This is a genomic window from Microbispora sp. CL1-1, from assembly GCF_012034195.1.
Taxonomy (GTDB): domain Bacteria; phylum Actinomycetota; class Actinomycetes; order Streptosporangiales; family Streptosporangiaceae; genus Microbispora.
The window spans coordinates 1-56,064 of the sequence record NZ_JAATEK010000034.1 but is presented as its reverse complement, the minus strand read 5'-3'; the positions used below and the strand labels follow the sequence as shown (position 1 = coordinate 56,064).

Annotated in this window: 55 protein-coding genes, 1 tRNA gene and 1 pseudogene (1 of these 57 only partly in view); 33 read left to right on the top strand and 24 right to left on the bottom strand. The window is 72.0% G+C overall.

The annotated features are described in order from the left end of the window. The 4 genes in view from HCK04_RS41480 to cysN are tightly spaced (at most 12 nt apart) and all read left to right on the top strand, a layout consistent with a single transcriptional unit that may run on beyond the window. Nucleotides 1–742 carry the 3' portion of a sugar transferase gene (locus HCK04_RS41480; RefSeq protein ID WP_205830909.1) on the top strand. It extends 656 nt beyond the left edge of the window, so the window shows 742 of its 1,398 coding nt (coding positions 657–1,398); its start codon lies off the left edge, out of view; it ends in the stop codon at nt 740–742. A 3-nt stretch (nt 743–745) separates the two neighbouring features. Then, nucleotides 746–1,519 carry a 3'(2'),5'-bisphosphate nucleotidase CysQ gene (locus tag HCK04_RS41475; RefSeq protein WP_185949062.1) on the top strand — a complete coding sequence of 258 codons (774 nt, stop codon included), beginning with the start codon at nt 746–748 and terminating at the stop codon, nt 1,517–1,519. 12 nt (nt 1,520–1,531) lie between these two features. Beyond that, nucleotides 1,532–2,446, top strand: a complete 915-nt coding sequence (gene cysD / locus HCK04_RS30285; protein WP_142650775.1) for a sulfate adenylyltransferase subunit CysD — start codon at nt 1,532–1,534, stop codon at nt 2,444–2,446. Further along, nucleotides 2,446–3,708 carry a sulfate adenylyltransferase subunit CysN gene (cysN, locus tag HCK04_RS30280; RefSeq protein ID WP_142650774.1) on the top strand — a complete coding sequence of 421 codons (1,263 nt, stop codon included), beginning with the start codon at nt 2,446–2,448 and terminating at the stop codon, nt 3,706–3,708. The genes cysD and cysN overlap by 1 nt, the downstream gene beginning before the upstream one ends. A 357-nt stretch (nt 3,709–4,065) precedes the next feature. Here cysN and HCK04_RS30275 read toward each other — a convergent pair whose 3' ends face one another. The 4 genes from HCK04_RS30275 to HCK04_RS30260 are packed head-to-tail and all read right to left on the bottom strand — an operon-like array spanning nt 4,066 to nt 6,944. Further along, nucleotides 4,066–5,283: an FAD-dependent oxidoreductase gene (locus tag HCK04_RS30275; RefSeq protein ID WP_260617461.1), complete on the bottom strand. Its 1,218-nt coding sequence runs from the start codon at nt 5,281–5,283 to the stop codon at nt 4,066–4,068. A 17-nt stretch (nt 5,284–5,300) separates the two neighbouring features. Beyond that, nucleotides 5,301–5,900 (bottom strand): GTP cyclohydrolase I FolE, encoded by a 600-nt coding sequence (gene folE, locus HCK04_RS30270; RefSeq protein WP_142650773.1) that lies wholly within the window; start codon nt 5,898–5,900, stop codon nt 5,301–5,303. A 1-nt stretch (nt 5,901) separates the two neighbouring features. Then, nucleotides 5,902–6,321, bottom strand: a complete 420-nt coding sequence (locus tag HCK04_RS30265) for a hypothetical protein (protein WP_142650772.1) — start codon at nt 6,319–6,321, stop codon at nt 5,902–5,904. Nucleotides 6,322–6,356: 35 nt separating this feature from the next. Next, nucleotides 6,357–6,944 (bottom strand): DUF2231 domain-containing protein, encoded by a 588-nt coding sequence (locus tag HCK04_RS30260; protein WP_205830892.1) that lies wholly within the window; start codon nt 6,942–6,944, stop codon nt 6,357–6,359. 64 nt (nt 6,945–7,008) lie between these two features. Between HCK04_RS30260 and HCK04_RS30255 the strand changes: the two genes are divergently transcribed. The 4 genes from HCK04_RS30255 (at nt 7,009) to HCK04_RS30240 (ending at nt 10,776) form a co-directional block, all read left to right on the top strand. Further along, nucleotides 7,009–7,698 carry a helix-turn-helix domain-containing protein gene (locus HCK04_RS30255; RefSeq protein ID WP_142650771.1) on the top strand — a complete coding sequence of 230 codons (690 nt, stop codon included), beginning with the start codon at nt 7,009–7,011 and terminating at the stop codon, nt 7,696–7,698. Between the two features lie 164 nt (nt 7,699–7,862). Continuing rightward, nucleotides 7,863–8,786, top strand: a complete 924-nt coding sequence (locus HCK04_RS30250) for a sulfotransferase (protein ID WP_260617460.1) — start codon at nt 7,863–7,865, stop codon at nt 8,784–8,786. Continuing rightward, nucleotides 8,783–9,802, top strand: a complete 1,020-nt coding sequence (locus HCK04_RS30245) for a glycosyltransferase family 2 protein (protein WP_142650770.1) — start codon at nt 8,783–8,785, stop codon at nt 9,800–9,802. Before HCK04_RS30250 ends, HCK04_RS30245 begins: the two co-directional genes overlap by 4 nt. A 140-nt stretch (nt 9,803–9,942) precedes the next feature. Then, complete coding sequence (locus tag HCK04_RS30240; protein WP_260617459.1) at nt 9,943–10,776, top strand: WecB/TagA/CpsF family glycosyltransferase; 834 nt, start codon at nt 9,943–9,945, stop codon at nt 10,774–10,776. Here the strand turns inward: HCK04_RS30240 and HCK04_RS30235 are convergent. From HCK04_RS30235 to HCK04_RS42845, 5 genes are all read right to left on the bottom strand, one after another. After that, nucleotides 10,773–11,147: a DoxX family protein gene (locus HCK04_RS30235; protein ID WP_142650768.1), complete on the bottom strand. Its 375-nt coding sequence runs from the start codon at nt 11,145–11,147 to the stop codon at nt 10,773–10,775. The genes HCK04_RS30240 and HCK04_RS30235 overlap by 4 nt on opposite strands. Before the next feature lie 123 nt (nt 11,148–11,270). Next, on the bottom strand, nt 11,271–11,543 hold the full coding sequence (locus HCK04_RS30230; RefSeq protein WP_205830891.1) for a hypothetical protein: 273 nt from the start codon (nt 11,541–11,543) through the stop codon (nt 11,271–11,273). Beyond that, nucleotides 11,540–11,986 carry a prevent-host-death family protein gene (locus tag HCK04_RS30225; RefSeq protein ID WP_185949060.1) on the bottom strand — a complete coding sequence of 149 codons (447 nt, stop codon included), beginning with the start codon at nt 11,984–11,986 and terminating at the stop codon, nt 11,540–11,542. Before HCK04_RS30225 ends, HCK04_RS30230 begins: the two co-directional genes overlap by 4 nt. A gap of 14 nt (nt 11,987–12,000) precedes the next feature. Next, on the bottom strand, nt 12,001–13,257 hold the full coding sequence (locus HCK04_RS30220; protein WP_142650767.1) for an RNA polymerase sigma factor: 1,257 nt from the start codon (nt 13,255–13,257) through the stop codon (nt 12,001–12,003). Continuing rightward, nucleotides 13,254–13,568 (bottom strand): YciI family protein, encoded by a 315-nt coding sequence (locus HCK04_RS42845; RefSeq protein WP_142624671.1) that lies wholly within the window; start codon nt 13,566–13,568, stop codon nt 13,254–13,256. Before HCK04_RS42845 ends, HCK04_RS30220 begins: the two co-directional genes overlap by 4 nt. Nucleotides 13,569–13,800: 232 nt before the next feature. Between HCK04_RS42845 and HCK04_RS30210 the strand changes: the two genes are divergently transcribed. Continuing rightward, nucleotides 13,801–15,021 carry an MFS transporter gene (locus HCK04_RS30210; protein ID WP_168066386.1) on the top strand — a complete coding sequence of 407 codons (1,221 nt, stop codon included), beginning with the start codon at nt 13,801–13,803 and terminating at the stop codon, nt 15,019–15,021. A gap of 26 nt (nt 15,022–15,047) precedes the next feature. On the opposite strand, the gene HCK04_RS30205 is transcribed toward HCK04_RS30210, so the two are convergent. The 3 genes from HCK04_RS30205 to HCK04_RS30195 all read right to left on the bottom strand — a co-directional run bounded on the left by HCK04_RS30205 (nt 15,048) and on the right by HCK04_RS30195 (nt 17,663). Next, on the bottom strand, nt 15,048–15,905 hold the full coding sequence (locus HCK04_RS30205) for a bifunctional 5,10-methylenetetrahydrofolate dehydrogenase/5,10-methenyltetrahydrofolate cyclohydrolase (RefSeq protein WP_142650764.1): 858 nt from the start codon (nt 15,903–15,905) through the stop codon (nt 15,048–15,050). After that, on the bottom strand, nt 15,902–16,522 hold the full coding sequence (locus HCK04_RS30200; protein WP_142650763.1) for a cyclodeaminase/cyclohydrolase family protein: 621 nt from the start codon (nt 16,520–16,522) through the stop codon (nt 15,902–15,904). Before HCK04_RS30200 ends, HCK04_RS30205 begins: the two co-directional genes overlap by 4 nt. Before the next feature lie 193 nt (nt 16,523–16,715). Continuing rightward, nucleotides 16,716–17,663, bottom strand: coding sequence for an EamA family transporter (locus tag HCK04_RS30195; protein ID WP_142650762.1), 948 nt, complete (start codon nt 17,661–17,663; stop codon nt 16,716–16,718). Nucleotides 17,664–17,773: 110 nt separating this feature from the next. On the opposite strand from HCK04_RS30195, the gene HCK04_RS30190 reads away from it, so the two are divergent. Together HCK04_RS30190 and HCK04_RS30185 are read left to right on the top strand one after the other, a co-directional pair. After that, nucleotides 17,774–18,274 carry a MarR family transcriptional regulator gene (locus tag HCK04_RS30190; protein ID WP_142650761.1) on the top strand — a complete coding sequence of 167 codons (501 nt, stop codon included), beginning with the start codon at nt 17,774–17,776 and terminating at the stop codon, nt 18,272–18,274. Nucleotides 18,275–18,479: 205 nt separating this feature from the next. After that, complete coding sequence (locus tag HCK04_RS30185) at nt 18,480–18,887, top strand: ASCH domain-containing protein (protein ID WP_142650760.1); 408 nt, start codon at nt 18,480–18,482, stop codon at nt 18,885–18,887. 291 nt (nt 18,888–19,178) lie between these two features. Here HCK04_RS30185 and HCK04_RS30180 read toward each other — a convergent pair whose 3' ends face one another. From HCK04_RS30180 to HCK04_RS30155, 6 genes are read right to left on the bottom strand one after another with little or no spacing between them, the layout of a single operon-like run. Continuing rightward, entirely contained in the window at nt 19,179–20,102 is a 924-nt protein-coding gene (locus HCK04_RS30180) for a sulfotransferase (RefSeq protein ID WP_142650759.1), read from the bottom strand. Beyond that, nucleotides 20,099–21,478 (bottom strand): polysaccharide biosynthesis C-terminal domain-containing protein, encoded by a 1,380-nt coding sequence (locus HCK04_RS30175; RefSeq protein WP_185949059.1) that lies wholly within the window; start codon nt 21,476–21,478, stop codon nt 20,099–20,101. Before HCK04_RS30175 ends, HCK04_RS30180 begins: the two co-directional genes overlap by 4 nt. After that, nucleotides 21,466–22,320: a sulfotransferase domain-containing protein gene (locus HCK04_RS30170; RefSeq protein ID WP_142650758.1), complete on the bottom strand. Its 855-nt coding sequence runs from the start codon at nt 22,318–22,320 to the stop codon at nt 21,466–21,468. The genes HCK04_RS30175 and HCK04_RS30170 overlap by 13 nt, the downstream gene beginning before the upstream one ends. Next, entirely contained in the window at nt 22,317–23,318 is a 1,002-nt protein-coding gene (locus HCK04_RS30165) for a hypothetical protein (RefSeq protein ID WP_142650757.1), read from the bottom strand. Before HCK04_RS30165 ends, HCK04_RS30170 begins: the two co-directional genes overlap by 4 nt. Continuing rightward, nucleotides 23,315–24,712, bottom strand: a complete 1,398-nt coding sequence (locus HCK04_RS30160; protein ID WP_260617458.1) for a hypothetical protein — start codon at nt 24,710–24,712, stop codon at nt 23,315–23,317. Before HCK04_RS30160 ends, HCK04_RS30165 begins: the two co-directional genes overlap by 4 nt. Continuing rightward, entirely contained in the window at nt 24,709–26,040 is a 1,332-nt protein-coding gene (locus tag HCK04_RS30155; protein ID WP_142650756.1) for a Wzz/FepE/Etk N-terminal domain-containing protein, read from the bottom strand. The genes HCK04_RS30160 and HCK04_RS30155 overlap by 4 nt, the downstream gene beginning before the upstream one ends. Before the next feature lie 323 nt (nt 26,041–26,363). Between HCK04_RS30155 and HCK04_RS30150 the strand changes: the two genes are divergently transcribed. Next, the gene (locus HCK04_RS30150) at nt 26,364–27,395 is read left to right on the top strand and encodes a hypothetical protein (RefSeq protein ID WP_142650755.1); all 1,032 of its coding nucleotides are present in this window, start codon (nt 26,364–26,366) and stop codon (nt 27,393–27,395) included. 84 nt (nt 27,396–27,479) lie between these two features. Here the strand turns inward: HCK04_RS30150 and cysC are convergent. Continuing rightward, nucleotides 27,480–28,730 (bottom strand): annotated as a pseudogene (gene cysC / locus HCK04_RS30145) (adenylyl-sulfate kinase); the annotation flags it as partial. Nucleotides 28,731–28,840: 110 nt separating this feature from the next. Here cysC and HCK04_RS30140 point away from each other — a divergent pair. Both HCK04_RS30140 and HCK04_RS30135 read left to right on the top strand, forming a co-directional pair. Further along, on the top strand, nt 28,841–29,359 hold the full coding sequence (locus tag HCK04_RS30140) for a SigE family RNA polymerase sigma factor (protein ID WP_142650753.1): 519 nt from the start codon (nt 28,841–28,843) through the stop codon (nt 29,357–29,359). Next, entirely contained in the window at nt 29,356–30,621 is a 1,266-nt protein-coding gene (locus HCK04_RS30135; protein ID WP_142650752.1) for a WD40 repeat domain-containing protein, read from the top strand. The genes HCK04_RS30140 and HCK04_RS30135 overlap by 4 nt, the downstream gene beginning before the upstream one ends. Before the next feature lie 16 nt (nt 30,622–30,637). On the opposite strand, the gene HCK04_RS30130 is transcribed toward HCK04_RS30135, so the two are convergent. Next, nucleotides 30,638–31,369 carry a methyltransferase domain-containing protein gene (locus tag HCK04_RS30130; protein ID WP_168066382.1) on the bottom strand — a complete coding sequence of 244 codons (732 nt, stop codon included), beginning with the start codon at nt 31,367–31,369 and terminating at the stop codon, nt 30,638–30,640. 375 nt (nt 31,370–31,744) lie between these two features. On the opposite strand from HCK04_RS30130, the gene mfd reads away from it, so the two are divergent. From mfd to HCK04_RS30095, 7 genes are all read left to right on the top strand, one after another. Then, on the top strand, nt 31,745–35,242 hold the full coding sequence (gene mfd, locus HCK04_RS30125) for a transcription-repair coupling factor (protein ID WP_142650751.1): 3,498 nt from the start codon (nt 31,745–31,747) through the stop codon (nt 35,240–35,242). A gap of 52 nt (nt 35,243–35,294) precedes the next feature. Next, a complete protein-coding gene (locus tag HCK04_RS30120; RefSeq protein WP_168066380.1) occupies nt 35,295–35,939 on the top strand; it encodes a SurA N-terminal domain-containing protein in 645 nt (214 codons plus the stop codon). Between the two features lie 244 nt (nt 35,940–36,183). Then, a complete protein-coding gene (locus tag HCK04_RS30115; RefSeq protein ID WP_142650749.1) occupies nt 36,184–37,161 on the top strand; it encodes a MazG family protein in 978 nt (325 codons plus the stop codon). A gap of 82 nt (nt 37,162–37,243) precedes the next feature. Beyond that, on the top strand, nt 37,244–38,524 hold the full coding sequence (gene eno, locus HCK04_RS30110) for a phosphopyruvate hydratase (protein ID WP_142650748.1): 1,281 nt from the start codon (nt 37,244–37,246) through the stop codon (nt 38,522–38,524). 185 nt (nt 38,525–38,709) lie between these two features. Then, nucleotides 38,710–39,177: a septum formation initiator family protein gene (locus tag HCK04_RS30105; protein WP_260617457.1), complete on the top strand. Its 468-nt coding sequence runs from the start codon at nt 38,710–38,712 to the stop codon at nt 39,175–39,177. A gap of 246 nt (nt 39,178–39,423) precedes the next feature. Beyond that, a complete protein-coding gene (locus tag HCK04_RS30100; protein ID WP_142650795.1) occupies nt 39,424–39,966 on the top strand; it encodes a DUF501 domain-containing protein in 543 nt (180 codons plus the stop codon). A gap of 10 nt (nt 39,967–39,976) precedes the next feature. Further along, nucleotides 39,977–40,909, top strand: coding sequence for a Ppx/GppA phosphatase family protein (locus HCK04_RS30095; protein WP_142650747.1), 933 nt, complete (start codon nt 39,977–39,979; stop codon nt 40,907–40,909). A gap of 40 nt (nt 40,910–40,949) precedes the next feature. Here the strand turns inward: HCK04_RS30095 and HCK04_RS30090 are convergent, their stop codons facing one another. Continuing rightward, nucleotides 40,950–41,291: a helix-turn-helix domain-containing protein gene (locus HCK04_RS30090; protein ID WP_142650746.1), complete on the bottom strand. Its 342-nt coding sequence runs from the start codon at nt 41,289–41,291 to the stop codon at nt 40,950–40,952. An 84-nt stretch (nt 41,292–41,375) separates the two neighbouring features. Between HCK04_RS30090 and HCK04_RS30085 the strand changes: the two genes are divergently transcribed. From HCK04_RS30085 to HCK04_RS30075, 3 genes are read left to right on the top strand one after another with little or no spacing between them, the layout of a single operon-like run. Further along, entirely contained in the window at nt 41,376–42,359 is a 984-nt protein-coding gene (locus HCK04_RS30085; RefSeq protein ID WP_142650745.1) for a zinc-binding dehydrogenase, read from the top strand. 54 nt (nt 42,360–42,413) lie between these two features. Continuing rightward, nucleotides 42,414–42,743 (top strand): PadR family transcriptional regulator, encoded by a 330-nt coding sequence (locus HCK04_RS30080; protein ID WP_142571211.1) that lies wholly within the window; start codon nt 42,414–42,416, stop codon nt 42,741–42,743. Then, nucleotides 42,740–43,750, top strand: a complete 1,011-nt coding sequence (locus HCK04_RS30075; protein ID WP_142650744.1) for a hypothetical protein — start codon at nt 42,740–42,742, stop codon at nt 43,748–43,750. The genes HCK04_RS30080 and HCK04_RS30075 overlap by 4 nt, the downstream gene beginning before the upstream one ends. Nucleotides 43,751–43,846: 96 nt before the next feature. On the opposite strand, the gene HCK04_RS30070 is transcribed toward HCK04_RS30075, so the two are convergent. Then, nucleotides 43,847–45,052 (bottom strand): cytochrome P450, encoded by a 1,206-nt coding sequence (locus HCK04_RS30070; protein ID WP_260617456.1) that lies wholly within the window; start codon nt 45,050–45,052, stop codon nt 43,847–43,849. A gap of 137 nt (nt 45,053–45,189) precedes the next feature. Here HCK04_RS30070 and HCK04_RS30065 point away from each other — a divergent pair, with 137 nt between their 5' ends. The 6 genes from HCK04_RS30065 to HCK04_RS30040 all read left to right on the top strand — a co-directional run bounded on the left by HCK04_RS30065 (nt 45,190) and on the right by HCK04_RS30040 (nt 50,856). Continuing rightward, nucleotides 45,190–45,993, top strand: a complete 804-nt coding sequence (locus HCK04_RS30065) for a uracil-DNA glycosylase (RefSeq protein ID WP_142650743.1) — start codon at nt 45,190–45,192, stop codon at nt 45,991–45,993. 170 nt (nt 45,994–46,163) lie between these two features. Beyond that, a complete protein-coding gene (locus HCK04_RS30060; protein WP_142650742.1) occupies nt 46,164–47,498 on the top strand; it encodes an NAD(P)/FAD-dependent oxidoreductase in 1,335 nt (444 codons plus the stop codon). Between the two features lie 252 nt (nt 47,499–47,750). Beyond that, a tRNA-Leu gene (locus HCK04_RS30055) sits at nt 47,751–47,823 on the top strand. A gap of 536 nt (nt 47,824–48,359) precedes the next feature. Further along, on the top strand, nt 48,360–49,025 hold the full coding sequence (locus HCK04_RS30050; protein WP_168066378.1) for a trypsin-like serine protease: 666 nt from the start codon (nt 48,360–48,362) through the stop codon (nt 49,023–49,025). Nucleotides 49,026–49,081: 56 nt separating this feature from the next. Further along, nucleotides 49,082–49,888 carry a Clp protease N-terminal domain-containing protein gene (locus tag HCK04_RS30045; protein WP_142650740.1) on the top strand — a complete coding sequence of 269 codons (807 nt, stop codon included), beginning with the start codon at nt 49,082–49,084 and terminating at the stop codon, nt 49,886–49,888. After that, on the top strand, nt 49,885–50,856 hold the full coding sequence (locus tag HCK04_RS30040; RefSeq protein WP_142650739.1) for an asparaginase: 972 nt from the start codon (nt 49,885–49,887) through the stop codon (nt 50,854–50,856). Before HCK04_RS30045 ends, HCK04_RS30040 begins: the two co-directional genes overlap by 4 nt. A 111-nt stretch (nt 50,857–50,967) precedes the next feature. On the opposite strand, the gene HCK04_RS30035 is transcribed toward HCK04_RS30040, so the two are convergent. Then, nucleotides 50,968–52,473 (bottom strand): ATP-binding protein, encoded by a 1,506-nt coding sequence (locus HCK04_RS30035; RefSeq protein ID WP_142650738.1) that lies wholly within the window; start codon nt 52,471–52,473, stop codon nt 50,968–50,970. Nucleotides 52,474–52,871: 398 nt separating this feature from the next. On the opposite strand from HCK04_RS30035, the gene HCK04_RS30030 reads away from it, so the two are divergent. The 3 genes from HCK04_RS30030 (at nt 52,872) to HCK04_RS30020 (ending at nt 54,661) form a co-directional block, all read left to right on the top strand. Next, nucleotides 52,872–53,657, top strand: a complete 786-nt coding sequence (locus HCK04_RS30030; RefSeq protein WP_142650737.1) for a Bax inhibitor-1/YccA family protein — start codon at nt 52,872–52,874, stop codon at nt 53,655–53,657. 187 nt (nt 53,658–53,844) lie between these two features. Beyond that, nucleotides 53,845–54,063, top strand: a complete 219-nt coding sequence (locus tag HCK04_RS30025) for a DUF4287 domain-containing protein (protein WP_142619963.1) — start codon at nt 53,845–53,847, stop codon at nt 54,061–54,063. Nucleotides 54,064–54,250: 187 nt separating this feature from the next. Then, nucleotides 54,251–54,661 (top strand): PPOX class F420-dependent oxidoreductase, encoded by a 411-nt coding sequence (locus tag HCK04_RS30020; RefSeq protein ID WP_142650736.1) that lies wholly within the window; start codon nt 54,251–54,253, stop codon nt 54,659–54,661. A 51-nt stretch (nt 54,662–54,712) separates the two neighbouring features. Here the strand turns inward: HCK04_RS30020 and HCK04_RS30015 are convergent, their stop codons facing one another. Continuing rightward, entirely contained in the window at nt 54,713–55,930 is a 1,218-nt protein-coding gene (locus HCK04_RS30015; protein ID WP_142650735.1) for an acetyl-CoA C-acetyltransferase, read from the bottom strand. Nucleotides 55,931–56,064 lie beyond the last annotated feature (134 nt).

Here is a 56,064-nt window from a genome sequence, read left to right as displayed (position 1 = left end):
GCTGCGCCGGCTGGCCTGGCGGCTGGAGCGGACGCGCACCGATCTGGTGGTGGCGCCCGCGCTGATGGAGGTGGCCGGTCCGCGCATCGCGATCCGCCCCGTCGCCGGGCTCCCGCTGCTGCATGTGGAGCATCCCGAGCTGGCGGGAGGACGCCGGCTGGTCAAGGGCGTTTTCGACCGGCTGGTCGCCGCCGTCGCGCTGGTGCTGCTCGCCCCGCTCCTGGCCGCCGTCGCCGTGGCCGTACGGGTGACCAGCCCGGGGCCTGCCCTGTTCCGCCAGCGGCGGGTCGGCAGGGACGGCGTGGAGTTCACGATCCTCAAGTTCCGCACCATGTGGCGCGACGCGGAGGCCCGCAAGATCGAGCTGGTCAGCGACGCCGACGGCGTGCTGTTCAAGGTGCGCAGGGACCCGCGGGTGACCCCGCTCGGCGCCGCGCTGCGGCGTTACTCCGTCGACGAGTTACCGCAGCTCATCAACGTGCTGCGGGGCGACATGTCGCTCGTCGGGCCACGTCCGCCGCTGCCCGAGGAGGTCGCGCGCTATGGCGACGACGTGCGCCGCAGGCTCGTGGTGCGGCCCGGGCTGACCGGGCTCTGGCAGGTCAACGGCCGGTCCGACCTCTCTTGGGAGGAATCGGTACGGTTGGACCTACGTTATGTCGAGAACTGGTCTCTCATGCTGGATCTGCAGATCTTATGGAAGACGTGGTCTGCGGTCGCACGCGGGGCGGGAGCGTACTGAGGAATGACGATGCGGGACGACCACACCCTCGCCGGTGAGCTGGCGACGGAGGCGGGGGAGCGGCTCCTGGGGCTGCGCGCCCGTCTCGGGTTCGACGACGGCCGGGCGCTGAAGGACGCGGGAGACCGCGCGTCCCACGAGTTTCTCATGGACGCGCTCAGGCGGCTGCGGCCGGACGACGCCGTGCTGTCGGAGGAGGCGACCCGCGAGGAGCGGATGGACCCCCGGCGGCTGTCGGCCGAGCGCGTCTGGATCGTCGATCCTCTCGACGGCACCCGTGAGTTCTCCGAGCAGGGCCGCACCGACTGGGCCGTCCATGTGGCGCTCTGGCAGCGCGGCGCTCTCGTGGCCGGGGCCGTCGCCCTGCCCGCCCAGGGACGTACGCTCACGACCGCGGCGCCGCCCGAGCTGCCCGAGAAGGTGCGTGAGCCGTTCCGCATCGCGGTCAGCCGCACCCGGCCGCCCGAGTTCGTCCGCGAGCTGGCCGCCCGCCTCGGCGGGGAGCTCGTCCCCATCGGCTCGGCCGGTGCCAAGATCGCCGCGGTCCTCACCGGTGAGGTCGAGGCGTACGTGCACGCGGGGGGACAGTACGAGTGGGACTCGGCCGCCCCGGTCGCGGTGGCGGTCGCGGCGGGGGCCCATGCGAGCCGGATCGACGGCTCACCCCTGACCTACAACCAGGAGGACCCGTACCTGCCGGATATCCTGGTCTCCCTACCGGATCTGGCGCCAACGTTGCTCGCCGGAATCCGTGACCTGCATCGCCAGACTCCGTGAAGGAAGTCCCCAATGCTTCAGCGTGACTACACCACGTCACAGCTCGACGTGCTCGAGGCCGAGGCGATCCACATCATGCGTGAGGTCGCGGCCGAGTTCGAGCGCCCCTGTCTGCTCTTCTCCGGCGGCAAGGACTCCATTGTCATGCTGCGGGTCGCCGAGAAGGCCTTCTGGCCGGCGCCGATCCCGTTTCCTCTGATGCACGTGGACACCGGGCACAACTTCCCCGAGGTCATCGAGTTCCGTGACCGGCGCGTCGCCGAGCTGGGCGCGCGCCTGGTGGTCGCCTCGGTCCAGGCGTCGATCGACGCCGGGCGCGTGGTGGAGCAGACCGGGCGGCGGGCCTCCCGCAACCGGCTGCAGACCACGACGCTGCTGGACGCGATCGAGGAGCACCAGTTCGACGCGGTGTTCGGCGGAGCCCGGCGCGACGAGGAGAAGGCACGGGCCAAGGAGCGGGTGTTCTCCTTCCGCGACGAGTTCGGCCAGTGGGATCCGAAGAACCAGCGCCCCGAGCTGTGGAACCTCTACAACACCAAGATCAGCAGGGGTGAGCACATCCGCGTGTTCCCGCTGTCGAACTGGACCGAGCTCGACGTGTGGCACTACATCCGGCGTGAGGGCATCGAGATCCCGTCGATCTACTTCTCCCACACCCGGACGGTCTTCGAGCGTGACGGCATGCTGCTGGCCGACTCCGAGGTGGTCCAGCGGGGCGACGACGAGCCCACGTTCGATGCCGTCGTCCGCTACCGCACGGTCGGCGACATGACCTGCACCGGCGCGGTCGCCTCGACCGCCACCACGATCGACCAGATCATCGACGAGATCGCCGCCACCCGGATCACCGAGCGCGGCGCGACCCGCGCCGACGACCGGGCCTCCGAGGCCGCCATGGAAGATCGCAAGAAGGAAGGCTACTTCTGATGGACATCCTTCGGTTCGCGACGGCGGGCAGTGTCGACGACGGCAAGTCGACGCTGATCGGGCGGCTGCTGTTCGACTCCAAGGCGATCTTCGAGGACCAGCTCGAAGCGGTCGAGCGCACCTCCCGCGACCGGGGCACGGAATACACCGACCTGTCGCTGCTCACCGACGGCCTGCGGGCCGAGCGCGAGCAGGGCATCACGATCGACGTGGCCTACCGCTACTTCGCCACGCCCAAGCGGAAGTTCATCATCGCCGACACCCCCGGGCACATCCAGTACACCCGGAACATGGTCACCGGCGCCTCCACGGCCGACCTGGCGATCATCCTGATCGACGCGCGCAAGGGCGTGCTGGAGCAGTCGCGGCGGCACGCCTTCCTGACCACGCTGCTGCGGGTGCCCCACCTGGTGCTCGCGGTCAACAAGATGGACCTCGTCGACTACTCCGAGGCCCGGTTCGAGGAGATCCGCGAGGAGTTCACCGCGTTCGCGAGCAAGCTGAACGCGTCCGACCTCACGTTCATCCCGATCTCGGCGCTGCACGGCGACAACGTGGTCTCCCGCTCGGAGAACATGCCGTGGTACGAGGGCTCCTCGCTGCTGCACCACCTGGAGAACGTGCACATCGCCTCCGACCGCAACCTGGTCGACGTGCGCTTCCCCGTGCAGTACGTCATCCGCCCGCACAGCGCGACCAGCCAGGAGCTGCACGACTACCGGGGATACGCCGGGCAGGTCGCGGGCGGCGTGCTCAAGCCGGGTGACGAGGTGCTGCACCTGCCGTCCGGCCTGACCACGACGATCACCGGGATCGACACCTTCGACGGCCCGGTGGAGGAGGCGTTCGCGCCGATGTCGGTCACGCTGCGGCTCGGCGACGACATCGACATCTCCCGCGGCGACATGATCTGCCGGCCGAACAACCAGCCGCAGGTCGCCCAGGAGATCGACGCGATGATCTGCTGGATGGCCGACGGCCTGAAGCTCCAGCCGCGCTCCAAGCTGATCATCAAGCACACCACCCGTACGGCCCGGGCCCTCGTGCGCGACCTGCACTACCGGCTCGACGTCAACACCCTGCACCGGGACGAGTCGGCCACCGCTCTCAGCCTGAACGAGATCGGCCGGGTGTCGCTGCGGACGACCCAGCCGTTGTTCGTGGACGACTACGCGCGCAACCGCCTCACCGGCGGCTTCATCCTCATCGACGAGGCCACCAACGGCACCGTCGGCGCCGGGATGATCGTCGACGCACGCTGACGCCGCCGCTTCCCAGGAGAGGTCCGGCTCGGACGGCTTCCGAGGGCGAGGCACACGGCTTTTGATGGCGAGGCACGCGGCTTATGCGCCGAGGTGCACGGTCCGCGAGAGCGAGGCGCACGGCTTTTGAGGGCGAGGACGTGGTCTGCGAGGGCGAGGCACACGGCAGTGCTCCGGTTCGTCCGGGTGGCGCTGGCCTGTGCCCGCCCTCGGGCCGCGCGAGGGGCGAGGTGAACGCTCCGGCGAGGGTGAGGCGCACCGGCCATGCGAGGGCGAGGCACACGGCGGCGCTTCCGGGTTCATCGAGGTGCCCGTGCCCGCCCTCGGGCCTTTTACGTACGGGCCGGCCCGGCGGGACTATGACGCGACGAGCTTGTCCAGGGGCAGGCCGGGGTCGGCCAGCGCCTGGGCGGTGACGGGTGTTCCGGTGCGGATCAACGCCTTGATCGGCTCGACGACGTCCCAGATGTTGACGTTCATGCCGGCCAGGACGCGATCGCCGCTGAGCCAGAACGCGATGAACTCCCGCCCCGCGACGTCACCCCGGAAGACGACCTGGTCGTAGCCGCCGGGCTCGACATGGCCGACATACTCCATGCCGAGGTCGAACTGGTCGGTGTAGAAGTAGGGCAGCTCCTCGTAGGTCGCCTCCCGGCCCAGCATGGTGGCGGCGGCCACCCTGGGTTGCTTGAGCGCGTTGGCCCAGTGTTCGACCCGTACGCGCCTGCCGAGCAAGGGGTGATGGGCATTGGCGACGTCCCCGGCGGCGACGATGTCCGGGTCGGCCGTACGCAGGGCCGCGTCCACCACGACGCCGTCGTCCACAGGCAGCCCGGCCTGTACGGCGAGCCGCACCTCGGGCTCGGCGCCGACACCGACGAGGACGGCGTCGGCGGGGATCTCCTCGCCGTCGCCCAGCCGTACGCCCGAGCGTGTGATCTCGCTGACGACGACGCCGAGCCGCAGATCGACACCGTGGTCACGGTGCAGACCGGCGAAGACCCGGGCGACCTCGGGCCCGAGCACGCGCAGCAGGGGCAGCTCGGCCACCTCCAGCACCGTGACCTCGACGCCGGCCCGCCGGGCCGCCGCGGTGACCTCCAGCCCGATCCAGCCCGCCCCGATGACCGCCAGCCGCGAAACGCTCCCGATGACCTCCTTGAGCGACTCGCAGTCTTCGATCGTGCGCAGGTAGTGCACGTGGGGTGCGTGCGCGCCGGGGATCGGCGGCGTGCGCGGGCGGGCCCCGGTGGCGAGCAGCAGTTTGTCGTATTCGACCGCGCCGCCGTCGGTCAGCTCGACGCGGTGGGCGCCGCGATCGAGGCCGGTCGCCGCCACGCCGAGCCGCAGCTCGACGTCGTGGTCGGCGTACCAGCCTTCCGGGTGGACGAAGACGCCGGCCCGCTCGGTCGTGCCCATCAGATAGCCCTTGGACAGCGGGGGCCGCTCGTAGGGACGGTGCGGCTCGGCGCCGATCAGCGTGATCCGCCCGTCGAATCCCTGCTCGCGCAGGGCCTCGGCGGCCTTGGCACCGGCCAGACCGGCTCCGACGATCACGAATCTCTGCGGTGTCACGGCGATGATCTCCTTGTTCAGGGGCGGGTGCCGGTGAGGGCGAAGAACTCCTGCCGGGATCGGGCGTCCTCCCGGAGTATGCCCAGCAGCGTCGAGGTGACGGTGGTCGAGCCGACGGCCCGCACTCCGCGCAGGGTCATGCAGGTGTGCTCGGCCTCGATCACGACGCCGACCCCGCGAGGCCGCAACCGCTCTGCGAGCCAGTCGGCCACCTGCTTGGTGAGCCGCTCCTGCACCTGTGGACGGCGGGCGAAGTGCTCCACGACGCGGGCCAGTTTGGACAGCCCGAGGATGCGGTCGCCGGGCAGATAGCCGACATGGGCGACCCCGGCGAAGGGCAGCAGGTGATGCTCGCAGACCGAGCGGACCGGGATCGACCGGGCCAGCACGAGCTCGTCGTAGCCTTCCTCGTTGGGGAAGGTGGTCAGGTCGAACGGGCGCGGCGTGAACAGCTCGGCATACGCCCGGGCCATGCGTGCCGGGGTCTCCCGCAGGCTCTCGGAGTCGGCGGAGACGCCCAGCGCCTCCAGGAACGCGCGGGCCGCCCGCTCGGCCGCGGCAAGATCCACGCCGGCGCGCTGCTTGTCGATCACCCGAAGGGCGGTGCCGGAACGCATCTCAGGCACCGCTCGTGCCGAGCGCGGCCAGCAGCACCAGCACCACGGTGACCACGGCCAGCAGGCCGTGCACGGCCACGACCGCGACCGGGAAGTGCCGCTCTGCCGGTTGTGCCGTGCCGGGCCCGGCGGCCACCGCCGTACGGGCGCGGTAGGCGGGGATCCACCGGGCGAACATCGCGAATCCCAGCAGGGCGACCGGGACCAGCAGGACCAGGGCGACCCACGCCAGTGCGGCGGCGTCGGCGACCAGGAACACGATCCACACGACCAGCCCCGCGGCGGCCAGCGCGAAGTGGCCGAAGATCAGACCTGGTGAGAAGCGGCTGGTGCGCCGGCCGCCTCTGGCGATCCAGACGCCCAGCATCACGAAGCCGCCCACGGCGGTGAGCAGCCACGTGATCAGTGCCGCGATGGCCATGATGAGTTCTCCTTCTGTGCGGGTGGGAAGGGGGGTCAGCGCCGGAACCCGCCGGCCTGGGTGGCCTCGTCGGCGACCCGTACGCCATAGCGGTAGGCGAGCTTGCCGCCGAGATAGCCGGAGACCACGAGCAGCGCCAGGCTGCCCGCCGAGAGCAGTAGCGGGCCGAGCGCGACCTGCCCGCCCGCCGGCGAATCCGCGGGTGAGAGGGCCTGCCGCCACAGGAAGCCGGCGGCGTACGCGGCGGTGATCACGAGGTTCAGCCCCATGTGGAGCAGACCGGTGCGGAACGCCGGGGTGCCCGCCGGGATGGCGAACAGGTCGAGGAACCCGGCCATCGCCGCGGCCACCGCGCCGAGCACGCCGATGGCGATCAGCCACGTCGAGCCCTCGGCGAGGAAACCCGGGTCGGGGGCGAACCGGGACGCCAGGTCGAAGACCATGCTCGCCACCCAGGCCCCGATGGGCACCGCGACCAGCATGGGGTGGAACGGATGGCCGTACGGCCCGGCGAGCAGCGCGCTCACCGGTCGTTTCGCCTCGTGCAGTTCACCGGTCATCCGGGCCTCCGCGTTCGACTTATTACGCCAATGAATGTTGGTCTTATTCAGTCTGGCGGTCAAGACGTTCGCGTACATCGAGGGGGTGATGGTTTTCGACCGTCGAAGCGGGCGATAAGGTGGCGGGGTGACGACGGATCCCGCGATCGGTGCGGTGGCCGCGCTGGACGACGAGCTGCGGCAGGGCATGTACGCCTACATCCGCAGGGCGCGCCGTCCGGTGACCCGGGACGAGGCGGCCGCCTCGGTCGGGATCTCCCGCAAGCTGGCCGCCTTCCATCTGGACAAACTGGTCGACGCCGGGCTGCTGCGTGCCCGCTACGAGGCGGTCGGCGGCATCCGCAAGGTCGGCCGCACGCCGAAGGTCTACGAACCGACCGATATCGACATCCGCGTCACGATCCCCGAACGCCGCCACGAGGTGCTGGCCGACATCCTCATGGACGCCGTGCTCACGGAGAGCGAAGGGGAGAGCGCCCGCCAGGCGGCGGTGCGGGTGGCCGCCCGGCGCGGCGAGGAGATCGGCGCCGCGGAGCGCGCCCGCACCAGGCCCGGACGGCTCGGCGCCGAGCGCGCCCTCACCATGCTCGAAGGGCTGCTCGCGCGGCACGGCTTCGAGCCCGGCCGCGAGTCACCCACATGCGTGCGGCTGCGCAACTGCCCGTTCCATCCGCTGGCGGCGCGGGCCCCCGACCTGGTCTGCGCGGTCAACCACGCCTTCCTTGACGGCATGCTCGACGGATTGGCAGCCGCCAAGGTGGAGGCCGTCCTCGTGCCGCGGCCGGGGGAGTGCTGCGTCGAGCTGCGCTCCTCCTGAGCAGGCATTCCGGCGGGAGTATGCGTCCGGACGGCCGGTGATCGGCGGCTCAACCTCCGGTTATGGCGGCGCAGGGGGCTCGTAGATTCTTTGGGCGATCGGGATTCGTCCGATTACCGTGCGCGCTAGTGTCGTCACGTTTCGCATCCATCCGTGGAGGGCACGTGGCCGACAGTCAGCCGGTGATCTTCGTGGGCGGCCTGGGACGCAGCGGTAGCACCCTGCTCGAACGCCTCCTCGGCGAGGTGCCCGGCGTGGCACCGCTCGGCGAGGTCGTCCACCTGTGGGACCGTGGCGTACGCGCGGACGAGCCGTGCGGCTGCGGGCAGCGGTTCTCCCAGTGCCCGTTCTGGACCAAGGTGGGTGCCCGCGCGTTCGGGCAGTGGCGGCAGAGCCAGGCGGGCTGGCTGCCCGCCCTGCGAGGCCGCGTCGACCGGACCCGCCGCGTGCCCGTCCTCGCCCTCGGGCTCGTGACCCGTGAGGCCGAGCTGGCCGAATATGTCCGGTCGTACGCCCGCATCTACGCGGCGGCGGCGGAGGTGGCCGACGCCCGGGTCGTGATCGACTCCAGCAAGCACGCCTCCCTGGCGTACTGTCTGGCGGCCATCATGGAGCTGCGCGTCGTGCAGGTGGTGCGCGATCCGCGGGCGGTGGCCGCGTCGTGGCGGCGCAGGGTGCGCAGGCCCGAGGACGGCCGGCCGATGACCCGGTGGACGCCCGTGCGCACCGCCGTCCACTGGCTGGCCCAGAACCTGGCCTTCGAGGTGCTGCGCCGCAAGGGCGTCGAGGTCGTCCGGGTGCGTCACGAAGACCTGGTGCGCGACCCGCGCGCGACCCTGGGACGCTTGGTCGCGCAGATCGGCCTTCCGACCGGCGGTTTCACCTTCCTGGACGACCGCGAAGCGCTGCTCGGCGTCGCGCACACCGTCTCGGGCAACCCGATGCGTTTCTCGGTGGGACCGATCGAGATCCGTCACCGTCCGGCGCCCCTCCCGTGGTCCCAGCGGTGGCTGGTCACCGCGATCACTCTTCCCCTCCTGTGCTTTTACGGCTATCGCCTCGTGTATCGCCCGGGGGCCCGGCGATGAGGCCGTCCGTCGGCGTCGTCATTCCGACAAGGGGAGACCGGCCCGGCCCGCTGCGGGCCGCGCTGACCGGCGTGCTCGCCCAGGAGTACGACGGCCGGGTCGAGGTGGTGATCGTGGCCGACGGCGTCCCCGCCTCACTGGTCGCCCGGCAGGTGTCCGGCGTCTCCGGTCCCGGTCCCAGTGCCGATGCCGGTGCCGATGCCGATGCCGTCGCCGGTTCCGGGGCCGGTGCTGCGGGCGGCTCTACGGGCGGCTCTACGGGTGCCGGGGAGGCGGGCGGCGCGGCCAGGAGCGTCCAGGTGCTGGTCAACCGGCGCGCCGTGGGCCTGCCGGGAGCGCGCAACACCGGGATCGCGGTGCTCGGCACGGATCTCGTCGCCTTCTGCGACGACGACGACCTCTGGCTGCCCGGCAAGCTGGCCGCCCAGGTCGCCGCGCTGACGGAGGAGCCCGACGCCGGCTTCGCGAGCTGCGCCGTCGAGGTCGAGTATGGCGACCGCCGGGTGCCGCGGCTGGCCGGCACCGGCCGGGTCACTCACCGGCACCTCACCCGCTCGCGCATGATGATGGTGCACTCCTCGACGTTCCTGTTCCGCCGGGGCTGGGCGTGGGTGGACGAGAGCGCGCCGGCCGGTCAGAACGAGGACTGGGATCTCGCGCTGCGGGCCGCCTGGCGGCATCCGATCGTCCACGTCGACCGGCCCCTCGTGCGGGTGCGCTGGGGGTCCTCGCACTACGTGGGCCGCTGGGACGACCGGATCGCGGGGCTGGAGTGGATGCTCGCCCGGCATCCCGGGCTTACGGCGGAGCCCCGGGGTGCGGCCCGCGTCTACGGGCAGCTCGCCTTCTGCCACGCGGCCCTCGGCCGGCGGCGCGAGGCCGCCCGCTGGTCGCTGCGCGCCCTCTCCGCCCGTCCTGCCGAGCCGAGGGCGGCGGTGGCGCTTGCGGTCGCCGGGGGGCTGGTCAGCCCGCGCACCGTGCTCCACGCCCTCCACCGTCGCGGCCACGGCATCTGATGGCCGAGCCCGCACACGCACGTCCGGCGGCGGTGAGCCCGACGCCCCCGCGGCGATGCCTGGAGGCGGTCCGCGCCCCGCTTGCCGGTGCAGGAACGGCCAGAGCGGGGACGGCCGCCGCGCGGGCAGGCAGGGTCCGCGTGGGCGGCGTGCTGCTCGACCCGCTCACCGAGGCCCAGGTCGTCGCCCGGGTGATGGCCGCGGCAGAGCGCGGCGCGGGCGGCCACATCGTCACGCCGAACGTGGACATCTGCCGTGCCGCCGCCCGTGATCCCTCGCTGCGTGCGCTGATCGACGCGGCCGAGCTCGCCGTGGCCGACGGCATGCCGCTGGTCTGGGCGTCACGCCTGCTCGGACGCCCACTGCCGGAGCGGGTGACCGGAGCCGACCTGATCTGGTCGCTGACCGGGGCCGCCGCGGCCCGCGGGCTGCCCGTCTACCTGATCGGGGGACCGCCCGGCGTCGCCGTGGCGGCGCGTGACACGCTGTGCGAGCGGCATCAGGGGCTGGTCGTGGCGGGCGTCCACGCTCCGCCGTACGGGTTCGAGACCGACCCGGCGGCGCTGGCAGAGGTGCGGGAGAGACTCGTAGCCGCGCGGCCGTCGCTGGTCTTCGTGGGGCTCGGCTTTCCCCGGCAGGACCGGCTCATCGCGGAGCTGCGGGCCGACCTGCCGGGTGCCTGGTTCGTGGGGTGCGGCGCGGCCATCGCGTTCGCCGCCGGGTCGGTGCGCCGGGCTCCGGGCTGGATGGGCGACCACGGGCTCGAATGGCTGTATCGCCTGATCAGCGAGCCCAAGCGGCTCGCCCGCCGCTATCTGGTCGACGACCTCCCCTTCGCCTGCCGCATCCTGTCCGGCGCCCTGCTGCGCAGGGTCGTCGGGGCGCGGGTCATCAGGGCGCCGGCCTTCGGGGCGCGGGTTTTCGCGTCGCGGGTTTTCGCGTCGTGGGTCTTCGGGGCGCGGAGGAAGGGTTAGAAGGCGTACGGGCCGAAGCGGCCCCAGGCGACCACGGCGGCCAGCACCAGGAGCACCAGGTTGACGACGATCACCTGGGTTTCCGCGCGGCGGGCGTGGACGACGACCGCTCCGGCCATGAGCAGGGCGATGCCGAGCGCGGCGAGCGGCGTCAGCACCGGGGCGATGCCCGTGACGGCGGGCAGTACAAGACCGAAGGCGATCAGCACCTCGATGGCCCCGATGCCCTTGATCGCGCCGGCGGGGAAGTTTTCGGTCCAGGCCATGCCGGAGGCGGCCAGCCTCTCCTTCGGCTGGGCGAGCTTCATCACGCCGGCGACGAGGAAGGCGAGAGTGAGCAGGCCGGCTATGACCCACAGGGCGACGTTCATGGAGAGTCCGTTCTTGCGCGACAGCAGAGCGAAATGTAGCGGATGAGCGGGCCACGGCCATCGTCGGCGCATCGCTGTCACGCCTGCCGCGGCCGAACGCGGGACCGGCGGGCCGGTCGCCGGTCATCTCTTCCGTCCACGGTAGGACGCCGCCGCGACCACCCGATGGACGGCGAGCCTCTCAGACGGCCAGGCGGCCACGAAGCCGGTGTTGCCGGTCCGGGTCCTTCTGTGACAACGGGTCCGCGCGTAACGCCTCGAAACAGCGCCGGTGTTCCCGGCAGCCTCGGCGCAGAGGTCGCTCCAGCCCTTGGCGGCCTCGCTGGTGGCGAACCGAAGATGCCACTCGTCGCCGACGGCGGGCGGGGCCACGGCGTCGCCGCGCTTCGGGCTCATGGCGCGAACACCTCGCCGTGGTCCTCGTCCGGCAGTGCGCGCGTGAGCTGTTCGGTCAGTGCCGGATCGGCCAGGATCCGGGCCGTGGCCCGCCATTCGACGACGACCCGGTGCAGCGTGGCGTGAACGTCCAGATCGATCGCGTCGTGAGTGGCGTCGACAAGGTCCCGCACGAACTGCTGCTTCTCCTCGTCGTTCAGGTGCCGCACCCAGGGAAATACGACGGGAAGGGCGTGCAGCACGGCACGGATGCCCTCGTCATCGGCGAGGAGCGCCGCGACCATGCGGGCGGCGACTTCGGCGGTCTCCTCCCGTTGCCGGTCATGCCGGGCGGTGGAGATGAACGGGTCCTCTCCGTCGCGGCGCCGCCCGCACCGCCGGGCCGCCTCGGGGGCACGGTCCCCAGCGACCGGGGGCAGGCGCCCGGCCGGCAGGGGCCGCACGACCGGGCAGCCTGTCAGGTCCCACCGGTCTCGGCACGTCTGCGGGCGAGGTACCGGCGCTCCGCGTCGGTCGGCGCGAGCGCCAGGGCCTCCTCGTAGGCCTGCGCCGCGTCCGCCGTACGGCCCAGCCTGCGCAGCAGGTCGGCACGGGTCGCGGCGAGCAGATGGTGCCCGGCCAGCGCGCCGCCCGCCCGCAGTTCGTCGACCAGCCGCAGACCCGCGAGGGGGCCGTCGGCCATCGCGACTGCCACCGCCCGGTTCAACTCGACGACCGGAGACGGCGCCAGCCGTGCGAGCCGTGCGTAAAGACCGGCGATCTGCGGCCAGTCGGTGTCGTCCGGGTCGAGGGCGGTGGCGTGACAGGCGGCGATGGCCGCCTGCACCTGGTAGGGCCCGGGACGGCGGCACGCCAACGCGTTGTCCAGCAGCCGCAGCCCCTCGTCGATCTCGTCGTGGTCCCACTGCGCGCGGTCCTGGAACTCCAGGGTGACGATGTCGCCCGCCGCGTCGAACCGGGCCACGCGCCGTGAGTCCTGCAGCAGCATCAGCGCGAGCAGCCCCTGCGCCTCGGGCTCGCCCGGCATCAGCCCGGCGAGCACCCGGGCCAGCCGGATGGCCTCGGCGGTCAGCTCCGGCCGGGCGGGACTCGGCCCGCCGCTGGCCGAGTATCCCTCGGTGAACAGGACGTACAGCACGCCGAGCACGCCCGCCGTCCGCTCGGCCAATAGGTGCGCGGGCGGCACCCCGTAGGGTATGCCCGCGTTGCGGATCTTCTTCTTGGCCCTGACCAGCCGCTGGGCCATGGTCGTCTCCGGCACCATGAACGCCGCGGCGATCTCGGCCGTGGTCAGCCCCGCGAGCGTACGGAGGGTGAGGGCCACCTGCGCCTCCAGCGGCAGGGCCGGGTGACAGCAGGTGAACATCAGGCGCAACCGGTCGTCGGGCACGTGGTCCTCCTCCACGTCCTCCTCCACCGGCTCCGGATCGGGGCCGGCCGGCATGGCCGCGACGGAGCGGAGCCGCGCCACCTCGGTCGTGTCGCGACGGAGTCGGTCCAGCGCCCGGTTGCGGGCCGCCGTGGTGAGCCACGCCCCGGGACGGCGCGGAACGCCGTCCCGGGGCCAGCGGGCGATTGCCTGGGCGAAGGCGTCCTGGGCGCACTCCTCAGCAAGGTCCCAGTCGCCGGTCAGCCGGATGAGCGTGGCGACGACGCGGCCCCACTCCTCGCGGAACGCCTCCTCGACGACCCGGGTGACGTCGGCGCCGCTCATTCCGGCCAGAACGGCCTCACCTCGATCGAACCGAACGACGCCACGGGATGCTTCAGGGCGATCTCGATGGCCTCGTCCAGGTCGGCGCACTCGATGATGTCGAATCCGCCGATCTGCTCCTTGGTCTCGGCGAACGGCCCTTGGGTCACCAGTCCGGCTCGCACCGTCGTAGCGTCGCTGACCGGGCACAGGCGATGCCCGTCGAGGCGCACTCCGCGGCGCTCCGTCTCCTCGATCCACGGCTCGGGGTCGGCCTGCTCGGGGCTGACTTCGACCGACTCCTCGCCGCAGATCAACAGCAGGTATTTCAACGGCTTTCTCCTCCGGACACGGGCCGCCCCGCGCGGCCGCTCTCCTCTACGACGCGGTGAGTCTCCGAAATCGACATCCGATCGCGCCCGGATGTCGAAAATCCGCGTCGGCGCCGTCGTCCTTCCAAGGGGCGCCCGTCGGGAGGCGCCGTACGGGAAGGCGGGACGCATGTCCATAGTGGCTGGGGAAGCCGGCCAGGAGCGACGACGAGAGGGCCGGGAGGGGAGAGCCGTGCGACGGGCACGCGCGGCGGTGACGGCGGTGTTCGCCGTGAACGGCGCGCTGATCGCCTCGCTCGCGGTCCGCACGCCGTCGCTGAAGACGGATCACGATCTGACGGCTGGGCTGCTCGGGCTCCTGACCGCCCTGGTCGCCGTGGCGGCGCTCGCCGCCACGCAGGTCGCCGGGCGCCTCGCGGCGCGGATCGGCAGCGCGTGGGTCGTGCGGATCGCCGCAGTCACGCTTCCCCTCGCCCTGCTCGGAGTGGGCCTCGCCGGCGGACCCGTTCACCTGGCCGCGGCCATGCTCCTCGTCGGCGCCGCGAACGGGCTGCTCGACACGGGCATGAACGCGCAGGCGGTGATGGTCGAACGGGCGGCGCACCGTCCCATCATGAACGGCTGCCACGCGGCATGGAGCATCGGCTCCGTGGCCGGGTCGTTCACCGGCGGGGCCGCAGCGCAGGCGGGTATGTCTCTCACCACGCACTACCTGATCCTGGGAGCGGTCGTGACGGCCGTCGTCCTGGTGGTGGGCAGGGGGCTGCCGGCCGAGGAGTTCTCCGCGGAGCACCCGCCCGCGCGGACGGACGACGGCGCCGGACGGCGAGGATGGCGGGCTGGCTGGACGCGCCGCGTCCTGCTCCTCGGCGCGCTGGGCGCGGCGGTGCTGGCCTGTGAGGGGGCCGTCATCACCTGGAGCGGCGTGTTCCTGCACGAGGACCTCGGCGCCTCGCTGGGCGTGGCCTCGCTCGGCCTCGTCGCCTTCACCGCCTCCCAGACGGCCGGACGGCTGGTGGGCGACCGGTTGTCCGCCCGGCACCCGGCACGGGTCCTGGTGCGGAGCGGCACCGCGCTGGCGGCCGCCGGTCTGACGGCGGTGGTCGTGGCCCCCACGCCGATCCTCGCGGTCGCCGGGTTCGCCCTCGCCGGTCTCGGGCTGGCGACACCGCTGCCACTGATCTTCAGCGCGGCCGGGCACGCGGGCACGGAGGAGGGCGGCACGGGAGCGACCGCCGCGGTCGCCCGGCTCACCACCATGACGTACTCCGCCATGCTGCTCGCTCCGGCGCTCGTCGGCCGCGTCGCACAGGCGCTCGGGCTGACCTGGACGCTGGCGCTGCTGGTGCCGCTGCTGGTGACCGTGGCCTGGAAGGCTCAGGTGGTGGCGCGCCCCCCGTCGAGCGTGGCCCCACCCGTCGTCGCGGCCAGGGTGCCGGACGAGGCGCGTTGACGGCGCGGGGCCGGGGCGGGGCGCGATCAGCCGCGGCCGGCGGCCTGCACGGCGGCTTGCACGGTGTGACGCAGCAGCAGCGCGGTGGTGACCGGGCCGACCCCGCCGGGCACGGGCGTGAGCGCCCCGGCCTTGTCCGCGACCGCGACCGCGTCGACGTCGCCGACCAGGCCGCCGTCGTCGGTGGGGTTGGTGCCGACGTCCACGACCACCGCCCCGGTCCGTACGTGCTCGGCCGTGATCAGCCCGGCACGGCCGACCGCGGCCACGACCACGTCGGCCGCGGAGGTGACGGCGGGCAGCTCCCGCGTACGGGAGTGGCAGACCGTCACGGTGGCGTTCCGGTCCAGCAGGAGATGGGCGGCGGGTTTGCCGACGACGGTGGACCTGCCGACGACGGCGACGTGGAGGCCGGTCAGGTCGATCTCGTGGTGGTCGAGGATCGCCACGACGGCCTCGGCGGTCGCCGGAGCGAACGCGGGCAGGCCCGCGGCCAGACGGCCCAGCGACAGCGGATTGGCGCCGTCGACGTCCTTCTCGAACGCGATCACGCCGGCCAGGTCCTCCAGCTTCGCTCCCTGCGGCAGCGGGGTCTGGAGGATGATCCCGTGCACGGTGTCGTCGGCGCTCAGCGCCGTCAGCCTGTCGCGGATCAGGCTCGGGGCGGCATCCGCCCCGAGATCGACGATGTCGCAGGCGATGCCGGCCTTCTCGGCGGCGCGGGCGATCGAGCGTACGTACCAGGCGCTGGACTCGTCCGCCGTGGCGACGACGACCGCGAGCTTCGGCGGTGTGCCGGCCGCGGCGAGCGCGGCGGCCCGCTCGGCGGCCTCGGCCCGGATGGACGCCGCGAGCTCCTTGCCGGACAGCACGCGGGCGCTCACTTGGCGATCTCCTCGCGTACGGCGGCGGTGACCCGTTCGGCCCGGGCGGCGACCTCGTCCACCCCGGCCGCCTCGGCGGCCAGTTCGGCACGGGCGCGCTCGTCCTTGATCCCGCCGAGGTTGATCTCGATGTTCACCCGGGCGGTGGTCGCCGCGGCGCGGGCGGCCTCGGTGGCGGCGGCGATGTCGGAGACGACGTTGCGGTTGCCGATGGGCAGCAGTTCCTCGGCGATGCCGACGGCCTTCCTCGCGACGGCGACCACCTCGGCCGGGACCTCGCCCGCTCCCACCAGCGCCTCGGCGATGGCGGCCGACCGGGCCGCCTTGGCTTCGTCGGTGTCCTTGGGCAGCTTGTACGCCTCGGTGACCGCCGTGAACGCCGCCTCGTCATCCTCGGCCAGGCGCAGGGCGCTCGACCGCAGGTCGTCGGTCTCGCCGATGATCCGTTCGATCACGGCCGCGTGCTCGGCGTACTTCTCGCCGGTGGTGTAGCGCGCGACCATGCCCAGCAGCGCCGCGGCCTGCGCGGCGTGCAGGGCCGCTGCGGCACCGCCGCCCGGCGCGGGCACCCGATCGGCGAGGCGGGACAGGAAATCGCTGATCTTCTCGTCGCGCATCGCGCTCGTCCTCCGGTCGTCCTGGTTCGCGCACGTGTGGCACGGTTCGTGCTGGTTCGCGCACGCGTGGCACGGTTCGTGCTGGTTCGCGCACGCGTGGCATGGTTCGTGCGTCGCCACAGCTCCCGCATTGCACGGCCGGGAAAATCCTCCCACGCCCCGCTCGTCACTCCGCGTATGGGGCTCGTTCGTGTCAGCGGGACGGGCTGGCCGTCTGGGCTGCGGGCCGTACGGGCTGGGGCGGGGCCGCGGCGCGCCGGGAAGGCCCGGCCGGGGCCTGGCCGAGGAGAGTGCCGCCGAGGGCGAGGATCATGCCGAGCAACTGGATCGGGCTGAGGGACTGCCCGAGCGCCGCCCAGCCGATGACGGCCGCGGAAACCGGGCTCAGCAGTGCGAGGAAGGCGACGGACGTCGCGGGGAGCCGGGAGATCCCACGGAACCAGATCCAATAGCCGACCGCGGTGCCGACGATGCCCAGGTAGGCGTACCCGAGCAGGTTCTCGCCGCTCAGCGCCGGAGGTGCGCCCTCGATGAGCAGGGCGACGGGAACGAGCAGCAGCCCGCCGGCGGTGAGCTGCCATCCGGTGAGGGCGAGTGCCCCGACCCCCTCCGGGCGGCCCCAGCGCTTGGTCAGCACGGTCCCGGCGGACATGGACGCGGCCCCGGCCAGCCCGGCGAGCACGCCGACCATGTCGAGCCGTGCCTCGGCGCGCAGGACGACCAGCCCGACCCCGACCAGTCCGAGGACTCCGGCGAGCACCTTGCGTGTGGTCGGACGCTCGGCGAGCAGCAGGGCGGCGAAGCCGAGCGCGAACAGCGGGCCCACCGCGCCCAGCACGGCCGCGACGCCGCCGGGCAGCCGGTACGCCGCCAGGAACAGCAGCGGGAAGAACGCCCCGATGTTCAGCACGCCGAGCACCGCGGCCCGCCAGATCCATACGCCGCGCGGCAGCACGCGGCCGATGACCAGCAATGCCAGCCCGGCGGGCAGCGCTCTCATCACCGCGGTGAACATCGGGCGGTCGGGCGGCAGGAACTCCGTGGTCACGGCGTACGTCGAGCCCCAGGCGAGCGGTGTGAGCGCGGTGAGGGCCAGCGTCGCGGTGTGCGGCGCGGAACCGGACCGGGATGCGGCGGACATGCCCATGAAGATTGCTCCTCGTTGATAATCTCAACATTGAAATAACATCACGCCGAACGCATCGACGTCAAACTGATGAACGTTGAGATACTTAGTGCTTAGGGGTCGCCATGGGTGACGCGGTCGATCTGTTGCTCGCGCAGTGGGCGCGGGAACGGCCTGACCTGGACGTATGGCCGATGGGGATCATGGGCAGGATCAGCCGGCTGTCGCGGCTGCTCGACCGGGAGCTGAAGGAGTTCTTCGCCGCGTACGGCCTGGAGCGCTGGGAGTTCGACGTCCTGGCCACGTTGCGCCGGTCCGGCCCGCCGTACGAACTGTCGGCGGGAGCCCTCAACAAGGCGGCGATGGTGACCTCCGGTGCGATCACCAACCGCATCGACCGGATGGCGGCCAGGGGTCTGGTCGAACGGATCCCCGACTCCGACGACCGGCGGTCGGTCCGGGTGCGGCTCACCGATCGTGGTCTCGCGCTCGTGGACGAGGTGCTGGGGCCGCATGTCGCGAACGAGGCGCGCCTGCTGGCGTCGCTGGACCCCGGGGAGCGCGACCACCTCGCCGGCGCCCTGCGCACCCTCCTCGCCTCCCTCGGCGACACCACCCTCGGTTAGTGCCGGCCGTACGGCGGCGCGCGCGGTTTTCCTTTCACGCCGACCAAGATCATGAAAGGATACGGCTTATCCTTTCACGCTCCGGGTGGCGGTGAAAGGATAAGCCGGGGCTCCAACCCGTCTGCCTTGCGCGGACCTCGCGCTCATGAGGGTCGTGAAGCGAAGTTCCGTACGTCTCGGGTGGGTGGCGCGACACTGTGTCCTCATGCGGGGTGAAGAAGAGGCACGGGCAGTCGCCGATGGTCCGCCGGACAAGATCCGTACGCCGCGGAGCGTGCGCGTTCGCTCGATGAACCTGTACCGGCGGTACTTCGATCTCGTCGCCGACGGCAGCAAGACCATCGAGGTCCGGGTCCAATACCCCAAGCTGCGGGACCTCGCCGCAGGCGACTACATCCGATTCACGTGCGGCGGCGACGACGCCCTGACCAAGGTCAAGCGGGTCGCTCGCTATCGCAGTTTTGAGGAGCTACTGGACACCGAAGGCCATGAGAAGGTCGACCCGACCAGCCCGCGAGATCAGCAATCGACCGCCATCCGGCGCATCTATGGACCGGAGAAGGAAGCCCTCGGCGTCCTGGCCATCGAGATCGAGTTGGTCGCCACTACGTGATTACCTGGTCGAACCTGAGCGTGCCGGGCCGTCGCGGTCGGTTCGGCCGCTTCCTCGTGTGACGGCTTTCTGAATGCCTCAGGATGCCTCACCCGGGATTGTCTGCTGATACCTCAGCTCATAGAGATGGCCGCCCTTGATGAGGATGGACACCTCGACCGGGCGCGCTTCGTCCCTGCCGTCTCGTACGCGGGAGGGTGGCGACGGCCCGAGGCCAGTGATCGGTGGCGTCGGCTCATCGCGGGCCGCGCCGGCTGAGCTGCGCTCCCCGCACGCCGGACCGGCGAATGCCTAGCTGGATACGGCTGGATCGGTGGTCAGGGCGCGTACGCGGACGGCGTCGTCGTGGGGGAGGGAGGTCGCGGTGAGCGCCTGCCGGGAGTCCATCGGGCGGTAGGCCGTACGGGACAGGCCGGTCCAGGCGAAGGCGGGGCGAGATCCGGAGCGGGAGGACGTGCAGGCGGCGGTGACCCGGCGGACGGCACGGCCGGTCCAGGGCAGGCCGCACCAGGCGTACAGGTCGCGGAAGCCGTCGAGGGGCGCGGCGCACAGGTCCTCATAACGCACGACCTTGATCCCGGCGGTGCGGCCGGCCACCGTGCCGGTGACCCGCCACGCGGTCCTCCACAACACCGCCGCCGTGGTGATCACGTCGTGCTCGCCGGCGAAGGGCGCCAGATCGGCCACGTACGGGTGGTCGCGCAGCAGGAGGGGCTGGTCGAGCAGTTCGCGCGCGTCCACCCTCCACCCGAGCCGCCGCCAGCTCCCGGCGAACGACACGGGGTCGCGGACCACGACGACGACCCGGCAGCCGAGGCGGGCGGCGAACCACTCGGCGGACAGGAGCGCGAACGGATCGTCCAGCAGCGCTCTCCTGGCCAGCAGGCGGCCGAGGGTGAAGGCGGTGCCATATTTGGCCATCCGCGCGAGGTCGCCCGGGCCGTGGTTGCGGCGGAGCTCGGCCGCCCAGCCGTAGCGCAGCGCGACCGTACGGGAGAACGCCGCCAGCCAGGGCGTCTCGTTGTCCGGGCAGATGTACTGGAAACGGTGCGTCACGGACGCGTTCAGCACGCCGGGGGAGCGGCCCGGCGGGCGCTGCGGGTTGAGCGGCTCGTTGACGTAGACCAGCCGCCCGCTCGCCGTGAGCATCCGGCCCACCCAGCTCGTGCCGCTGCGCGGCAGGCCGGTGACCAGCACGGGCGGTTCCGCGCTCACGAGGCCGCCCTCGTCGTCCCCGCACCGCCGGCCGCCGCTCCAGCCCCAGTCGCCGCCCCGGTCGTACTCGTACCGCCGGGCGCCTTGGCGGGATCGGCCGAGCGGCCCACACCGAAGGGGAGCAGGCCATAGCGGCGGTGGACCTGGAGGGCGGGCAGCAGGTTCTTCACGAGCACGCCGCCCGACCAGCCCAGCACCGCCCCCAGCGCGCCGTACGCGGGGACGAGCAGCACGTCGAGGCCGATCGTCACGGCGACGGCCGTCGTCACGTTGGCGAGGCTGGCGGCCGTACGCCCGCCCGCGACGAGCACGACGTCGACCATGCCGCACGCGGTCGCGACCATCATCGTGGCCGACAGGACGATCGCGATCGCGCCGCCGCCGGCGTACGCGGGCCCGAACAGCGGCAGCAGCCACGGCGCGAGCGCCGCGTAGCCCAGCCACAGCGGCCAGGTGAGCACGATCAGCCACCTGGTGGTGGTGCGATAGAGGGCGCGGGCGGCGTCCAGGTCGCCCTCGGCCAGGGCCCTGACCAGCCGCGCCTGCGCGGCCTGGGCGAGCCCCTGACCGGCGAGCTGCCCCAGCACCTTGAACCGGGTCGCCGCCGTGTAGACGGCCGCCGCCGCGGGCCCCGCGAGCAGCGCGACGATCACCACGTCGAGCCGCTGGAACACCGACTGCAGGGCCGCCGCGGCCGACCTCGGCGCGGTGTGCCGCCAGAAGGCCCCCACCTCCCCCACGTCGTACGGCGCGAGCCCGCGCAGCCGTACGGCGGCCAGCACCGCGCCGGCCACGGAGGGAAGCGCCCAGGCGGCGGCCAGCACCGGCGGCGGGGCCCCCGCGAGCACGGCGGCGGTGACGAGGGCGAGCTGCCCGAGCGGCTGCACGGCCCCGGCGAGCAACAGCGTGGGCCGCATCGTGCCGAGGCCGCGGGTGGCGCAGATCAGCACGTCGGACAGGACGACGAACGGCAGGGCGGCGGCCAGCACGATCCAGACGCCGCCGGGCACGCCGGTGAGCCCGGCGAGCGGCCCGGCCGCCACGGCGACCCCGGCGCCGGTCAGCGACGCGAGCGCGGCCACCGGGGCGAGGACCCCGCGGACCAGCCGCCGTCCCCCACCCGGGGTGCGGGCGGAACGGTTGCGGGCCAGGGCGTGGACGAGGCCGTTGCCGGTGTCGAGGCGGACGATGCCCGCGAGCATCAGGCACAGCGCGGTGGCCGTGAAGAACGCCCCGGCGGACGCCGGGGTGAGCGACCGCGTCACCACCAGCACGAGCGCGAACTGCCCTCCCGCGGCGGCGGCCGCCGTGGCCAGCCCGGCCACTCCATGCCGGAGGAGGCCGCCCGGCCGCGACAGGCCGGTCAGCGCCGCCACGAGGGCACCGCTCCCAGCCACGGGACGAGCTGCGCGTCCCATGGCTCGAAGTGCTCCCGAAGCCGCCGATAGACGGACGCGGGCATGGCCTCCCGCGGCCGGGCGTTGTGCCGCTTGAAGTCCACGCCGCCGATCCGGGGCAGCCCGAGGAACCCCAGCACCCGGTCATAAACGGCGGCGGGATCGCGGAACAGCAGCCCGCTGTCGAGGACCAGGATCCGGTCGCGTCCCACGAGCGGCTCCAGCCGGGCCAGTTGCTCGGCGTACCGTCCCCGTGCCAGGTAGGCGTGGTGCCGGTGCTCGTGGCTGGCGTAGCCGGGGATGGTCCGCAGCCGTTCGGCCTCACCGGCGAGGCGCTCGGGCTCCAGCGCGAGGGCGCGCTCGAAGCACGGCTCGGTCTCGAACCCCCGCGCCAGCTCGTGGGCGTGCGCGGAGCAGGCCCGCTCGACCGGGTCGCGGACCAGGACGATCAGCTTGACTCCGGGCAGGTCGGCCGCGATGCGGGCCCCCGCCAGGGGATGGAAGAGGTAGTAGGGGGACGACTCGAACGCCTGCGGGGCATGACCCCATCGATAGCGGAGCGCCCGCGCCCGGGAGGTCAGCGGGAAGTGGGCGCGATACCAGGGCAGCCCTCGCTCGTAGTCCATGTCGAAGTAGTGGACGCCCTTGCGCAGCACGGGCTTCATGACCAGCGGATGCCGGGACAGGGCGCGGTAGAGCGAGGTCGTGCCGCACCGCTGCGCCCCGACGATCAGGAACGACGGCAGCACCCTGCCGCCGCTGGTCAGCCTTCCGGCGGCGTACGACACGGCGTGCGCCGAGTGCTTCAACGGCGCCTTCACAGCAGGCACTCCTCGTGATCGACGAGAGGGTTCAGCCAGACGGCGGGCGGCCCGAGCGGCTCGTGGCCGTCGCGGCGGTGCCGCTCGGCCAGGGTGACCAGGTAGTGGACCGCCGTACGGCGGGCCTGGGCCACCTCGACGCCGAACGGTTCCAGGAGCCCGCCCGCCTGGGCGAGACAGGACCGGGCGGCGACCGGCGGCGGCATCCGGCGCAGCGCCCGGTGGAAGAAGTGGTGCAGGACGTCGAAGCCGAGCGGCACGCCCACCGCGAACCGCTCCCAGTCCCACACGAGCAGCCGCCCGTCCGCCCCGGCGGCGAGGTTCCAGGGGGTGAAGTCGCCGTGCCAGGCCGCGGCGTCCCCGCAGCCCGCCTCGTCGCCGTACGGGCGGATGGCGGCGATCTCCCGTACGGCCGACGCGAGCAGGGGAGCGGGCACACGGCGGGAACCCACACGGCGAGAGTCGACGGGAAGCGGCGACAGCATCAGCACCTCAAGGCCCCGCCACTGGCCGTGATAGAGCACGTCGGGCGGCACGACGACCTTCAACGGCCGCCCGGCGAGCATGCGCAGCACCTCGCTCTCGTAGCGCACCAGCCGCCTGGCCCGCGGCGTGTCGCCGATCTTCACGAATCCCGCGAGCCCCGACTCGTCGTACGCCTCCAGGATCGGCTTGCGGTTGGCGCGGCGGGCGGGCCTGACGTGGACGACGACCCGCATCCGGCGGCCGAGCACGTCGCTGAGGTGCGTCTCGATCGTGTCGGTCCCGCCGGCGACGGGCAGGCCGCGTCCGAGCGCGCGGTGCCACCACGTGCGCGGGACGACCCGCCGGGGCACGAGGCGGTGCGGCACCACGGTGCGGGCCTCCGGCCGGACGCCGGGCCGGACGCCTGGCAGGGCACCGGGGCGGGCACCGGGGCGGGCATCGGGAGGGGAAGGGGGGAACAGCAGGTCCATCACCTCGTCCAGGTAGTGGAGCCGATCGGCCGCGTCCCTCATCGGGCCTCCCCGAGGTCGGATGCCCCTGTGGCGTTGCGCCAGAGCAGGGCGAAGGAGATCAGATACAGGGTCAGGGCGCTGATCAGCCCGTCGTAGACGACCATGTAGAGCAGCACGAGGATCATCACGAGCGTCCCCGCCTTGCCGATGGGCGTCCGGTCGGCCCAGTAGCGCCGCACCGCCCCGGCGAAGAACGCGACGTACAGCAGGGCACCCGTGAAGCCCTGGCTGATCATCAGGAGCCACAGCTGCCCGTCGCTGCCGAGCGGGGGATGGCCGCACTCCGTGCACCACGGGCTGCGGCCCGTCGTCACCGTGCGATGGCTGCCGTACGCGGTGCGCGTGTTGCCGTAGCCGATGACCGGCGACGTCGCCGCGACCCGGATGGTGGTCGCGACCGTGAACGCGCGGATGCCGTTGCTCTGGGGGTTGTCCAGCCGCTGCGCGACGATCGTGCTCAGCGGCGAAAGCAGGAACGCCGCCGCGGCGACGGCCGCGACCGCTCCGGCCAGCAGGGGGCGTGCGCCCCGGATCATCACATAGGCCGCCGAGATCCCGAGCCCGATCCACAGGCCCCGGTTGAGCGAGTAGACGACCGGCACCGCGGCGGTGGCGAGCGCGAGCACGGCCACCACCCGGCGGTACGGTCCGCCGTAGGTCCACCAGCCGACCACGAACCAGATCACCAGCACCGAGACGTCGGCGCCCCAGGCGTTGGACCACTCGAACGGCGCCTCCGGGCGCGGCGCGGCGTGCCCGAGCACATGCTGAATCTGGGCCGCCGTCGGGTGGATGAGGTTGGCGACGAAGGGATGGCCGCCGATCGCCGGCGGCAGCACCATCTCCAGCGGCGAGGTGAACGCGAAGCCGGGCGCGAACACCCCGAGCAGCCCGCCCCCGACGGCCGTCAGGAACAGCACGCCGAGCCACCTGACCAGGGTGCGCTGCGGCAGCTCGTCGTGGGTGAGGTTGCCCAGGTAGAGCACCATGATCAGGAGGGAGACATAGACGGCCAGCCGCATCAGGTAGCCGATGACCCGGCCGGCGGCGAGCTCGCCGTACGTGCCGTCCGGCGTCTCGGCGAGCGTGAGCGCGCTGATCAGGTAGCCCGTCAGCAGCAGCGCCCACAGGCCGAAGCCCTTCGGCGCGCGGATCGGCCGCCTACGCCACAGCAGCACTGCCATCGGCACGGCCAGCACCACCACCGACAGCCCGCCCAGGCCGAGCGCCCACCAGACCGGATAACCGAGCAGGTACGCCGCGATCGGCCACGCCGCCCTGACAGAAGGGCGCCTGGTGGGAAGGGCCTGCCACCCGGTTCCGTACGCCGTGACCGGCGGCTGGGGGGCGGCGACCGCCGACGCGGCCGGGGTGCGGGGGCCGGGGATCGTCACGCGCCCCACTCCGCGGTCTCGGGCACGGGCGCGACGAACCCCGGCGGCACGGCGACGGCGCCGAGCACGCGGGCGCCCTGCCGGGCGAGCTGCCGTACGGCCCGGGTGACCTCAGGGGAGGTCGTCCGCCGCAGGCCGACCAGCAGCACGGCGGCGTCGGGATGGGCGGACCGGCCGGTCACGACCGTCACCGGCACCAGGTGCGCCAGCGCGGGGCCGAGGCTCTTGGCGAGCAGCCTGGCCTTTCCCTGTGCGCCGGTGCCGTCCTGGCGTCCCGCTCCCGCGCCTCCCGCTCCCGCGCCTCCTGATCCCGCGCCGTCCTGGCGCGCCGCCCGTGAGCCCTTCTGGCGTCGTGACCGCCCGCCGTCGAGGATGCCCGTCCCCACGCCCTCGACGAGCAGCCGGTGGGGCCCGCCGCCCAGCGACGTGGCGACGGCGGCGGCCATCTCGTCGAGGGCCGCGGAGCTCGGCCTGGCCGGAAGCTCGGCGAGCAGCGGCAGGCCGCACAGCCGTTCGATGTCGGCGCAGGTGCGGATGCGGGTGTCCAGCCGGTCACGGCAGAACGCGGCCCCTGCCCCGGCGAGCACGCCGAGGAACAGGCCGCTGCCGAGGAAGAGCGGCGGGCTCGGGTAGGACGGGCGGGCGGGCGGCCTGGCGGGGCTGATCACCGTGCCCGGCGTCACCGCGACGGTCTTGAGCGCGTCGTAGCGCAGCGTGAGGTCCGCCGCCTGGCGGGCGAGCAGGGCCTGCCGCCTCGACGTCGCCTGCCCCGCCGTGGTCGTGGTGGTCGTGGTGGTCGTGCCCGCCTTTTCGAGGTCGTCCTCGATCTGGTGCAGCCGCGCGGCGATCAGCCTGAGCTGGCCGCCGATCGCGTCCTCGGCAGCGCGGGCGCGGTTGCGCAGATAGGCCTCCGCGTACGCCTGGGCCCCGGCGGCCGCGGCCCGGGGATCGGACGCCGAGTAAGAAATGGAGAGAACGGCGGAATTGGGAGGGACGTCCACGGTCAGCCGCTCCCGCAATTCCTCCGGATCCGGATATTTCAGTATCGCGGCGGCCAGGGTGGAGACGACCGCCGATCGGGCGATCTGTGATTCGGTGTCGAGATTGAGGATTTCGCGCTGCCGGGAGTTCGGCACGTTGAACTGTTCCTGCGCGCCGGTCGCCGTCACCTGCACCTGGGCGGTCGCGGTGTAACGCGGGGGAGTGAGCACGAGCGCCGCCGTCCCGCCGCCCACTCCGGCGAGCAGGCAGATGACGGCGACCAGGCGCCTGCGCCGGAGCACAGAACCGTATTCTGCAAGGTCGCGGCTGTGCGGCGGCAGGCTCATCGAACTCCCCGTGCCCTCGTGTGTCACGCGGCCACGGCCGGCGGTGGGGCCGCCGGTGCCCCTCCGGATGCGGGAGGGAAAGCCGGGCGCGTTCGCGGTCCCGGCGGCGGTCCGGCGGGATCCGGTCTCGAACTATAAGCCGCCGTGGAGTTTCGTCCCCGGCTATTGCCGAATTCGCGTCCGGCAATGGCCGCTCAATTAGCCGATGAAAACGGAAATATCCGTACACGTGAGATGGGGAAACCGGCCCCGAAGTCACAGGGATTGATGGGATGGTGTTTGCCCATCCGTTCAATGCGTGGTCTGCCGAGAAAGGGGGCGCGATGAGACTCATCGCCGGCTTGGCCGTACTGGTGGCGGGAGCGTGCGCGACGGCGTGCACGGGCACCGCCACGAGCGGGCGGGTGCCGGGGGGCGGCGCCGGGACGAGGCCGGTCGCCTGTGCGGTCACGGACAAGCTCATCCCGACGTGCGGGGCGTGGTGGGGGATCGCGCCCGACGTCTTCTCCGGACGCGGCCCGATCCGCGCCGTGGACATGGCCGAACGGCGCATGGGCCGCCGGGCCGACATCGTGCACGTCTACCACCGGGGCGGGGAGCTCTTCCCCACGATGGAGGAGCGGGTGATCGCCAAGGGGCCCCGGCTGCTGCTGGTGAACTGGAAGCCGGCGCTCGACCGCACCTGGGCCGAGGTCGCGCGTGGTGCGGTGGACGGGCGCATCGACCGGCTCGCCGCGCACATCCGGCGCACCTTTCCCGGCCGGTTCTTCCTCACGATCCACCACGAGCCGGAGAACGACGTGCGTGAGGGCCGCGGCTACTCGCCCGCCGACTACGTCGCGATGTACCGCCACGTCGTGATCCGCCTGCGGCAGCAGGGGGTACGCAACGCGGTGACCGTGATGACCTACATGGGCGCGCCCAACTGGGCGGTCAAGCCGTGGTTCGGCCGGCTCTACCCCGGTGACGACGTGGTCGACTGGGTCGCCTTCGACCCGTACGCGGACGACCGGGTGCGCGACTTCGCCACGCTCGTCGACAAGACGCGGCCCGACGCGCCCGGCTGGCCCGGGTTCTACCGGTGGATGCAGGCCAGGTTCCCGGCCAAGCCGATCATGGTGGCCGAGTGGGGCGCCTTCGAGCGGCGCGGGGCGCCCGCGTTCAAGCGCGATTTCTTCGACTCGGTCCGGCGGCAGATCGGGGACTATCCCCAGATCAAGGCGCTGGTCTACTTCGACTCGCCGCTGGCGCCCCGGGGCGACACCAGGTTCGACACCACGCCGGGCGCCACCCGGGCGTTCGCGGAGCTCGGGCGGCTGCCCCGCTTCACGTCCACCCCGGTGCCGGCCTCCTGAGCCGGCCCGCGCGGAACGTCGCCCCGGCCCGCCGCGTACGGGGCCCGGGATCGGCGTCGCCCTCCCGAGCCGTGGACGCGGGCGTCAGCGGACCCAGCCGCCCGAGGTGACCAGGTTCAGCACGGCGCCGACCGCGCGCTCGATCGTCATGTCCGTGGTGTCGAGGACGAGGTCGGCGTCCTCCGGCTCCTCGTACGGGTCGGAGATCCCGGTGAACTCCGGGATCAGCCCGGCCCGCGCCTTGGCGTACAGGCCCTTGCGGTCGCGGCGCTCGCACTCCTCCAGCGGCGTGGCCACGTGGACGAGCAGGAAGTCGCCGCCGACCTCCTCGACCATCGCCCGCACCTCGTCGCGGGTCGCGGCGTACGGCGCGATGGGCGCGCAGATGGCCAGGCCGCCGTGGCGGGCGACCTCGGCGGCCACGAAGCCGATCCTGCGGATGTTGCGGTCGCGGTCCTCGCGCGAGAACGTGAGCCCCGCCGACAGCATCCGCCGCACCACGTCGCCGTCCAGGTAGGTGACCGTGCGGCCGCCGCGTTCGAGCAGCGCGTCGCGCAGGCCCCGGGCGATCGTCGACTTGCCCGAGCCGGACAGGCCGGTGAAGAACACCACGAGCCCCCGCTTGTGCGGCGGCCCCGGAATGCTGATCGGCGCGGGACCGGCGTAGTGCTCGGTGGCGCCGTAGTTGCGGGCCACGTGCTCGCGGAGTTCGAGGTCGATCTCGGTGTCCTCGCGCGGCGCGAGCGGCACCGCGACCACCGTCGCGCCGGGAAGCCGCTCGGCCGCCTTGAGCGCGGCGCGCACCACGGCGGGGCCGCCCTCGCCGAAGACGAGGGGCATGAGGAGCACGGCGGCGTCCAGTTCCTCGGCGGTCGCCGCCACGTCGTCGAGCGTGGCGCCGTCGAGCGGCCCGCGCATCGTCACCGCGAGGACCTCGCCGTCCGGCAGGTCCTTGCGGATCTCCTCCGGCGTACGGCGCAGCCGGGCGAACGGGCCGTACGCGGGGGCGTCGAGCGCCTCGACGGGTCCGGCGGCGTGGTGGCCGTCCCGCTCCACGACGGTCAGCACCGCGACCGCGGCGCCCTCGGGGTCGCGGAGCGTCACCCGGTCGCCGGGCCCGAACTCGTCCGGCAGCGTGATCGTGATCGGGTCGGGCCAGGAGGCACCTCCGGGCAGCCGCCCGCGCTCGACCACGCTCTCCACCTCGGCCGAGGTGAGGAACCCGGTCAACGGCGCGTACGCCCCGGACAGCAGCAGCTCCAGGTCGGCCAGCTCACGTGCGTCGGGCGTCCACTCGGTCATGGCTTCCGTTTCCGCTCGAATCGGTCGGCGCTCGCTTGAGGTCGCGGCTTCGGTGGGTCGGAACGCACCCTACTGGCAACCCCACGCATAGCGTGCCGGTGCCCGGGGCGTCTACAGGCAGACACTAATCCGAGGAGGTGCTCGTGGACGCCGCAGAGGAGCGACGATTCCGCGAATTCGTGTCGGCCCGTGCGCCGGCGTTGATGCGGCTGGCCTATCTGCTGACGGGAGGAGACCAGCACTCCGCGGAAGACCTGGTGCAGACCGCCCTGGCCAAGGTCGTCACGAGGTGGGGGCGGCTCGACGAGCCCGAGGCGTACGTGCGACAGGTCATGTATCGGCAGCAGATCAGCTGGTGGCGCCTGGCCTGGCGGCAGCGGGAGACGAGCGTGGCCGACGTGCCGGAACCCCCGGCAGGCCGCGCGGGCACCCATGAGGCCGAGCTGCGGATGATCCTGCGCCGGGCGCTCGCCCGGCTGACGCCCCGCCAGCGGGCCGTGCTCGTGCTGCGGTATCTCGACGACCTGCCCGAGGACGAGGTGGCCCGGATCCTCGGCTGCTCCGTGGGGACCGTGCGCAGCACCGCGCACCGGTCGCTCGCCCGGCTGCGGACGACCGCGCCGGAACTCGCCGATCTGCGCCTGAGTGAGGTGACGTCATGACCCCCCGGATCCTGAAGGAGACCCTGTCGGAGTGGTCGCGGGAGGTCCACGTGCCCGCCGACCTCGCCGACCGCGCGCTGCGCCGCCGGTCTCGGCTGCGCCTGACGAGGTTCGCGGGTGTGGTCGCGTGCGCGGCCGTCGTGGCGGCCGTGGCGCTGCTGGTGCCGCTGGTCGTGGTCCCCCTCCTCGACAGGGCGCCGGTCTCGCAGGTCGGCGGCCCGCCTGTGGTGGTGCCCGTCCAGCCGTACCGGGAGACGCCCCCCGCGCAGGACGTGCTCGCCGACACGGAGAACTCCCCGCCGAAGAGGATGATCGCGGCGGGCCGGGTGGCGTTGTCCGCCTACTACACCTGGCGGCGGCGTACGGTCGACGGGCGTGAGGCGCTCGACCTGACGTGGTATCTCCTCGACCAGGTGACCGAAAGCTACGAGAAGACGGAGTGGGGCTGGGTCGAGGTCGCCCCCGGCCTGCGCTGGGCGGCGGTCCTGGAGAAGGACCTGCCCGTGCGGAGGATCGGCATCTTCGACATGGAGACCCGGCGGGTGCGGGCGTGGGTGCCGGTGGACCACCCCGTGGGCGGCGTCGCCTGGTCGCCCGACGGCACGCGCCTGGTGGCCACCGCCTATGACGAGTCCCCCGATCTGGACATGAGGTCGGCCGAGGAGCGGCGGTGCCCGGCCCCGGTCGCGGCGACGCCCGGCGATCCCCGGCTGCTGCCGCCGTTCCAGGCGGTCTCCACCAGCCGCACCGGCTTCTACATCGTCGACGTGGCCACCGCTACGGCGGGGGACTTCCACGCCGTCGATCCCTGCCGGACCGACAACAGCAACGTCCGGCGCGACTTCCGCTGGAGCGACGACGGCACGCTGATCCGCGAGGCCAGCAACATCTGGAAGCGGCCCGACGCCTTCTACGACCTCGACGGCAGGCCGCACGACGCGCCCGCCGGCTACGTCGTCACGGAGTCGAAGGCGGGCGTGTCGCCCGACGGCACGCTGCTCGCCGGCCCCGACGGCATGCCCACCGAGATCACCGAGCTCTCGACGGGCAAGGTCGTGGGCCGCCAGGAGGTGCTCCAGCTTCTCGCCTGGGCCGACGACCGCCGCCTGGTCGCCCTGGGCTGCGCGGACACGTGCGGAAGCGAGTTCCACAACGGCCTGGTCCTGGTGGGCGTCGACGGCGGGAGCAGGGTCCAGCTCTCGGTCTACCGGCAGAACGCCCAGGAGCCCGGAACATGGCAGCCGGTCCTGACGCCCAGATAGCGGCCCGGATAGCGGCTCAGATGAGGCGGGCGAAATGGTTCTGCGGACGGCGGATCACCATGGTGATCTCGTCCTCGGTGCCGTTGAGCCCGCCTCGCGAGAGCGCGGCCACGGTCCGGCAGACCACGGAGACCAGACCGCCGTGCGGGCCCCGCCGGGCCGGGCCGCTCACCGCCGAGTAGTCCTCCGCGATCATGAGCCCGCGCATCAGGCAGTACGCCTGGATGCCCTCGCGGGAGGCCAGCGGCTCGTAGACCGCGGGAAGCGGCCCCACCGACCCGGCCGGGGCGAGCGTGCGCCACAGCGCCCGGCGCACCCAGCGGGGGGTCACCCGGTCGCAGAAGCCGTACGCCGACTTGCGGTCGCGCATCTTCAGCAGCAGCAGCCCGCCGGGGCGCAGCCCGGCGACGAGCCGGTCGAGCACGAGCTCGGCGTGGCGGATGCGTTCGAGGAGGAACGACACGTAGACGACGTCGAAGGAGCGCGGCGGGATCGGCACGAGCCGCAGGTCGCCCAGGTAGGACGCCTCCAGGTCGTCGCGGTTGGCGGTGTGGGTCCGCAGTGGCGGCAGATCCTCGTCCACCCCCGTCATCCTCGGCTCGTAGCGCCCCACGTCGAGGACGCCGCCCCGGCCGCATCCGGCGATGAGGATGTCGAGACGCCGACCGAGCTGGTCGGTCCACTGCTCGCGGATCCGCTGGCTGAACACGTCGTCCTGGTCAGCGGACGACAACCGAACCTCTGTCATACGACCGAGCGTAATCATTTGACGACGCCGAGTTGCGCATTTGCCGTTCCCCATCATGTCCCCGCCGAGGAGCGAACGGAGTGAGACGCATGGATATGCGAGGGGCGCGGCCATGTCTGGAGTGAGGAGCGCGCGGAGCGAGCGACGAGCGAGCACGCACTGAAGGAAGTGCCCATTGCGCGCCTCCGGCACGACCGCGGACTGTAGGCGCCTGAGCGGCCGAGCGGAGCGAGGCCATAAGACAGGGCGTAGCCTTGGTAGCCGCGGCCCGGTTGGGAGCGTCTCGCGGATCTCCTCTGTCAGGGGGATCGGCCGGACGAACGGGGTCGCGTCCGCACGCCGGCTGTCTTTGTCACGGGGCTTTTGAAGGCATCGATGTCTCTTTCCGGACTGCTCGACCTCGTATCCGCCGAACCCAAACTGGCCGCCGCGCTCGACGCCGCCGGTCAGACCGCCGAGCCGGGCGCCGAACTGGTGGCGCCTCCCGCGCTGCGGCCGTTCGCCGTGGCCGCGTTGTCCCGCGTACGGCCGGTGCTCGCCGTCACGGCGACCGCGCGTGAGGCGGAGGATCTCGCCGCCGCGCTCACGAGCCTGGTCGACGAGAGCTCCGTGGCCGTCTTCCCCGCCTGGGAGACGCTGCCGCACGAGCGCCTGTCGCCGCGCAGCGACACGGTCGGCCAGCGCCTGGCCGTGCTGCGGCGGCTGGCGCACCCGATCGAGGGCGACCCCGCGGCCGGGCCGCTGCGGATCGTGGTGGCCCCGGTCCGCTCGCTGCTCCAGCCCATCGTGGCCGGGCTCGGCGACCTGGCGCCCGTACGGCTGCGCGCGGGCGACGACGCCGACCTGGACGACGTGGTGGCCCGGCTCGTCGAGAACGGCTACCACCGCGTGGACATGGTGGAGAAGCGCGGCGAGGTGGCCGTGCGCGGCGGCCTGCTCGACGTGTTCCCGCCCACCGAGGAGCACCCGCTGCGGCTGGAGTTCTGGGGCGACACGATCGAGGAGATCCGCTGGTTCAAGGTGGCCGACCAGCGTTCGCTCGAAGTCGCCCAGGACGGGCTGTTCGCCGCGCCCTGCCGTGAGCTGCTGCTCACCGACGACGTACGGCGGCGCGCCCGTGAGCTGGGGGAGGAGCACCCGGCGCTGAAGGACGTGCTCGACCAGCTCGCCGAGGGCGTGCCGGTGGAGGGCATGGAGGCGTTCGCGCCCGTGCTCGCCGGGGAGATGGACCTGCTGCTCGACCACCTGCCGATCAGGTCGGCGGTGTTCGTCTGCGACCCCGAGCGCATCCGCGGCCGGGCGGTCGAGCTGGTCCACACGAGCCAGGAGTTCATGGAGGCGTCGTGGATCGCCGCGGCCGCGGGCGGCGAGGCCCCGATCGACCTGGAGGCTGCCGCCTTCCGCACGCTTGAGGAGGTGCGCGACCACGCCGGCGAGCTGGGCCAGCCGTGGTGGAGCATCGCGCCGTTCGGCGAGGGCGTGGAGCTGGACGCGCAGGACGTCGAGGCCTACCGGGGCGACACCCAGCGGGCGCTCGCCGACATCAAGGGCTGGATGGGCGCGGGCAAGGCCGTCGTGCTGCTGAGCGAGGGCCACGGCCCGGCCGAGCGCATGGTCGAGCTGCTCAAGGGCGTGGACGTGGCGGCGCGGCTGGTGCCGTCCCTCGACGGTCCGCCGCCGAAGGACGTCGTGCAGGTCACGACGGGCCGGATCGACCACGGCTTCGTCACGCCGGACGTCGCCGTCATGACCCATCTCGATCTCGTCGGACAGAAGGCGTCCACCAAGGACATGCGGCGGCTGCCGTCGCGCCGCCGCAACATGGTCGATCCTCTGCAGCTCAAGGTCGGCGACCACGTGGTGCACGAGCAGCACGGCGTGGGCCGCTACATCGAGATGGTGCAGCGCACGATCCAGGGCGCGACCCGCGAATACCTCGTGATCGAGTACGCCAGGGGCGACCGGCTCTATGTGCCGACCGACCAGCTCGACGAGGTCACGCGCTATGTCGGCGGGGAGGCGCCCACGCTCAACCGCATGGGCGGGGCCGACTGGGCCAAGGCCAAGACCCGGGCGAAGAAGGCGGTCAGGGAGATCGCGGGCGAGCTGATCCGGCTCTACTCGGCCCGGATGGCCTCGCCCGGTCACGCGTTCGCGCCCGACAGCCCGTGGCAGCGCGAGATGGAGGACGCCTTCCCGTACGCCGAGACGGGCGACCAGCTCGAAGCGATCGACGAGGTCAAGCGCGACATGGAGCGGCCGGTGCCGATGGACCGCCTGATCTGCGGCGACGTCGGCTACGGCAAGACCGAGATCGCGGTGCGGGCGGCGTTCAAGGCGGTGCAGGACGGCAAGCAGGTCGCCGTCCTCGTGCCGACGACGCTGCTCGTGCAGCAGCACCTGTCGACGTTCGGCGAGCGGTTCGCCAGCTTCCCGGTCACGGTGAAGCCGATCTCCCGCTTCCAGACCGACTCCGAGGTGCGGGAGACCCTCGACGGGCTGCGTACGGGCGGGGTCGACGTGGTGATCGGCACGCACCGGCTGCTGTCGCCCGAAGTGAAGTTCAAGGACCTCGGCCTGATCATCGTGGACGAGGAGCAGCGGTTCGGCGTCGAGCACAAGGAGGCCATGAAGCACCTGCGCACGCAGGTGGACGTGCTGGCCATGTCGGCGACGCCGATCCCGAGGACGCTGGAGATGGGCCTCACCGGCATCCGCGAGATGTCGACCATCCTCACCCCGCCGGAGGAGCGGCACCCGATCCTCACGTTCGTCGGGCCGTACGACGAGAAGCAGATCGCGGCGGCGATCCGGCGCGAGCTGATGCGCGACGGCCAGGTGTTCTTCGTGCACAACCGGGTCCGCACGATCGACAAGGTGGCCGCGCGGCTGCACGAGCTGGTGCCGGAGGCGCGGATCGCGGTCGCCCACGGGCAGATGAACGAGAGCCAGCTCGAAAAGATCATGGTGGACTTCTGGGAGCGCAACTTCGACGTGCTCGTCTCCACCACGATCGTCGAGTCGGGCCTCGACGTGCCCAACGCCAACACGCTCATCGTGGACCGCGCGGACAACTACGGCCTGTCGCAGCTCCACCAGTTGCGCGGCCGGGTCGGCCGGGGCCGCGAGCGCGGCTACGCGTACTTCCTCTATCCGCCCGAGGCGCCGCTGACCGAGACCGCGCACGAGCGGCTCGCCACGATCGCCCAGCACACCGAGATGGGCGCCGGCATGTACGTCGCCATGAAGGACCTGGAGATCCGCGGCGCCGGCAACATCCTCGGGGCCGAGCAGTCGGGCCACATCGCCGGCGTCGGCTTCGACCTGTACGTCCGCATGATGGCCGAGGCCGTCCAGGAGCAGAAGTCCAAGCTCGCGGGCGAGACCAAGGTGGAGGAGCGGCCCGAGGTCAAGGTCGAGCTGCCGATCAACGCCCACGTGCCGCACGACTACGTCACCTCCGAGCGGCTGCGCCTGGAGGCGTACAAGCGGATCGCGGCCATCGGCTCGGAGGACGACATCGCGGCCGTCCGCGACGAGCTCACCGACCGGTACGGCAGGCCGCCCCAGGAGGTGGACAACCTGCTGGAGGTGGCGCGCTTCCGGATCAAGGCCCGCAAGGCGGGGCTGACCGACGTGACGCTGCAGGGCCAGCAGATCAGGTTCGCGCCGGTCGAGCTGAAAGATTCACAGCAGGTGCGGCTGCAGCGGCTCTATCCCCGCTCGATCTGGAAGCAGGCCACGGGCATCCTGCTGGTGCCGGTGCCCAAGACCAAGCCGATCGGCGGTCAGCCACTCCGCGACCTCGACCTGCTGAAATGGTGTGGGGACCTGGTCGAGGCCCTGTTCCTGGAGCCTGTGCGGGTACAGTGACCCGCGAAAATGTCAACAAATGCGTGGCCGGTGTCGTTCGGGAGGATCGTCCGTGAAGTCGTATCGAGTGCGCGTCGCCGTGGCGCTGGCGGCGACCGGGATCGCCGTGACCGCGTGCGGCGGCCCCGTGCAGGCGGGTTCCGCGGCCATCGTGGGCTCGGAGCGCATCACCTCCAGTGACCTGAACGACGAGGTCCGCGAGCTGCGCGCCGACCTGGCCGCGAACAAGATCTCCGAGGACCAGCTCCAGCTGACCTTCTCGCTGCCGCAGACGGTGCTGCTCAACATGACCACGAGCAGGCAGTTCCAGGAGCTCGGCCGGCGCAAGGGCATCACGGTCACCGACCGCGAGGTCGACGACATCGCCATCGCGCAGGGCGGCTGGGACCAGTTCAACAAGGTGCTGCTGGCCAACGGCATCCCGCTCGACGAGGGCCGTGCCTTCATCCGGGCCGTCATCGTCCGCAACAAGCTGGCGCAGCAGTCCGGCGCCGGGCAGGACCAGGCGGCACAGCAGGCGGCCCTCCAGAAGATCATCCAGGAGGCGGACTCGACCGTGCCGGTGAAGTACAGCCCGCGCTACGGCAAGTTCGACCCCCAGCAGGGCTTCGTCGCCGACGACCGCTTCGGTTCGCCGGCCGCGGCTGCGGCCGGTGGCGCCGCCGCGGGCGCGGCCGACGCCGGCCAGGCCGGCTGACCGCACGCCCGAGCTGCCTCGTGCGCCCGGGTGGTGTGGCCACGCTGGTCCCGCGTGCCCGGGTGGTGCGGTGACGCTGGTTCCGTGCGCCCGGGTGGTGCGGTGACGCTGGTCCCGCGTGCCCGGGTGGTGCGGTGACGCTGGTTCCGTGCGCCCGGGTGGTGCGGTGACGCTGGTCCCGCGTGCCCGGGTGGTGCGGCGACGCCGGGCGGGAGGGCTCGTCGGGCTTCACTAGGCTGAGTCCATGGCGTTGATCGTGGTGACCACCTCGCCCCGGGTCGCTCCCGGCCTGCTCGCGCCCGCGGCGTGGCGCGCCCTCAACCGGGGGCGGGTGCTCACCGGCACCCCGGACCACCCCTATCTGCCCTATCTCGACGAGGCCGGCGTCCAGGTCGAGGTGGTGACCCCCGACCCCGGCGCCATCGCCCGCGAGAGCCGTACGGGGACGGTGGTGTGGCTGGCCGCGCAGGACGGCGACGAGGACTTCATGCGCGCGGTCGGCCACGCCGCGATCTCCCTCGACGAGCCGCCGGAGATCGAGGTCGTCCCCGGCTCCTACGACCTGCCCGGCGCACGGCTGCTCGACCTCGTGCAGGTCATGGACCGGCTGCGCCGCGAGTGCCCGTGGGACCGCAAGCAGACCCACGAGTCGCTCGTGCCCTACCTGGTCGAAGAGGCCTACGAGGTGCTGGAGACCATCCACGAGGGCGACTTCGGCCCGCCGCTGCGCGAGGAGCTCGGCGACCTGCTGCTCCAGGTGATGTTCCACGCCCGGCTCGCCCAGGAGCGGATGGGGCCGGACGGGGACGGCTTCGACATCGACGACGTGGCGGACGGGATCGTGGAGAAGCTGGTGCGCCGCCACCCGCACGTTTTCGCGGACGTCCAGGTTTCCGGCGCCGGTGAGGTCAGCGACAACTGGGAGACCATCAAGGCGGCCGAGCGGGCCGCCAAGGGGGAGACCGGCTCGGTGCTCAGCGGCGTGCCGATGGGCCAGCCGGCCATCTCCCTGGCCGCCCAGCTCCTGCGCCGGGCCGGCGGGGTCGGGGCGCCCGGCTCCCTCGCCGGCGACCTCACGCCGTCCGCGGGCGCCCGCCTGTTCGCGCTCGTACGGGAGATCCAGGACGCGGGGCTCGATCCCGAGGCCGAGCTCAGGGCGGCGGCCAGGGAATACCGGCGGCGCGTGGAGGAGTGGGAGAGCACCCGCTCGGACACGCCGTGAACGGGACACCCTGCGCAGTACCGAGTAGTAAGGACCGATAGGCTCGGGTGGCAAACCGCCCGCCATTTTGCTAGGAGCGTTCGTGGCTGCCATCGAGGCCATCACCGCCCGCGAGATCCTCGACTCCCGTGGGAACCCCACGGTCGAGGTCGAGGTACTGCTGGACGACTACAGCACCGGCCGTGCCGCCGTTCCGAGTGGCGCCTCCACCGGTCAGTTCGAGGCCGTCGAGCTGCGCGACGGCGACAAGAAGCGTTATCTCGGCAAGGGTGTCGAGAAGGCCGTCCTCGGCGTGACCGACGAGATCGCCGACGAGCTCATCGGCTTCGACGCCGAGGAGCAGCGTCTCATCGACCAGACGATGATCGACCTGGACGGCACGCCCAACAAGGCCCGTCTCGGGGCCAACGCGATCCTCGGCATCTCGCTGGCCGTCGCCAAGGCCGCCGCCGACAGCGCCGACCTGCCCCTGTTCCGCTACGTCGGCGGGCCGAACGCGCACATCCTGCCCGTGCCGATGATGAACATCCTGAACGGCGGCGCGCACGCCGACACCAACGTGGACATCCAGGAGTTCATGATCGCGCCGATCGGCGCCGAGACGTTCTCCGAGGCCGTGCGCATGGGCGCGGAGACCTACCACACGCTCAAGAGCGTGCTGAAGGAGAAGGGCTACGCCACCGGCCTGGGCGACGAGGGCGGCTTCGCGCCCAACCTGCCGTCCAACCGCGACGCGCTCGACCTGATCCTGGTCGCCATCGAGAGGGCCGGTTACACGCCGGGCCAGGACATCGCGCTCGCGCTCGACGTCGCGGCCAGCGAGTTCCACAACGACGGCGTCTACACGATCGACGGCAAGGGCGTGTCGTCCGCCGAGCTGATCTCCTTCTACGAGGACCTGGTCCGCTCCTACCCGCTGGTCTCCATCGAGGACCCGCTGAACGAGGAGGACTGGGAGGGCTGGAAGGCCATCACCGCCTCCCTCGGGGCCAAGGTCCAGCTCGTGGGCGACGACCTGTTCGTCACCAACCCCGAGCGGCTCGGCCGCGGCATCGCCGAGGGCGCGGCCAACGCGCTGCTGGTGAAGGTCAACCAGATCGGCACGCTGTCGGAGACCCTCGACGCGGTCGACCTGGCCCACCGCAGCGGCTACCGCAGCATGATGAGCCACCGCTCCGGCGAGACCGAGGACACCACGATCGCCGATCTCGCCGTGGCCACCAACTGCGGCCAGATCAAGACCGGCGCCCCGGCCCGCTCGGACCGCGTGGCCAAGTACAACCAGCTCCTGCGCATCGAGGAGCTGCTGGACGACGCGGCGCGCTACGCCGGTCGCGCCGCCTTCCCGCGCTTCCAGGGCTAGCCTGCGGCGGGCCCTGCGGCAGACTCTGCGGCAGGCGGGGATTCCGGCCGGACACGTTCCGGACGCCCGGTGGGGCGATGGGCGCGGCGACGCCGTGCCCAACCGGGCGTGTACGGCCGGGACGGGCGGTTAGTGTGGCCGTTGTCACCGGGCCCACGCGCTGACCGACCGGGAGGGGTGGTTTCGTGGCGGCGAAGCGGCCGCAGCTCACCGGGCGCGCGGCGATCCTCGCGGTCGTCGTGTGCGCCATCGCCATGAGCCTCGCCTACCCCGCGCGGGAGTACGTCGCCCAGCGCCGGCAGATCGCCCAGCTGGAGGCGCAGCAGGCGAACGCGCTGCGCAAGCTCCAGAACCTGGAGCAGCGGCGCAGGCGGCTGGAGGATCCGGACTACATCAAGCGCCTGGCCAAGGAACGGCTGTTCTACTGCGAGCCGGGCGCCGACTGCTACCAGGTGATCGACGAGGACACGGCGGGCACCGCCGCCGCCAAGGCGGGGACCAAGCAGCCGGAGCGTCCCGCCTGGTACGTCACTCTCTGGCGGTCGTTCGAGGCGGCCGACAAGGGGCGGCCCGCCGCACGCGCGGCGGGGCGCAGTCCCGCACCCACGGGGTCCCCGTCGGCGTCGGCGTCCGCGCCGCCGGCGGTGGGATGAGCGCCGGGGATGAGGGCCTGGGATGAGGGCCTGGGATGAGGACCCCGGGATGAGGATCACGGACGCCGCCGGGAACGGCGGGGCGCACAGTGTCAACGGCGCAGGGCGCGCAGTGTCAACGGCGCGGAGCGCGCAGCGTTAAGGGTGCAGGGCGCACAGCGTTAAGGGTGCAGGACGCACAGAGTGAAGGGCGAGGAGATCGACGTGGCGGACGACCAGGCGGACCACGCGGGCCACACGGGCCGTGTGGACCCCGCTGACCTGGCGGCGGCGCGGGCGCAGCTCGGGCGGCAGCCGCGCGGGGTGCGGGCCGTCGCTCACCGGTGTCCCTGCGGCCTGCCCGACGTGCTGGAGACCGCGCCCCGGCTGCCCGACGGGGCGCCGTTCCCCACGCTGTTCTACCTGACCTGCCCGAAGGCCGCCTCGGCGATCGGCACGCTGGAGTCGTCCGGCCTGATGAAGAGCATGCAGGCCCGGCTCGCGGAGGACCCCGAGCTGGCCGAGGCCTACCGGGCGGCCCACGAGGACTACGTCGCCCGCCGCGACCAGGCGGCCAAGGAAGAGGGCCTGGAGCCGCTGCCGCGCGACATGCAGAGCGCCGGCGGCATGCCGGGCCGGGTCAAGTGCCTGCACGCGCTGGTGGCCCACGAGCTGGCCGCGCCGGGGGTCAACCCGTTCGGCCGAGAGGCGCTCGACGCGCTGCCCGACTGGTGGGCCGGCGGCCCCTGCGTGGTCGTGGAGAGCCCCGCAGAGCGGCCCCAGGCTACGCGGAGCACCGAGACGGACTGAGGGAACGAGCGTGAAGACGAAGCGGGTCGCGGCCATCGACTGCGGGACCAACTCGGTCCGCCTTCTCATTGCCGATATCTCCGGCGACGTCCTCACCGACGTCGAACGGCGGATGGAGATCGTCCGGCTCGGCCAGGACGTCGACCGTACGGGACGGCTCGCGCCGGAGGCCCTGGAGCGGACCTTCACGGCCATGCGCGGCTACGCCAAGCTGATCAGGGAGCACTCCCCGGACGGCCCCGTGCCGGTCCGCGTGGTCGCCACCTCGGCGACCCGTGACGCCGCCAACCGGGCCGACTTCGTCGCCGGGGTGCGCGACATCTTCGGCGTGGAGCCCGAGGTGGTGACCGGCGACGAGGAGGCGCGGCTGTCGTTCACCGGCGCGACCCGGGGCCTCGCCGGATCGGACGCCGAGACGCCCTACCTCGTGGTGGACATCGGGGGTGGTTCGACCGAGTTCGTCGTCGGCTCCCGGTCCGTCGAGGGCGCGCTGTCGGTGGACATCGGCTGTGTGCGGCTCACCGAGCGCCACCTGCGCGATGATCCGCCGAGCGCCGAGACGGTGGAGGCGGCCGTCGCCGACATCGAGGCGGCCATGGACCGGGTCGAGGAGCGCGTCCCCGTGCGTACGGCGCGGACGCTGGTCGGCCTGGCGGGCTCGGTCACCACGGTCGCCGGGATCGCGCTCGGCCTGCCCGCCTACGACCCCGCGCGCATCCACCACTCGCGCATCCCGGCCGAACGGGTCCACGAGGTGTCCGCGCGGCTGCTGCGCATGACCCACGACGAGCGGGCCGCCATCCCGGTCATGCACCCGGGCCGGGTGGACGTCATCGGCGCGGGCGCGCTCATCCTCGACCGCATAGTCCGCCGTTACGGCTTCCCCGAGGTCGTCGTCAGCGAGCACGACATCCTCGACGGCATCGCCTGGTCCCTCGCCTGACGAAGGCCTGAGAAAGGCCTGACGAAGGCTCGACGAAGGCTCAAGGAGCGGCGGGCTCGTTCTCGTACGCGCCGAGGATCGAGTCGAGCAGGCCCGGGAACCGGCCGTCGAGATCGGCCAGGCGCAGCGCGGTCCACCGGCGGTTGCCGTCCTCCCGCTGATGGATGACACCTGCCTCCCTGAGCACCCGGAAGTGGTGCGTGAGCGTCGACGGCGCCACATCCACCGGAAACGTGCCGCAGGGCCGTTCCGGCTCCGCGCGCAGCGTCCGCACGATCGTCATGCGTGTGGGGTCCGCCAGCGCGTGCAGGACGTCGAGCAGGTCGATCTCGGCGGCGTTCGGATGCGTCAGTGCCGACCTGCGGCGTTGGGTTCGTGGCATCTCCCCACCTTTCTCTTTCGACAACCATCGTACAACTGTGGTACGACTTTCGTAGTACGACGAACGTCGAAAAAGGAGTGGGTCATGCGGGCACTGGTGATGACGGGGCCGTCGCACGGGTCGGATCTGACCGAGATCGCGGACATGCCGGTGCCGGAGCCCGGCGCGGACGAGGTGTCCATCGACGTCTCCTTCGCGGGCGTCAACTTCATCGACGTGATGGCGCGCAGGGGAGACCCGGGCTACGTCACGGCCTGGCCGTACGTGCCGGGCAAGGAGGTGGCGGGCACCGTGCGCCGGGTGGGCCCAGGCGTCTCCGGTCTCGTGCCGGGGCAGCGGGTGGCCGCCTTCACCCCGTCCGGCGGTCTTGCCGAGGTGGCCGTGGCGTCCGCCGCTCTCACCGTGCCGCTGCCGGACGGCGTGCCCTCCCCCCTCGCCGCGGCCGCCCCGCTGATGCTGACGAGCGCGTTGCTGCTGCTCACCGACGCGGCCAGGTTCGGCGCGGGAGAGAGTGTGCTCGTGCACTCCGCGAGCGGCGGCGTCGGGTCGGCCGTGGCCCGTCTGGTGCCCGCGCTCGGCGGAGGACGGCTCATCGGCACCGTGGGCCGGGCGGACAAGACCGAGGCGGCCCGGTCGGCCGGCTACGACACGGTGGTCGTCCGCGACGAGGGGGCGGGCGCCGCCATCCGGGCCGCCGCGCCCGAGGGCGTGGACGTCGTCCTCGACCCGCTCGGCGTCGAGCTGCTCGAACTCGACCTGGAGGTCACCGGGCCCGGCGGCAGGATCGTGCTGTTCGGCAACGCAGGAGGCGGTGAGGTGTCCCCGTTGCCGCCCCACCCTCGCCTGATGCGCGGCAACGTGGGGATCGTCGGCTTCAGCGCCAGCGCCCTCACCGTGAACGCGCCGCACCGGATCGCGCGGGGCCTGCGCCGCGTGCTGGACCTGGTCGCGGAGGGCCGGCTGGACGTGCCGGTGACCGTGATCGACTCTCTCGGCGAGGTGCCCGGCGTCCACCAACTGCTCGCCGACGGCCGGGGCAGCGGCAAGTACGTCGTCCGGATCGCGTGAGGGTCGCACAGAAGATCTTGCCACTATTGCGCATTGCGGAGTACCGTGCTTTGCGTGGACAGTAGCCAGCTCCTCAAAGGGGTTCTCGACCTGGCGGTCCTGGCGGTGCTCGCCGAGCGCGACAGTTACGGATACGACGTCGTACGCCGTCTGCGCGAGGCGGGGCTGGAGGACGTCGGCGACGCCTCGGTGTACGGGACGCTGCGGCGGCTCTTCAAGGCCGGAGCGCTCACCTCCTATGTGGTCGCCTCCGACGAGGGGCCGCACCGCAAGTACTACGGCCTGAACGACGTGGGCCGCTCACTCCTCCAGACCTCGGCGAAGACCTGGACGTCGTTCGCCGCCACCATGAACGACCTGCTCAAGGAGGTCGATCCGGGATGACTCCCCCAACGACGCCCCCGATGACGCCCCAGGACTACGCCGCCGCCGTACGCGCGGCGCTCGCCGATCTCCCCGCCGGGGACAGGGACGCGCTGCTGGAGGACCTGGACGAGCATCTCGCCGAGGTCGCCGCCGAGCCGGGCATGTCGCTGGAGGAGCGCCTCGGCAGCCCCGAGGCGTACGCGGCCGAGCTGCGGGCCGCCTATGGCGGGCGGCCGTCGGACGGCGGCTCCTCGCTGGGCGGGCGGCTGCGCGAGCGCGTGAGCGGTGCGGTCCGGCGCGTCCACACGCGGCTGCTCGTGCTCCCGCCCTACCGGCAGGCCGCCGCTTTCGCCCCGGAGCTGCGCCCCGCCTGGTGGGTGCTGCGGGGCTACGCCATCGCGCTCGCCGTGCTCGCGCCGATCAGCGCCCCCGGGCTGATCCCCGGCGACATCCCCGCCTGGGTGTTCACGCTCGCGGTCGTCTGGGGATCGGTGTGGCTGGGCCGGCGGGGCCGCGCGCGAGCATCGCGCTGGGGCCGCGTGCTGCTGCTCGGAGCCAACCTGGTGGCCGCGGTGCTCGTGATCACGGCGATGGCCGACGTGCCGGGCACGCCGTCGCGCGACGTGGCCTTCGACTACGGCCCCCGGCCGGAGGGCCTGGGCGTGCGGGTGGAGAACGTGTCCTCCTTCGGCGGGGAGGTCACCAACATCTTCCCGTACGCGGCGGACGGGACGCCGCTGCACGACGTCCGGCTCTACGACCAGGACGGCGACCCGATCATGCTGGATCCGGGCTTCGACCAGGAGATCGTCATCCCCTGCGACGGGGAGCCGCCCATCCGCAACGCCTACCCGCTGCCGCTGCGGCCCTCGGACGACCGTCCCGGACGGGCCGCCCGTGGACCGGCCGCCCGTGGGCTGGAGCCCACGTGCACGCCCACCACCCCGGCGCCCACGGACACCGCGACGCCTTCCGCGTCGCCGTCGCCATCTTCCGAGCCGTCGGCCACGCCGTCCCGCCGATAGTCCCGGCTCCGCCCCGTCCAGTCTCAGCCGTCCCGGCTCCGGCCGTAAGGTCCGAGCCGTAAGGTCCGAGCCGTACGGCCGGAGCCGGGCGGGGCGTCAGCCGTGCAGGCGGACGGGCAGCGAGAACAGTCCGCGCATGATGGCGCTGGGCCACCAGCGCAGCTCGGCGGGGTCGGCGGCGAGGGCCAGATCGGGGAAGCGTTCGAGCACCCGGCCGATCGCGGCCTCCCCCTCCACCTTGGCCAGGGCCGCGCCGACGCAATAGTGGGGCCCCCGGCCGAAGGCGAGGTGCGGTTCGCCGACCCGGCCGGGGGAGAACGCGTCCGGGTCGGCGAACGCCGCCGGGTCCCGGTTGGCCGCGAGCAGCGAGACGAGGATGGGCTCGCCGGGCAGCATCTCCTGGCCGCCGATCACCACGGGCTCGGTGGGAAAGCGCCAGGTGGCGTTCCGTACGGGACCGTCGTAACGCAGCATCTCGTCGATGAAGTCCGGCAGCCGGGAGAGATCGGCGCGCAGGACCGCCGCCTGGGCGGGGTGCCGCAGCAGCGCGAGCAGGCCGTTGCCGATCAGCGCCACGGTCGTCTCGTGGCCCGCGATCAGCAGCAGGAACGCGGTGGAGGTCAGCTCGTCCTTGTCGATCTCGCCCTGGTTGGACCGGCGTACGAGATCGGTGAGCAGGTCGTCGCCCGGCCGGGAGCGCTTGAACTCGACCAGGTCGCCCAGGAAGATCTCCAGGGCGTCGGTGGCGCGGGCGATCTCCTCCACCTCGGACGCCGCCGCCGAGTCGATGACAGAGGCGTGCCGGTGGAAGGTGGCCCGGTCCTCCTCGGGCACGCCGAGCAGGTCGCAGATGATCGTGATCGGCAGGGGATAGGCGAGACCGGAGATCAGGTCCGTCTCCGGGCCGTCGAGGCGGTCGAGCAGCGCGTCGGTCACCTCCAGCGCCCGCGTCCGCAGCCCCGCCATCCGCCGGGGGGTGAAGGCCCCGCTCACCAGCCGCCGCAGCCGCGCGTGGTCGGCGCCGTCGGCGTTGATCATGTGGCGGGCGAGCCCGGGCCGGTGGTCCAGAGGCAGGCCGAGAGAGGCGGCCCGCCATTCGGGCGAGCCGGCCGCCGGGTCCTTGGCGAGGGCGGGATGGGTCAGCGCGGTCACGGCGTCCTCGTACCGCGTGACCAGCCATGCCTCGCAGCCGGGCAGCGGCACGCGGGTCACCGGCGCGTTCCGGCGCAGCCAGTCGTAGGCGGGGTAGGGATCGGCGTCGAACGCCGGGCCGAACAGCGGGGGGCATGAGTCGATGGACACGGGCCCTACGTACCCATCTCCGGCACGACGGAAAAGATCGGAATCTTTCCCGGCATGACCGCTTCGTGACACGCGCCGGCGCCGCGAAGCCCGCTTCCCGGCGGACGCACATTTTCTGACCTGGCACGATCGGTGTCATGAGCTTCGTTCCTCCCGGTTCCGGCCGGCCGGGTGACCCCGCGTCCCCGGACACCCCCGTCGCCCACGACGCCCACGAGGTCGCCAAACTGGCCGCGGAGAGCCGTACGCTGGCCGAACTGACCGCCAGGCAGTCGGTGTGCCGCGCCTGCCCGCGCCTCGTCAAGTGGCGGGAGGAGGTCGCCGACGTCAAACGGCGGGCGTTCGCCGATGAGACCTACTGGGGACGCCCGATCGCGGGCTGGGGCGACGAGGCGCCGCACACGCTCATCGTCGGGCTCGCGCCCGCCGCGCACGGCGGCAACAGAACCGGCCGGATCTTCACCGGCGACCGCAGCGGCGACTGGCTGTTCGCGTCGCTGTACCGCACCGGGTTCGCCGTGCAGGAGACCAGCGTCCACGCGGGCGACGGGCAGCGGCTGATCGGCGCCCGGATGATGGCGGCGGTCCGGTGCGCCCCGCCCGCCAACAAGCCCACCCCGGAGGAGCGCGACACCTGCCTCCCCTGGCTCGCCAGGGAGCTCGCGCTCGTGGCGGGCACGACCCGGGTGATCGTGGCACTCGGCGGTTTCGCCTGGCAGGCGGTGTGGCCCGCGCTGCGCGAGGCCGGGTTCACGCTGCCGCGCCGCAGGCCGCCGTTCGGTCACGCGGTGGAGGTGCCGCTCTCCTACGGCGAGGCACCGGTCACGCTCATCGGCTGCTACCACCCGAGCCAGCAGAACACCTTCACCGGCCGGGTCACCGCGGACATGCTCGACGCGGTCTTCGCCCGCGCCGCCGCACTGGGCAAGGCGACCTTGTGAACCATTTCACGAGTGTGAAGTCGATCACTTCGGGAAGATTGCAGGAATTTTTCCAAGAAATGACGTCAAGAGATGACGGAGTGGGGAAAATCACTGGACCTTCGGCCCTGGCGGAATGGTGCGGTTGCCAATCCGTGACGTAAGCTTGTGAATGCTTTCACAAGGAGGGCATCGTGGCAGACCGCAACTGGAAGCACGTCGTCATCGTCGGCGGTGGATACGTGGGCCTCTACACGGCTCTGCGGCTCCAGCGCACGCTCCGCCGTGAGCTGCGCAACGGCAGCGTGCGGATCACGCTGATCGACCCGCAGTCGTACATGACCTACCAGCCGTTCCTCCCCGAGGCGGCGGCCGGCAACATCTCGCCGCGCCACGTCGTGGCCCCGCTGCGCCGGGTGCTGCCCAAGGTGCGCATCCTCAACGGCAAGGTCTCCAAGGTGCACCACGAGGCGCGCACGCTGACCTTCGAGCCCGCCGCGGGCCAGTCCCGTGAGATCGAGTACGACGTCGTCGTCATGGCGGCCGGCTCGATCTCGCGTACGCTGCCGATCCCCGGCCTGGAGGACGCGGCCATCGGCTTCAAGACCGTCGGCGAGGCCATCGCGCTGCGCAACCGGGTGCTGGCCCTCCTCGACCGCGCCGAGTCGAGCGACGATGAGGACGTGCGCCGCCGCGCGCTGACCTTCGTCGTGGTCGGCGGCGGCTTCGCGGGCATCGAGGCCCTCGCCGAGCTCGAAGACATGACCGACGACGCGGTCAACTACTACCCGAGCATCGACAAGAAGGACCTGCGCTGGGTCCTGATCGAGGCGTCCGACCGCATCCTGCCGGAGGTCGGCCCAGAGATGGGCGAGTGGACCGCCGAGCAGCTGCGCGAGCGCGGCATCGAGCTCAAGATGAAGACGTTCCTCCAGTCGTGCGAGGGCGGTCTGGTCAAGACCTCCGACGGCGACGAGTTCGAGTCGGCCACGATCGTGTGGACCGCCGGCGTGAAGCCGAGCCCGATCGTCAACTCCACCGACCTGCCGCTCGACGAGCGCGGCCGGATCAAGACCACCACGCGCCTGACCGTCGCGGGCGTCAAGGGCGCCTTCGCCGCCGGTGACATCGCGGGCGTGCCCGACGTGACCAACCCCGGACAGTACTGCGCGCCCAACGCCCAGCACGCCGTACGGCAGGCGAAGGTCCTCGGCGACAACATCACGGCCTACCTGCGCGGGCAGAAGCTGGCGGACTACCGGCACAAGTACGCCGGGTCGGTCGCCGGGCTCGGCCTCTACCGGGGCGTCGCGAACGTCTACGGCGTGAAGCTGCGCGGCTTCCCCGCCTGGTTCATGCACCGCACCTACCACCTGTCGCGGGTCCCCACGGTCAACCGGAAGGTCCGCGTGGTGATGGACTGGACGCTCTCGCTGTTCTTCAAGCGGGAGACGATCTCCCTCGGCGAGATCGAGCACCCGCGCGACGAGTTCCGGGCGGCCGCGAAGAGCGGCGTCAAGCGCTGATCCGCCCGGCGCGGACGGCTCGGCGGACGACCTCGGAACACGCACACGGCCCGGCGGCCCACCCGCCGGGCCGTCGCGTCTTCCTGTGCTCTGACATGCTGGTGTGGTGGACGGGGGAGAAGGTGCGGACGGTCTCCAGGACCTTGACCGGCCGGCTCCCAGGCGTGCCGTTCACGCGCTGTGGAAAGGGGGACAAGCCGCGTAAGACGTAACTTGCTTACAGAGGAGTGATCCGTGACATATGATCGCGGCGCCCCCGTAGCCCAATGGCAGAGGCAAGCCCCTTAAAAGGGCTGTGGTGTGGGTTCGAGTCCCACCGGGGGCACAGAGCGCCGCCTCGACCAATCAGCCCCGTGACCTGGGGGAGCGCGGTCACGGGCCGATCGTAGCTGTTCCGGTTGACTACGGCCGAACGCGAACGTCCACGGGAAGCCGTGCCCCCGGCATGCCCGTGGTGTGCCCGCGACATCACTCCTCGCCCAGCCCGCCGGCGCTGCACCCCTGTGGATCCCGCCCGCGCCGGGTTCCGCCGTGTGGTCGGCGGAGGAGTGGGACGGCCTCTCGGGCTCTCTTGCCGGGCACGAGCCACTTGCGATTCGGATGCCGAGGTAAGCGGCTCGGGCCGCTCAGTCTTTTGACTAGTGGGGTGGGAGTCGCCCGTGGGGCGAGCGTGCGGGAAGTCCTGATCTGGCGGCCGGTAGATTTTTCTCGTCCTATTTGTCATAGAGAGTCCATGCTCGGATACATTCGGGCATGCGTTTTGTCCTTTTTGTCATGGTTCTGGTGGGTTTGGTGGTCGGTATCGCCTTGCCCGCGTCGGCCATCACCCATGGCTCGGCAGACAATGGCGATCACCCGGAAGTGGGCGCCCTCATCGGGAATGAGCCGGAGAGCGACGGCACGTGGGCGTACTGCACCGGCACCCTCATCTCGCCGAACGTCTTCCTCACGGCCGCCCACTGCGGGCACAAGGGCCAGAAGACCGCCCGGGTCTCCTTCGCCGACCACTACCAGCCCGGCGAGAAGCTCTACACCGGTCGCTTCGTGCCCGACTCGCGATACAAGGGCGACGCCTATGATCTGGCGGTCGTGATCTTCCCGGCGCCCGTCGAGGGCATCGCGCCGGCCAAGCTGCCCTCGCTGGGCCTGCTCGACCAGCTCAAGGCCGACGGCACCCTGCAGACCGCGCGCTTCACCCCGGTCGGGTACGGCTCGGTGGAGCCCACGAAGAAGCGGGACGGGAACGGATGGCGCTACCACTACACCGACACGCGCAGCCAGACCTCGATCTCCTTCAAGAGCCTGGGCGCCAGGTGGCTCGACCTGATGCCGTCCTCGCGTGACGAGGGTGGAACCTGCTACGGCGACTCCGGCGGCCCCAACTTCCTGGGCGGCCCCGACTCGAACCTGCTCGTGGCCACGACGATCAGCGGCGTGGACGACGCCTGCAAGACGACCAACGTCGACTACCGGCTGGACATCCCCGAGGTGCGGGCGTTCCTCGGCAAGTACGTCACGCTCCCCTGACGCCGCTTTCGCGGTTGGGGGTAGATGTATAACCCCAATGGGGGTATGAATGATGCATGCCTAAGATCAACGTGTACCTGCCGGATGATCTGGCGGAGGCGGTCAAGGACGCGGCGCTTCCAGTGTCCGCGATCTGCCAGCGGGCGCTGGAGCAGGCGGTCCGCCGCGTGAGCGCCATCCGCGAGAGCATCCTCGGCGACTTCGAGATCGACGACCCCCGGTTGTCGCACTTCACGCCCAGGACCCGCGCCGTCTTCCGGCTGGCGCTGGAACAGGCCCGGGCCGAGAACGCCGCCGGCATCGGCACCGAGCACCTGCTCGCCGCGATGCTGGCCGAGGGGCGGAACCTCGCCCTGCATGTGCTGCGGGCCATGGAGGTCGAGCCTGCTCTGATCGAGCGCGACCTCGCGGCCCGCCGCCCGTCCGCACCCACCGGACCGGACCAGTCCGGGGACGAGGGGACGCCGAAGGATGGCCCGAGCCGGTTCGACGCGCATGCGGCCAACGCCCTCGAACTGGCGGTCACCGAGGCCCATGCCCTGGGGCACAACTACATCGGGTGCGAGCATCTGCTGCTCGGCCTGGTCGCCGAGCCCGACGGCATCGGCGGGCAGGTGCTGCGCGAGCGGGGCGCCGAGCCACGCCTCACGCGGCGCGCGGTCGTGGCGGCGCTCGCAGGCTACGTCCACCTCCGAGCCCAGGCACAGGACGCCTCCGCGTCCCAGAGCACGGCCCAGGCTTCTTCTCAGAGCGCCGTGCAGGCGGTGGCGGCGGTCGTCCGTCAGGAGATCGCTCCGCTCATGCGGCGCATCGAGCGGCTCGAACAGCACGCCGGAGTCGCCGCCGAGGACGGCGCGGCGTGAGCGGACGCGTGCTGCTGGTGGCGACGGGCGACGTCATGGCGTACGCCCGTCGCACGGGCCGCCCGGGGCTCGCGACGGCCGCCGACCTGCTGGCGGCCATCCCCGGGAATCCCGGCGTGGAGGTCGTGACCGAGGACGTGCAGGCCGAGCCGAGCTGGGACACCTCGGCCTCCACCATGCTGCGGCTGGCCCGGCGGGTGCGTACGGCCCTGCTGGACGAGGGGTTCGACGGCGTGGTCGTCACCCACGGCCTGGACACGATCGAGGAGACGGCCTTCCTCGCGGACCTGCTCGCGGGCCCCGCCGCTCCGCGCGGCGGCATCGTGCTGACCGGCGCCGTACGCGGGCTGGACGAGCTGTCGAGCGACGGCCCGCGCAACCTCGCGTCGTCCCTGGCCGCGGCGGCCGACCCGGCTCTTCGCGGAGTCGGCGCGGTGGTCTGCGCGAACGACGAACTGCACGCGGCCCGCTGGGTCACGATGGCCGACGCCACGAGCGTGGCTGCCCTCTCGTCCGCCCCCGAGCCGATCCTCGGCCGGGTGGTGGACGGCCGGGTCGAGATGACGGCGACGCCGCCACCACGGCCCCCGGCCGCGCGGGGAGAGCCGGAGACGAACGTCGCGCTGATCAAGACATATCCGGAGATGGATCCGGTGATCGTCACGTCCGTCGTGGACGCCGGAGCCAGGGGTGTCGTGCTGGAGGGCACCGGCGCCGGGAACGTCCCGATCACCCTGTACGCGACCCTCAGCGAGCTGGCGGAGTGGGACATCCCCGTGGTGATCGCCTCGCGGTGCCGCACCCGGCCGGCCGCGCTGGAGGACCTCCCGCTCGGCCTGGGGCTGGCCGGCAAGGTCGGCGCCATCGGGGCGCGCGGCCTGGCTCCGGCGAAGGCCAGGTATGCCCTGATGGTGGCGCTCGGCGGGGGTGGGCGGCACGCCGTACGCGACTGGTTCGCCCGCCTCTGACCACCGTCAGACGCGCCGCTCATGCACCACCGTCAGACGCGCTGTTCGCGCACCGCTGTCAGGCGTGCTGCTCCGCGCACCGCTGTCAGGCGTGTCGCTCGTGCACCGCGGTCAGGAGCGCCGATCGTGCACCGGCGTAAGGGCGTCCGTCATCCGCGACGGCTCGGCGTACGTGCCGCCGCCGCCGGTGATCGCGGCCTGCGAAGGTGGGGCGTCGGTGTTCGAGGGGCAGCCGGAGACCGGCAGGCGCAGCACGAACATGGCGCCGCGGTACGCCGACTCGGTCGCCACCAGGGTGCCGCAGTGGGCACGGGCGATGTCGCGGGCGATGGCCAGGCCGAGCCCGGTGCCCCCGCGGCCCCGGCTACGCGCCGTGTCCGACCTGGCGAACCGCTCGAAGATCCGCTCCCGTTCGGACACCGGCACGCCGGGACCGTCGTCGCTGACCGACAGCTCGACGAAGCCGTCGTCGCGCCGGAGCTCGATCTCGACCAGGCTCCTGGCGTGCCGCTGCGCGTTGTCGAGCAGGTTGGTCAGCAGACGGGCGAGGTGGCGCGGCGCGGCGTGCATCCTCACCCCGTCCGCCAGCCGGAGACGCACCGGTATCCGATCGGTCCGGCGGGCGACCTCGTCCCTGACCAGCACGGACAGGTCCACAGGTTTGCGGCCCGGGGCCGTCGCCCCCACCTTCGCCAGCAGGAGCAGGTCGTCGATGATCGCTTCCAGCCGCCCCACGTCGAGCAGCGCGTCCCTGAGCAGTGACCGCAGATCGGTCTCGTCGGGGTGAAGCTGCGCCTCCTCCAGTTGCGCGCGCAGGCCGGCGAGCGGAGTGCGCAGCTCGTGGGAGGCGTCCGCGGCGAACTCGCGCTGCCGCCGCAGCGCCCGCTCGGTCGTGATCTTCGCCTGCTCGATGCGGGCGAGCGTGCTGTTCACCGTGCGGGCGAGCCGCGCGATCTCGTCGTCGCCGACCGGTTCGGGCACCCGGGTGTCCAGATCGTTCACGTTGACGGCGGCCAGGTCGCTGCGGATGGCCTCGACCGGGCGCAGGGTGCGTCCGGCCACCTTCCAGGCGGCCCAGGCGGTGAGCAGTACGAGCACGGTGACCTCCGCGGTGAAGAGCAGATCGAACATTCCGACGGGCGTGAAGCCGTCGATGGGGCGTCCCGCGTACACCACGGGGGAGTGGGGCCCCGGCATCATCCGCAGCGCCGACAGGCGCAGGCAGCCGAGCCCGTCGTGCGTGCAGGTCTGGAGGTCCTGCATCGGATCGGCCTCCGACGGCCAGAAGGACGTCAGCGGCGGCCTGCCCCGGGCCGCCGGTGACGCGGAGAGAACACGGTGATCGGGAGCCACCACCTGGACCAAATTGATCCCGGCCACCTGCGGGGTGATGTCGTCGTGGACCTGACCCGTACGCCACGCGGCGGCCGTGAGCGCCGCTTCCTGCCGGGCGTCGAGCGAGACGGAGGTGGCGAACGCCTGCCGGGCCAACAGGCTGCCCAGGATCCCGGTGGGGATCAGCAGCAGGATGGCAAGCGCCGTGACGAGGACGGTGATGCGTCCTCGGATGGATTCAGGTCGGAGTCTTCGTAAGAACGCTGGGCCCCTGACGTACATTGCCGTCCTCCTCGCGATGACATTCCCAGCGGCACAGGCGACGGTCGTGTGGCTCTCCGGTGGCGAAGTGACCGGACGGGATGCCGCGCCTGTGAGGTTCGGAATAGGCTCGCAACGGCAGGCGGAGTGATCGCTGTGGCGTTCTGCCTGGTCAGGCCGCTACTTCTCGGCTCCGCACCAGGTTAGCAACGAGACTTGAAGGGCTCAAGTAAAGGAAGCATTCAAGAAACTTATGCCGTCGGCGTCTGATGTCGCCGCCGCCGGGAACTCGCCGGAGATCCTGCTCGTTGCCACTGCGGTGGAGTGGCGCTCCCACTTGTAGGGGCACCGCTCCTCGGGCACCATCCCCACTAGGCCGCGCAGCGGCTGATCGGTGAGTCGCGTCCTGGAGGAAGCGAATGGAGAGCAAGAACCCCATATTCAGTCGGCGCGGGGCGGCTGGTCAGCAAGCGTGGGCCGGTCCGGCGCCCAGCGTGGACCAGCTGAACCAGATGTACGCCGCCCCCGCGTACGCTCCCCCGTCGGCGCGGGCCATGACGATCGACGACGTCGTGGTGCGCGGCTTCACGACCCTCGGCACGCTCGTCGTCTCGGCCGCCCTGGCCTGGTACTTCAACGTCGGCTGGGGGCTCGCGGCGCCGGCGATGATCGTGGGCCTGATCCTCGGGCTCATCGTCTCTTTCCGGCAGAGCACGAATCCCGCGCTGATCCTCGGCTACTCCGTCTGCTACGGCATCGCCATCGGCGTGCTGAGCCACATGTACGACTATGTCTACAACGGCATCGTCCTGCAGGCCGTGCTCGGCACCATGGTGGCCTTCGGCGGCACGCTGGCCGTGTACGCCCTGAAGATCTTCCGGCCGACGCCGAAGTTCGGCAAGTTCGTGATCGCCGCCGCGTTCGGCGCGATCGGCCTCATGCTGATCAACTGGATCGCGAGCATCTTCGTCACCGGCGGCCTGGGCCTGCGCACCGACAGCCCCATCGGCTGGATCTTCAGCATCGGCATGATCCTGCTCGGCTGCTTCTTCCTGCTGCTCGACTTCAGTGAGATCGAGCATGGGGTGCGGGCCGGCGTGCCGGAGCGCTACTCGTGGCTGATGGCGTTCGGCCTGACCCTGAGCCTCGTGTGGCTCTACCTGGAGATCCTCCGCTTCATCAGCTACTTCACGAACAACGACTAGCCGTACGAAGCGAAAGGGCGCCGTTCCTGCCGGAGCGGCGCCCTTTTAATGGGCTATATCAGGATCTGGTGATCAGTTCCGTAATTTTCGATCAACATCCTGTAACAAATCAATGCCAGCGAGGGCTTGTCAAGCGCGGACCGGTGATGCACTGTGACACAAAGCAGCCTTTTCCGTGGAGGTGCCCATGTCGTTGAACCACTCACCGGAGACCCAGACCAAGCTGATCGCCCGCGTCCCGTCCATAACCGGGCGCGACCTCCCAGAGTGGTTCGAAGCCATCGACAACGGCCCGTCGTTCCTACGCTGTGAAGAGCGGGCCAACTGGCTCGCCGACGAGCACGGGCTGAGCCACGGCTACGCCGCCGCCATCGTCCTCGAGCACGAGCGGCGCCGTCGCTTCTAGACCGCAGCGCGGGAGGCGGCAGTGACGTCCCGCGCACACAGGACTTACGAGCATCACGAGCACAGCATCACGAGCACGGCACCACGAGCCCAGCACGCAGGCAGGGAGGCTCAGCTCAGGAAGCGGACTACCGTCCCCGAAGGCAGCACGCGCCCGCACCGGTCCGGTGCGGGCGCATCATTGTTGTATGGATCTCGACAAGGCGCGTGAGTTCGTCAGGAGCAATCACCGAGCGGTCATGCTGACCCGCCATCCGGACGGCCGGCCGCAGACCTCCCCGGTGACCGTCGGCTGCGACAAGGACGGCTACATCGTCATCAGCAGCCGCGAGACGGCCGTCAAGACCCGCAATCTGCGGGAGAACCCCGAGGTCGTGCTCACCGTGATGACCGACGCCTTCTACGGCCAGTGGATGCAGATCGAGGGCGTCGCCCAGGTCGTCTCGCTGCCGGACGCGATGGAGCACCTGGTGCGGTACTACCGCGACATCAGCGGCGAGCACCCGGACTGGGACGACTACCGCGACGCCATGATCCGGGAGAAGCGAGTGATCATCCGGGTCGAGCCCACGCGGGCCGGCCCCGACTTCCACGGCTGAGGAGCCCACGCCGGTCCCGGCTCCGGCCCGGACCGGCGTGAATTCCGCCGATCAGGACAGCCGCTCCAGCACCATCGCCATGCCCTGCCCGCCGCCGACGCACATCGTCTCCAGCCCGATCGACTTGTCGTGGAACCGGAGGCTGTTGACCAGCGTGGAGGTGATGCGGGCGCCGGTCATGCCGAAGGGGTGCCCCACCGCGATGGCGCCGCCGTTCACGTTGAGCCGCTCGATGTCGATGCCCAGCTCCTGGTAGGAGGGGATCACCTGGGCCGCGAACGCCTCGTTGATCTCGACCAGGTCGACGTCGCCGATCGACATGCCCGCGCGGGCGAGGGCCTGCCGCGACGCCTCGATCGGGCCGAGCCCCATGATCTCCGGGGACAGGCCGGTGACGCCGGTCGACACGATCCGGGCGAGCGGCGTGATGCCCAGCTCGGCGGCCTTGGTGTCGCTCATGACGACCACCGCGGCGGCGCCGTCGTTCAGCGGGCAGCAGTTGCCCGCCGTCACCGTGCCGTCCGGCCGGAAGACCGGCTTGAGCTGCGAGACCGCCTCGTACGTCGTGCCGGCCCGCGGGCCGTCGTCCTTGCTCACCACGCTGCCGTCGGGGAGCGTCACCGGGGTGATGTCGCTCTCCCAGAAGCCGTTGGCGATGGCCTTCTCCGCGAGGTTCTGCGAGCGCACGCCGAACTCGTCCTGCTCGCGCCGCGAGACGCCCTTCAGCGCCGCGACGTTCTCGGCCGTCTGACCCATGGCGATGTAGACGTCCGGCAGCGCGCCGTCCTCGCGCGGGTCGTGCCACACCGGCGCGCCGCCCTTGGCGGTCTCCTCCGTACGCGCCTTCGCCTCGTCGAACAGCGGGTTCTGCGCCTGGGGCATGTCGGAGCTGCCGTTCACGAAGCGGGAGACGGTCTCGACACCGGCCGAGATGAACACGTCGCCCTCGCCCGCCTTGATGGCGTGGAACGCCATCCGCGTCGTCTGCAGGGAGGAGGAGCAGTAGCGCGTCACCGTGGTGCCCGGCACGTTGTCGAGCCCCAGCATCACCGCGACCACACGTCCCAGGTTGTGGCCCTGCTCGCCCCCGGGGAGCCCACAGCCCAGCATGAGGTCGTCGACGTCGTTCGGGTCGAGCTGCGGCACCTTCGCCAGCGCGGCGCGGACCATCTGCACGGTCAGGTCGTCCGGGCGGATGTCCTTGAGTGACCCCTTGAAGGCGCGGCCGATCGGCGACCGCGCGGTCGCCACGATGACTGCCTCGGGCATGTGACTCTCCTGCCTGATCTCGTGCCCCTCCACACGGGGTTCCGGGGGGCCTCCTCACCGGAGGTTACCCCTCGGTACGCCGCCCGCCACGCCCCAGGCCCCACTCAACAGAATTTTGTACTACTGCACAGTGC

Excerpts from the sequence above, each read along its gene's own strand:
- mfd (WP_142650751.1), top strand. The coding sequence starts at position 31,745 with ATGTCTCTTTCCGGACTGCTCGACCTCGTATCCGCCGAACCCAAACTG.
- HCK04_RS30015 (WP_142650735.1), bottom strand. The coding sequence starts at position 55,930 with ATGCCCGAGGCAGTCATCGTGGCGACCGCGCGGTCGCCGATCGGCCGC.
- HCK04_RS30200 (WP_142650763.1), bottom strand. The coding sequence starts at position 16,522 with ATGCGCGACGAGAAGATCAGCGATTTCCTGTCCCGCCTCGCCGATCGG.
- HCK04_RS30035 (WP_142650738.1), bottom strand. The coding sequence starts at position 52,473 with ATGTACGTCAGGGGCCCAGCGTTCTTACGAAGACTCCGACCTGAATCC.
- folE (WP_142650773.1), bottom strand. The coding sequence starts at position 5,900 with ATGCGTTCCGGCACCGCCCTTCGGGTGATCGACAAGCAGCGCGCCGGC.
- cysN (WP_142650774.1), top strand. The coding sequence starts at position 2,446 with ATGGACATCCTTCGGTTCGCGACGGCGGGCAGTGTCGACGACGGCAAG.
- HCK04_RS30130 (WP_168066382.1), bottom strand. The coding sequence starts at position 31,369 with ATGACAGAGGTTCGGTTGTCGTCCGCTGACCAGGACGACGTGTTCAGC.
- HCK04_RS30115 (WP_142650749.1), top strand. The coding sequence starts at position 36,184 with ATGGCGTTGATCGTGGTGACCACCTCGCCCCGGGTCGCTCCCGGCCTG.
- HCK04_RS30020 (WP_142650736.1), top strand. The coding sequence starts at position 54,251 with ATGGATCTCGACAAGGCGCGTGAGTTCGTCAGGAGCAATCACCGAGCG.
- HCK04_RS30150 (WP_142650755.1), top strand. The coding sequence starts at position 26,364 with ATGAGACTCATCGCCGGCTTGGCCGTACTGGTGGCGGGAGCGTGCGCG.
- HCK04_RS30085 (WP_142650745.1), top strand. The coding sequence starts at position 41,376 with ATGCGGGCACTGGTGATGACGGGGCCGTCGCACGGGTCGGATCTGACC.
- HCK04_RS30245 (WP_142650770.1), top strand. The coding sequence starts at position 8,783 with ATGAGGCCGTCCGTCGGCGTCGTCATTCCGACAAGGGGAGACCGGCCC.
- HCK04_RS30135 (WP_142650752.1), top strand. The coding sequence starts at position 29,356 with ATGACCCCCCGGATCCTGAAGGAGACCCTGTCGGAGTGGTCGCGGGAG.
- HCK04_RS30165 (WP_142650757.1), bottom strand. The coding sequence starts at position 23,318 with ATGAGGGACGCGGCCGATCGGCTCCACTACCTGGACGAGGTGATGGAC.
- HCK04_RS30265 (WP_142650772.1), bottom strand. The coding sequence starts at position 6,321 with ATGGCCATCGCGGCACTGATCACGTGGCTGCTCACCGCCGTGGGCGGC.
- HCK04_RS30195 (WP_142650762.1), bottom strand. The coding sequence starts at position 17,663 with ATGTCCGCCGCATCCCGGTCCGGTTCCGCGCCGCACACCGCGACGCTG.
- HCK04_RS30090 (WP_142650746.1), bottom strand. The coding sequence starts at position 41,291 with ATGCCACGAACCCAACGCCGCAGGTCGGCACTGACGCATCCGAACGCC.
- HCK04_RS30190 (WP_142650761.1), top strand. The coding sequence starts at position 17,774 with ATGGGTGACGCGGTCGATCTGTTGCTCGCGCAGTGGGCGCGGGAACGG.
- HCK04_RS30075 (WP_142650744.1), top strand. The coding sequence starts at position 42,740 with ATGACTCCCCCAACGACGCCCCCGATGACGCCCCAGGACTACGCCGCC.
- HCK04_RS30185 (WP_142650760.1), top strand. The coding sequence starts at position 18,480 with ATGCGGGGTGAAGAAGAGGCACGGGCAGTCGCCGATGGTCCGCCGGAC.
- HCK04_RS30030 (WP_142650737.1), top strand. The coding sequence starts at position 52,872 with ATGGAGAGCAAGAACCCCATATTCAGTCGGCGCGGGGCGGCTGGTCAG.
- HCK04_RS41475 (WP_185949062.1), top strand. The coding sequence starts at position 746 with ATGACGATGCGGGACGACCACACCCTCGCCGGTGAGCTGGCGACGGAG.
- HCK04_RS30230 (WP_205830891.1), bottom strand. The coding sequence starts at position 11,543 with ATGAGCCCGAAGCGCGGCGACGCCGTGGCCCCGCCCGCCGTCGGCGAC.
- HCK04_RS30235 (WP_142650768.1), bottom strand. The coding sequence starts at position 11,147 with ATGAACGTCGCCCTGTGGGTCATAGCCGGCCTGCTCACTCTCGCCTTC.
- HCK04_RS30220 (WP_142650767.1), bottom strand. The coding sequence starts at position 13,257 with ATGAGCGGCGCCGACGTCACCCGGGTCGTCGAGGAGGCGTTCCGCGAG.
- HCK04_RS30155 (WP_142650756.1), bottom strand. The coding sequence starts at position 26,040 with ATGAGCCTGCCGCCGCACAGCCGCGACCTTGCAGAATACGGTTCTGTG.
- HCK04_RS30045 (WP_142650740.1), top strand. The coding sequence starts at position 49,082 with ATGCCTAAGATCAACGTGTACCTGCCGGATGATCTGGCGGAGGCGGTC.
- cysD (WP_142650775.1), top strand. The coding sequence starts at position 1,532 with ATGCTTCAGCGTGACTACACCACGTCACAGCTCGACGTGCTCGAGGCC.
- HCK04_RS30025 (WP_142619963.1), top strand. The coding sequence starts at position 53,845 with ATGTCGTTGAACCACTCACCGGAGACCCAGACCAAGCTGATCGCCCGC.
- HCK04_RS30065 (WP_142650743.1), top strand. The coding sequence starts at position 45,190 with ATGAGCTTCGTTCCTCCCGGTTCCGGCCGGCCGGGTGACCCCGCGTCC.